The organism is Bacillus sp. N5-665 (assembly GCF_022637375.2).
GTDB lineage: Bacteria > Bacillota > Bacilli > Bacillales > Bacillaceae_G > Bacillus_A > Bacillus_A wiedmannii.
Window position 1 is genome coordinate 2,421,734 of the sequence record NZ_CP093325.1, and the last position, 57,671, is coordinate 2,479,404.

Genomic DNA, 57,671 nt, shown 5'->3' on the forward strand with positions numbered 1-57,671 from the left:
AGTTTGTGTCAAACATTGAAGAATCCTTTTATAGGTGTAAAAATATATATATTTCTCATGTATCTGTCCCTGAAATGAATGGGTATTTCATCTATATTCTAAGTAATATTTTCTGTTAAGTAAAAAAGAACCCTAAGGTTCTTTTTGTTTTTATGTTATTGTTTGTTACTTATAAGTACAATGTAATTTTTTATTTAAAAAGCATTGGTAAAAATCCAATAATGTCGAAAGCAAGGTGGCAAATCCAACTTACCCAAACACTCTTTGAATTTTTCCATATATAATTCAGTAATAACCTAACAGGGACTATAGTTATCAATAATTGCATTGGCACGAAACCATAAGCAGGAATATGCCACAAGGCAAACAGAACGCTACATATTATTGATGCTGTACCAAATTTTAATCCTAATTTTTGTAATGCGATGATTATGTTAGTACATAGCAATTCTTCACCCATTAACATGAATGGTACACGGGTCAAAATCATCGAAACGCTTATTACTTGAGCAACAGAATTTGTAGTTGGAGGTTCAAAAATATAGTTATATAGTGTGCCTGAACCCATGCCCACTATGATTGTTAAAGGTAAACCCCAGAGTAATGTTTTAAATTTAAAATGTTTGAATTGCTCTAAAGATATTTTCCCTAAAAAATAGTATCCTATAATTCCACATAATACAAGATTCCATGAAGCTTCAAGAATCATTTCTAATAATTCAGGTATATTACCTACTATAAGTGCAATACATTGATATACAATTCCTGAAATAATTAATAATCCTAAAGCCAAAAGAGATTTTGAATCAATTTTCTTTTTGGTTTCTATAATCTTTGTTTCCACAACAACCCCTTCTTTCTTATTATTTCATTAATTACAAATATATAATAACATATATTATCCCTAATTAATGGTAATTCAGAAGGGTGCCATAACTTTTGTATAATAGCGTTGTATAAATGCAGTAAAGCGATTTTTTAAACAAACTTAATAGGCTTATTTAGCATGCCTACTTTTTTATCGTTGCTAGTATGCCAGAGCAGTTCGCCTGTATTAAAGAAATGATACATGAGCAAACGAAAGTCCCGCGTCCAATCTTAACGCAAGATGCAAAAGAAATGATTGAAAATAAGCTGTTAATTTTGTATTTAGGTGAGGAGAAGGTTTTACAATACATAGTATAGTGGTGGCTACTTATATAAAAATTACATAACTGTAGTTGATATAAATCCATTAAATGAGTCGATTACTTGTACACGGATGCTTTTCATAATCAAAGAATGTTTAAGTTTTGTGATGTAGTTGAAGTGAATTAGAGGGGGAGGAATATCTCTTCCTAACTTAATTATATCATGTAAATCAAGTTCGAAATAGACTGTTTATTCGTATTGACTCCTGCTACAATCAAGTACACATGCAAAGTAAGGAGAGATGTTACATGAGTTCTTTCGTTCTCGATTTTCAGGAAATAGGAAAAACGCAGCTTTCACTCGTTGGTGGAAAAGGTTTGAATTTAGGGAAGTTATCTAACATTCAAGGGATACAAGTGCCAGAAGGATTTTGTATTACAACGGTAGGGTATGAAAAGGCTATCGAGCAAAATGAAGAGCTTCATACTTTGTTGCAGCAACTAACAAAGTTAAAAATGGAAGAGCGCGCTCAAATTGGTGAAATTAGTAAGAAGATCAGAGAAGTCATTATGGCAGTAGAAATCCCTTCTGATGTAGTGGAAGCGGTAGCTCATTATCTCTCACGTTTTGGAAATGAACATGCGTATGCCGTGCGTTCTAGTGCTACGGCTGAAGATTTACCGTATGCCTCGTTTGCTGGTCAACAAGATACGTATTTAAATATTATTGGAGAAGAAGCGGTTTTGCAGCATGTAAGAAAGTGCTGGGCTTCTTTATTTACAGAGCGAGCAGTTATGTACCGCATGCAAAATGAATTTGAACATAATCAAGTTTCTATATGTGTTGTCGTTCAAAAAATGGTTTTCCCTGAGGCTTCGGGAATTTTATTTACTGCTGATCCGGTTACTTCTAACCGAAAGGTAGTATCAATTGATGCCAGTTTTGGACTTGGTGAGGCATTAGTATCAGGACTGGTTTCTGCTGATAATTATAAAGTAAAAGAAGGCGAAATTACTGAAACGATAATAGCGACTAAAAAAGTAGCTATTTATGCATTAAAAGAGGGCGGAACGGAGACGAAACAGATTGATCCAGCTCAGCAAAAGCTTCAAACTTTGTCTGAACAACAAATTTTACAACTAGCAAGTATCGGAAGACAAATTGAAGCTTATTTTGGTTGTCCGCAAGATACTGAATGGTGTTTAGTAGATGATACATTTTATATTGTCCAAAGTCGCCCAATCACGACTTTATATCCAATACCAGAAGTAAATGATGAGGAAAATCATGTGTATGTATCGGTTGGTCACCAGCAAATGATGACTGATCCTTTGAAGCCATTAGGAATGTCTTTATTCCAGTTAACATCTTTTGGACAGAGGTTTCAAGCTGGAGGAAGGTTGTTTGTTGATGTTGCACAAAGATTGGCTTCGCCTACTAGTAGAGAACTTTTATTAAATATGATAGGGAATTCGGAACCGCTTATTAAAGATGCATTAACGACTGTAGTCGAGCGAGATGATTGTATTACATTGTTACCAGAGGATGAAAAAGAGAAGAGCGTTGGTAAAAGTGGTCCACCTGCAAGTTCGCAGCCACAAATCGAAAACAATCCAGCAATCGTTACGGATTTAATAAAGAAGAATCAATCATCAATCGAAGAGTTAAAACGAAACATGCAAATGAAATCAGGGGTGGATGTACTTGATTTTATTTTGGAAGATATTCAGCAATTAAAGAAAATATTATTTGATCCGCAAAGTATGGCTGTCATTATGGCAGGTATGGATGCTTCAACATGGATCAATGAAAAGATGGAGCAATGGCTAGGCGAAAAGAATGCAGCAGACGCGCTTTCTCAATCGGTACAAAATAATATTACGTCTGAAATGGGGCTAGTATTACTAGACGTTGCAGATGTAATTCGTCCGTACCCAAAAATTATTGCGTATTTACAACATGTAGAAAATGATAACTTTTTAGATGAATTAGTTCAATTTAAAGGCGGAGAAAAAGCTCGAGATGCCATCTCTGCTTTTCTAAATAAATACGGAATGAGATGCAGCGGAGAAATCGACATTACGAAAACGCGCTGGAGTGAAAAGCCAACAACCATTGTCCCAATGATTTTAAATAATATAAGAGACTTTGAAGCTGGCGCTAGTAAACGGAAGTTTGAAGAAGGACTACAGGAAGCTTTGAAAAAAGAAGAGGAGTTAGTAGATCGATTGCAGCATTTGCCGGAAGGTAAACAAAAAGTAGAAGAAACGAAGCGAATGATTCGCAACATCCGTAATTGTATCGGTTATCGTGAATATCCAAAATACGGCATGATTAATCGTTATTTCATATATAAGCAGGCATTATTGAAAGAAGCTGAGCAACTTGTGCAGAGCGGGGTCATTCATGAAGTCGATGATATATACTATCTAACTTTTGAAGAACTTCACGAAGTCGTCCGCACAAATAAACTAGATTACGAGCTTATTCATCAACAAAAAAATGAGTACAAATTATATGAAAAACTAACGCCTCCCCGCGTTATGACGTCTGATGGAGAAATTATTACAGGTAAGTATAAACGAGAAAATCTTCCAGTTGACGCGATTGTAGGTCTGCCTGTTTCTTCAGGAGTTATAGAGGGGAGAGCTCGCGTTATTTTAAACATGGAAGAAGCGAATTTAGAAGAGGGAGATATATTAGTTACTGCTTTTACTGACCCTGGCTGGACACCGTTATTTGTTTCTATAAAAGGGTTAGTTACCGAAGTTGGCGGACTTATGACTCACGGAGCAGTAATTGCACGTGAATATGGATTACCAGCAGTTGTTGGGGTAGAGAATGCTACGAAATTAATAAAAGATGGGCAACGAATTCGGGTACATGGAACAGAAGGGTATATTGAAGTGTTGTAATGAAACAAAAGATCATCCGCTATTATAGTGGATGATCTTTTGTTATATAGCGGACTTATTTCTTCAAGCCAGCCGCATAAAAAGGCCCATGAACGGCGATTGTTGATAAAATGCGAGCAATTTCCTCAGGTGTTTCTTTTTGCCCGTTATTTAACCATTGCTGAATAACACCTATATGAGCAGATGCCATATAAGAAGTTAAGTATTGGCTTGGGACGAGTAAATTCTCCTTATTAATGAGAGCACCATTCGTATCTTCAAATAATGTTTTCCACATAAAGTCTTTCAGTTTTGTTTGGAAAGATAAATCTCCTTTTGGGCTAAGTACAGCTTTCATAAAATCACTATTTTCATTTAGAAATTCAAGAATAGAAGTAATAAGCATAAACGGCATTGTTGGGGAAGGATTTGACCCAAGATCAGCAATAACTTCAGGCAATCTCTGTTTTGCAATGCTAGAAAACTCATACATAATTTCTTCTTGGCATTTCGTCATTAAATCAAATTTATCTTGATAATGCGCATAGAAAGTACCGCGATTCATGTTTGCTTTCGTTGTAATATCTTTCACTGTAATGGCGTCAAAACCTTTTTCTTCAATTAATTCGACCAATGCATTTCGTATCGCAGTTTTCGTACGAATAACGCGTAAATCTAAATTACTATCACGCAAAGTATGTCCCTCCTTCATTTTAGCCAACACATTTCAAGGATGTGTCTTATAACCGACACATTCACGATTTTTGATTATTGTATAAGGTTCAACTCGAACATATAATTCAAATATAAATAAACAACACGTTGTTGGTTATTATAAATCAAATTATAGGAGGAGAAAAGAAAATGTTTAAAAATAAACTTTTATTATTATCACCGGTTATTGCACTACTTGTAGTTTTTATTTTTTCATTAACGTTATTTCCAACCGTTCAACCTCAGCCGAAAAATTTGCCAATCGCAATTGTAAATGAGGATCAAGGAGTAGGAATTCCGAATCAACCGAAGATGAATATGGGGCAAACGATTGTTGATAATATGAAAAAGACATCAAAATCAGAGGAAGAACCTGCGGTGAAGTGGGTAGAAGTGAAAAATAAAGAAGCAGTTCAAAAAGGCTTAAATAATCAAGAGTATTACGCAGCATTAGTTATTCCGAAAGACTTTAGCACAAAACAAGCATCATTACGAACACCACAGCCATCTTCGCCAGAGGTAGAAATATTCATAAATCAAGGAATGAATACAGCGGCTTCAACTATGGCAGGGCAAATATTAAATGGGGTAGTTGATAATATGAACAATACTGTTCGTACACAACTATTAGAAGGATTGAAAGCAAAAGGAACTACGTTAACAGCAGATCAAGTTTCAAATGTAGTCACACCGATTGCAAAGAAAGTGACAAATGTGAATGAAGTCGGCAAAAATAGTGCGAACGGTAACTCGCCAATGTCTTTATTCCAGCCGTTATGGATTGCAAGTTTAGCGAGCTCAGCAATTATCTTTATTGCGATAAGTAAAATGCCAGTAGGTACAAGAAAAGAAAACTTCGTATTAAAACTAAAACAAATAATAACAGGAGCTGTCGCGGCACTTGTAATTGGATTTGGCCTCACATGGATCGCGGATGGTATGGTAGGTTTAAATATTTCGAATTTCACGGATACGGCACTGTTTTTATCTATTACGTCCTTTAGCTTCTTCTTAATGATATCAGCAGTACTTTCACTAGTTGGACTAAAAGGAATCGGTGTATTCGCACTCTTACTTTTCTTTGGGGCACCGTTATTATCGTTAGCACCGGAAATGTTGTCAACATTTTATCAAGACTGGGTGTACGCATGGTTGCCAATGCGATTTATGATTGAAGGACTTAGAGAAATATTCTTCTTTGGAAAAGGGTTAAGCTGGAGTACACCCCTTACTGTGCTCGTTTGGATTGGTGTGGTAAGTATGATGATTATTTTAGCGACTGCTTTCAAACGTAGTGTAGTGAAGGAACATAAAACGGAAGTAAATGCGTAAAATCAAACAACGTTTCACTAGGAGTGAAGCGTTGTTTGATTTTTATAAACTTATAGGGAAATCAAGTAGGACAGGTTTTTCTATATTTTATAGGGAATAGAAGATGCGGTATCATTTTATATACATGCTCCTGCTATTTCAAATTGCATAAAATATTATGCGAAATAATGGAGGGGATACGATGTATAATTCGAATTATTATGATTCGTATAGGCAAAATGATAAGTTGATTCGTGATATTGAGAAAGCAATTAATGGAGAGTTTAGTGCTATAAATTGCTATGCGAAATTAGCGAACATGGCTCCAAATGCGGCGGAACGAAATCAAATTCTTGAAATTCGTAACGATGAAATAAAGCATTTTCATCATTTTGTACAAATCTATACAAATTTAACTGGTCAGCAGCCTAAACCACAAATCATGGAAGAATGCCCGAATACGTACTTACAAGGATTAGAATTCGCTATACAAGATGAACAAAAGACTGTAGATTTTTACTTAGAAATTGCAGATGAAACATCGGATGCACATATGAAAGAGTTGTTACGCAGAATAGCTGCAGATGAACAAAATCATGCGGTGTGGTTTTTATATTATTTTGTGAAGTCGAAGTGAATGCTTAAGGAATTAAAACCGTTTCACTAGTAGTGGGCGGTTTTTTTGATGGAATACAAGTTGTAAAATAGATATCTTTGAAGGTGTAGTGGTTAATCTTGGTATATAATGTATAAAACGAAAATTAATAAAGAGAGAAGTAAGCATATGAAAGGAGAACAGAAATATGGAGAGAAATACAGTTAAAGAATATACAATTCGAATTGCTACTGAAAATGAAAGCGATAGCATCATCACTCTATTAAAAGAAGTAGCACAGTGGTTACAACATAAAGAAGTGGATCAGTGGCAGTATTTGTTAGGCAGAGAAGCTACGGCTGAAATACTAGAAGGTATAAGAGAGCAATATACATATGTGGTTATGAAAGAAGATGAAATAATCGGTACAGTTACAGTATCTCCTAAACAAAGTGAATGGGATGAGCGTATTTTTGGTAAAGAGAAAGTTTTCGATTCTTTATATATTCATAGATTTGCGGTAAAACGGAAGTATAAGGGGAATGGAATCGGAGAAGGGATTTTACAGTGGGTATACGAAAATGTACAACATGATAAAGAGTACTTGAAGCTAGACTGCGTCGGGCATAATCGTACGTTGAATGACTTTTATAAGAAAAATGGTTTTGAATATGTTGGGAGTACAGATGGACTTAGTAAGTTTCAAAAGAGAAGGGGGCAAGTGAATGAATCAAATTCATACTGATTTAGTTAAAAGGTTGATAGGGGAACAGTTTCCTGAATGGGCATATTTAGACGTGAAGCCTGTAAAGTTTAGTGGGCATGATAATAGAACGTTTCACCTAGGGGATGAGATGAGTGTCAGATTACCAAGTGATGCAGCATATGCACCGCAAGTAGAGAAAGAAAATAAGTGGCTACCTATATTAAGTAAGGAGCTTTCTTTACCGATTTCTACACCAGTTGCGAAAGGTAATCCATCTGAATCGTATCCATGTCCATGGTCTGTTAATAAATGGATAGAGGGAGAAACCGTTACGAAACAAAATGTTCGTGATTTAAATGAATTTGCAACGGACTTAGGATCATTTTTAGTAGAATTGCAATCCATTGATGCGAGTAACGGACCGATCGCTGGAGCGCATAATTTTTACCGAGGTGGGCTTATATCTGTATATGACGAAGAGGCGAGAGGTGCTATCGAAAATAATAAGGACGTTTTTGATGAAACAGTATTAAAGCATCTTTGGGATTTAGCACTTAAATCAACGTGGGAGCGCAAGCCAGTTTGGGTTCATGGGGATGTTGCACCAGGAAATTTACTCGTTAAGGACGGAAAGCTTTGCGCCGTAATTGATTTTGGTATTTTAGGAGTAGGAGATCCGGCTTGTGATGCAGCGATGGCATGGACATTTTTTGATAAGAATAGCAGAAACATATTTAAAGACGTATTGCGCATAGATGAAGAAACGTGGAATAGAGCAAGAGGATGGGCACTTTGGAAAGCGTTAATTACATATGATGCAAATAAGACTAGTAATAAAATAGTGGCAGAGGAATCGTATCGTGTTATTCAAGTGATTGTGGATGATTATGAGAGATAGTAGAAAAAGCCTATTTTAAAATAGGCTTTTTCATATGATGAAATATTAGAAATGGAAAGAAGGAATCCAACATAATTATACAGAATATTTAGATAATAGGAGGTGTCGAATTTTGAGTGAAATTGAATTAAAAAGGAATGTAATTAAGACTGGGAGTGAGAAGGGGGGTATTCTCCGGTTTATACTCGCTAGTCTAGTTGGGGTGTTTATGTTTTTCGTACCAGTTACGATAAACGGTGCTTCGTCCATTATGATTGATCATATCGTATCATGGATCAGGACTTCTGTTCCGAGCGTCGTACCTTATTATGCACTACTCGTTATGATAATAGGTGCGATTTATCCGTTTTATACGAAAAAGTGGAATGCATCTATCGTAGACATTTGTTTTTCGATTTTAAAAGTAGTTGGTGTTGTCTTTGGCGTATTGTATTGCTTGAAAGTAGGGCCAGCTTGGTTCTTTGCGCCAGATGTAGGGCCGTTTTTGTATGAAAAACTAGTCATATCGGTAAGTTTACTCGTGCCAATTGGCTCGGCTTTTTTAGCGTTATTAGTCGGGTACGGATTACTTGAATTTATCGGTACGTTTTGCCGTCCCATTATGAGACCGTTATGGAATACACCAGGACGATCAGCAATCGATGCGGTTGCATCCTTTGTAGGGAGTTATTCACTCGCTTTATTAATTACGAATCGCGTGTATAAAGAAGGAAAGTATACGACAAAAGAAGCAGCGATCATCGCTACAGGTTTTTCTACAGTATCCGCAACATTTATGATCATCATCGCAAAAACATTAGACATTATGCATTTATGGAATGTTTATTTTTGGACTACTCTCGTTGTAACATTCATCGTAACTGCTATCACCGTAAGAATCCCGCCTCTTAGTAGAAAACCAGATACATATGTAACGGAAGAAGGGTTTCCAGAACCTGTTTATAAAGAGAAAATGCTAGAACGTGCTTGGGAAGATGCGTTAGAAGTATCAAAGTCTGCACCGAGTATTATGAAAAATATCGCAGTGAATTTAAAAGATGGATTTATTATGACGATGGGAATTTTACCATCCATTATGTCAGTAGGATTAATTGGTATCGTCTTAGCGAAATTCACGCCAATATTTGATTGGATCAGTTATATTTTCTATCCATTTACATGGCTATTACAATTACCAGAAGCAGAACTAGCTGCTAAAGCGGCATCCGTTGGTATTGCAGAAATGTTTTTACCTTCTCTTTTAGTTGTAAGTGCACCACTTGTGACAAAGTTTGTCATTGCAGTTGTTTCGGTATCATCTATATTGTTCTTCTCAGCTTCCATTCCTTGTATTTTATCGACAGACATTCCGTTAAAAGTATCGGAACTTATTATTCTCTATGTACAAAGAACGATATTAACGTTACTGATTATTACGCCGATTGCTTATTTGTTGCTTTAAAGTTTTTAACAGATAAAGCTATAAATAAAGAAGCCTTTTTACAGAAGGCTTCTTTTGTTTAAAAGCGGGCTACTCCCACATTACTATCAAGCTAAGAAAATCAAATATCCCCAGACGTGAAAATATACAACTATCACGTCTGGGGATATTTTTATTTATCTTTCGTATATGACGTAATGCTTCTTAAGAAGATTCCTAGTCCTGCAAAAAAGAAACCTAAGCATAATAAGCTGCCTGGCGTTCCCCAAGTAATTTGATCTAGCATTTTTATCCCCTCCCTTTTATCATCAAATAGAATTTATTGGAAATTATCAAAAATTTCTTTTTTAAAGATTATTGATGATCCTTCCTACCTTATACGAGAAGATTATATTTGAAAAGGAATTCTTTTAAAAATATTCTATTATTCTTATAAAACGTTTTCACTTCATATGATATAGTAACAACAAAGGGGGCTTTCAAATGGAAATAACTCATGAAAGAGCAAAGTTACGGTTAATAGATAGTGATGATGTCGAAACTTTGTTTTCGATTGTAGAAGGAAATCGGGATATTTGGGCGTATTTAATTTCTAAAATGGATAATGTGCAAGATATGCAGCAATACGTTCAAAAAGCGATACAGGGTTATGGAAAGGGTACTCAAATACCTTTCGTTGTAGTGGATCAACAGACGAATACGATTGTAGGAAGTACACGTCTATATAATATTTCAGTAGAAGATAAGACAGTCGAGTTAGGGCAAACTTGGTATCATCCAAGTGTGCAACGTACGAGTATAAATACAGAATGTAAGTACATGCTTCTCCAGTATGCTTTTGAAAAATTACGTATGCTGAGAGTACAAATTAAGACGGATGCAAGAAATGAAAAAGCACAACGAGCAATTGAAAGGCTAGGTGCAGTAAAAGAGGGTGTGCTTAGAAACGAAAGAAAATTGCCAAGTGGTCATGTGAGAGATGCAGTTGTGTATAGTATTATTGCAAGTGAATGGCCAGTTGTGAAAGCACGTTTATTAGAAAATTTAGAGTTGTATAAAGAAAAGTTATAATTCGTGTTTTGAAAGGTATATTGTTCGTGATGTATGAAAAATATACCTTTTTTCTTACAAAATGCTACTTTATTTTAATTCCTTTTGTTTCATCGTTCCCTTCTGAGAAAAAATTCGTTACAATGTAGTTGTATGGTAATAAACTTATGAATTTAAAATATGTAATGAAAACCGCAAATAAAAAATGAATTGATAATCCTCAATTTTAAATGAAAACCCTTTTATACATAAATAACAAGTAAAGTTCCTTCTTTTAAATAAACTCAAACGAAACGATTTGATATAAATGTTTTTTTATAGAAGTATGGATGATGTACGGAGGCAATTACAAATGAAAGAAAATAAGAAGAGTAAGAAAAGACGAATCTTTCAAGTATTTTTACTAATGATTTGTTCTGCTATTTTATATGTAAGTTATGCAGCTTACGATATTTGGAGTTATCGTTTTAAAACAAATGATGGCGTGAAAACGGATGCTGGTATCGTACTAGGAGCAGCTTCTTGGAACGGAAAACCATCTCCTGTATTTAAAGAAAGAATTAATCATGCGATTTCTTTATATAAGAACGGAGACATTAAAAAGATTATTTTTACAGGTGGTACAAAGTTCGAGGCAGAACTTGAGGAAGCGCGTACTGCAAGAGTATATGCAATGAAACAAGGTGTAAAAGAGGAAGATATTTTAATTGAAACAAAATCCCTTTTCACAGAAGAAAACTTAAAGAATGCGAAGGAAGTTGGAATAGAGAACGGAATACGCACATACACGATTGTAAGTGATCCACTTCATATGAAACGCGCAATGAGAATCGCAAAACATATTAATATTGAAGCGTATGCTTCACCCACGCCGACATCAGCATATAAAACGTTAGACACAGAAATTCCATTCTTCTTTAAAGAATTATTCTCGTATATTGGATATGTAACCTCTTTGCCGTTAAAGGCATTGAAGGGAGACTAATATAAGAAAAGAACCTATCTTTAAATAGGAACTTTTCTTATTAATCAAAAACATTGTATTTTTATCGGAATAGTGAAACAATAGAGAGGTAGCTTCATATAATCATAAGGAAAAAGTGAGCGGTTGATGAATCGAGCATAAAGGAGATTATAGTATGGCACTCTCATTTGTTGAAACAGAAGAACAATCTTTCATTATTGCACAAATAAATAAATTGCTTCCAAAGTTCATGGAAAGGGAGCATCAACTAAGTGAATTAGGATCATTTCCGTATGAAAATATAAGTGATTTGAAAGATATCGGATATACGAAATTAACGTTACCGAAGGAATTTGGTGGTAGTGCGATTTCTTTATATGACTTCGTTTTATTTCAAGAGAAAATCGCGGAAGGCTGCGGAGCTACTGCATTATCGATTGGCTGGCATCTTGGCATTGTGAAAGAGCTAGCGGAAAATCACTCTTGGAATGATGAGATGTTCAAATGGTTTTGCGAAGAAGTGCGTAACGGTGCACTCTTTAACCGAGCAGCAACAGAACCAAAAACAGGGAGTCCGACGCGTGGCGGTAAACCAGAAACAATAGCGGTTCAACAAGGCGAGAAGTGGATTATAAATGGAAGAAAAACTTTTACAACGATGGCTCCAATACTTGATTATTTTATTATTTCAGCGAGTATGGAAGGCCGAGAAGAAGTTGGAGAGTTTGTCATTCCGAGAAATACGCTCGGTGTATCCATTGAAGAAACGTGGGATAGCGTTGCTATGCGAGGGACTGCTAGTCACGACCTTGTCTTACAAAATGTAGAGATAGAAAACCGCTTTTTTACAGATGTAAAGGGCGGGAAAGTGAAACAAAAGGGTATTGGCTGGTTGCTACATATACCAGCATGTTATTTAGGAATTGCACAAGCAGCAAGAAATTATGCAGTTCAGTTTGCGGGATCATACAAGCCAAATAGTTTAAATCATTCTATTAGTTTATTGCCGAATGTTAGAAGATTAGTTGGAGAATTAGAACTTGAGCTTATGCAAGCTCGCGTCTTTTTATATCAAATTGCGAAAAAGTACGATGAAGCAGAGGATAAACTATCATTGCAAGCCGAATTAGCAGCAGTGAAATATGCTGTAACAAATGCGGCAATATCTATTGTAGATAAAGCAATGCGCATCGTAGGGGCAAAAAGTTTATCAGAAAAAAATCCGCTTCATCGTTACTATTTAAACGTCAGAGCAGGATTGCACAATCCGCCGATGGATGATGCAACACTATCTATGTTAGCGGATGCGGCGTTTCGGTCGTAGTTTTTTTAACTTACATTTTATTGTTTATGGGCAATGTAGTTGTTTTGAAAGCACGTGTTTGATTAGTAATCGAACACGTGCTTTTTATGTGTACGACGTACCAAATTGAGATGTAGATTTTTAGTATAAATGGTTATCATGATTTTGTAAGTGTTCCTTGATGGAAAAACATTTGCCATTTTCCATCTATCAGTTTCCAAATGGAACTTCGCAAAGTATTCTGCATTCTAGTTTCATCTCTTACAAGATATGTCGCCAACACAGTATCCTTCGATAAAGGGTATATTTCAAAATTAGAAAGAGTCATTTCTCTCACACTAAGTCCGTCTCCACCAACAGAATCCTTCTTATACCAAACGTTTCCCGAACTTCCAAACTCAAAAAAGTCGTCTGCAAGTAATTTGTCCAGTTCTGCTGGATTTGTACGAGTTTTAGGTTCTAATAGTTTTTCCTCCAGTTCACATAAATGCTTTTTTAATTCAGAGTGCTTTTTCACGTGATCATCCCCATATATTAATTATCGTACAACAACTAAATTGCTCTTTTTAACTAACGGAAAGAATTTTGACTAGTTAGATAATTGGTTGCGTATTATTATAATGCCAGTTTGAAAGCTTTGTAAACATTTGTTATATTTAATCCCAAATTAAAGGTCTTTCCAAGTTTATAATTCGTAAATATTGTAAAAATTGACCAGCATGGACCGCATCATGATAGGCAATTCGTAATAGCATGTCGCCTAAATATCTTTGATAGCCAACATCGCTTCGATCAATAAGGGTTGAATCTAGCTCAGCTATGCTTATGGATTGAACATATTCTATAAAGTCATTAAAGTACGATTGTGCCAATTCAATTTCCTTTTTTACACAAGTAATTGGCTCGTCATCATACGGGAAATGTATATCATTTATTGAGCCGTTGTTTTTTAAAATCATATGATAGTAAAAAGTTGAGCTCCATACATGACGAATCATCTCACCAAAGGACATAGCTTCATGATCAGGCTTCCAATTAAGAAAATTATCGGGAAGAGAATTCCATAATTTTTCTGAGCGCCTTCTCGTTTCTTTCAAATTTAATATACTAAGATCAATTGCATTCATAATACATTCTCCTTTACTATTAAACTTAAAATAATTGTATCAGTTTAATAGTTAGGGTATCATCGAAATATGAATGTATATCCGAATATCTCATATATAGCTAAACTAATTGCTGAACCTACAAGAGCAATTATCTTAGATTGTCTAATGAATAATCAGGCACTACCTGCTAGCGAATTGGCTTATAAGGCAAAAGTGTCACATCCAACGATTAGTTCCCATCTTTCTAAATTAGTAGAGGGGAATCTACTTACAGTTGAACAACATGGTAGACATCGTTACTATCGACTTGCTAATCAAGAGGTAGCAGAAGTTCTTGAAAAGTTAGGAACAATCGCACCAACAGTCCAAGTTCGTTCTTTAAAACAATCGGATCAACTAAAACAAGTTCGTTATGCTCGAACTTGCTATGATCATCTTGCAGGCAAACTCGGTGTAGATATAACTGAAAAATTATTAGATAAGGAATTTATAATTTTAGAGAAAGGAGAATACATTGTAACGGAACAAGGTAAGCAGTGGTTTCTGAATTTTGGAATAAATATTGAAACGGCAGAGATAAAAAGGAGAGTATTTGCAAAACCTTGTCTTGATTGGAGTGAACGACGCTACCATATTTCTGGTTGGTTAGGATCTGCAATAGCAAAACTATTTTTTGAACAGGAATTGATTACAAAAACGGATAAGAGTCGGGCTGTCCATCTTACAAAAAAAGGTGTGAAGCTATTGAAAGATCAATTAGACATTGACATGGAAAATAAAAAAGTCAATCAAAATGCAATGCCTCCGGTCAAATAGATAGTATTAAATAACCTGAGTTCTATATTTATATAGACTCAGGTTATTTAATTTCTTTTAAAACCTTTGATGATATTTGCGTACAGCAACTTTAAGCTCATTCACTTTACAGAAAGAGGTTAAATGAAAACATAGTAGTTGAGGCAGTTCTATTAAATTAGTAATCATATTACTTAAAAATTATGCGTAAGAATATAGTAAATGAAGGGAGATATAAAATGAATAAAGTGAAACTGAAAGTATTAAATTTAAGGTATATAGTGATATGTATTTTATTCACTATTATATGTATCCTCACTTCATTCTTCATTTCTAGTAATTCAAGCGTATTTAAATCATTTTATATAAATCAGTTATTAGGAACGAATTCTACTAAAGGACTTATGTATATGATAGGAAGTGAAAATCGTTATTTTGCAGAAGAATTTCATAAAGAAAAAGGACGAGCGTCTTTGGAATCTTTTTTACTGTCACTTTCTACAAATATTAATGTAAATGATCTGCGAAGTTTATTAACTCGAGAACTTCCTAATATGAATCAATTTTATTCGGAAATATTAATTGCTGGGGAAGGAACAGATTATACGAACATTCCCGAAGAATCCAGTATTCCTTTAGATAACATTAAAGATAAAGGTACTGCTATTGAACACCCAAAGAATGAAAAAGAAAACAATTCTACGGGTGAAAATTCAAATACACAAAATAACGGTGAAAATAAAGTTTTTATTTATCATACACATAGTTGGGAAGCGTTTATTCCTCTTATTCCAGGTGCTACGATACCCGATGATGCTTCCAGTACAAATAATGAAGTGAATATTACGTTTGTTGGAAACTATTTAAAACAAAAGTTAGAAGAAAAAGGAATAGGTGTTTCACATGATACGACAAATATGAGGGATTTTCTGCGCAATAAAAATTTAAATTGGGCCCAATCTTACAAAGGATCCCGTCAAATATTACAAGATAAATTAGCACAAGATAAAAATATTATGTTCCCAATGGACCTTCATAGAGATGATGCACGAAAAAATATTACAACAAAAAATATTAACGGAAAGAATTATGCACGGCTCTATTTTATTTTAGGACGAGAAAATCCTAACTATGAAAAAAATAAAAAAATAGTAACGGCAATAAATTCATATTTAGATGAGAAGTATTACGGTTTAAGCCGAGGGATTTTTATTAAAGATCGTAAAAGCGGGAACGGAGTATATAATCAAGACCTTTCTCCAAATGCATTACTTATTGAAATGGGAGGGGTAGATAATACACCAGAAGAATTATACGCTTCCGTTGACGCATTAGTAGAAGCGTTTAGCCACTATTATAATGAGGTAACAAAGAGAAATAACTAAAATAAAAAGGAGTGATACCTAGTCAGAAGTGCTAGGGATTACTCCTTTTTTAGTAGAATATAATATTAACAATGAAGGCAATCAATAAAAAAATCTTTCTTTTCATTCTTCTTTTTACAGTTTTATAGGAGAAAGCTAGGTTTCTTATTTTTACTAATGTTATAATAAGAAAAAAGCACGAAAAGAGGTCATCTCATGCTAGAGGTTATTGCAACATGTTTAGAAGATGTGAAACGAATTGAACGAGCTGGCGGGAAGCGAATTGAATTAATTACATCTTATACAGAAGGCGGTTTAACGCCGAGTTATGCATTTATTAAAAAAGCGGTAGAAGCAGTACATATACCGATTCACGTTATGATTCGTCCGCATGCGAAGTCTTTTACATATACGGAAGAAGAAATTGAAATGATGAAGGAAGATATTGTCATTGCGCAGAAGTTAGGTGCAGCTGGTGTTGTATTAGGCGTATTAAACGAACGAAATGAAGTGGATGAAGAGAAATTAGCGGATTTACTATATGTTGTAGATGGAATAAATGTAACGTACCACCGTGCAATAGATGATATAGAAAATCCAGTAGAAGCGATGGAAACTTTAAAGAAGTTTCATAAAGTGACTCACGTTTTAACTTCAGGTGGACAAGGAAATATAGTAGAGAATATACCGGTGCTTACAGAAATGCAAAAGGTAAGCGATGGTCAAATTCAGCTTGTAGTTGGAGCTGGCGTGACGAAAGAAAATATAAAGCAATTGCTAGATGAAACTGGAATCACGCAAGCTCATGTCGGTACAGCGGTAAGAGAAGGGAAATCATGTTTTTCTGAAATTGATCCTAATTTAGTACAAGAATTAGTTCAAATAATAAAATAAGCACATAAGAAAGAGGAGAAACGATGAAGGAAAATACGAAGAAAGAATTATTCTCATGGGCTAAAACGATAGGATTTACCCTTGTCCTAATTGCTATTATTCGCGGTGTTTTATTTACACCCTCATTAGTACAAGGTGAATCGATGATGCCCACTTTAGAAAATAACGAACGAGTTCTTGTGAATAAGATCGGTTATAGTATAAGTGGATTAGATCGCTTTGATATTATCGTCTTCCACGGTAAAGAAGGGTACGATCTGGTAAAACGAGTAATTGGTTTACCAGGCGATACCGTTGAGTATAAAAACGATGTTTTATATGTAAACGGAAAAGCGATGAAAGAACCATATTTAAAAGAGTTTAAAGAAAAAGCAGCAGGCCGTGTTTTAACTCCAGACTTTACGTTAGAACAAATCACAGGAAAAACGAAAGTGCCAGAAGGCCAAGTGTTTGTTTTAGGAGATAATCGTGAAGTTTCGAAAGACGGTCGTATGTTTGGATTCATTTCAGAAGATGAGATTGTCGGAAAAGGACAAGCTGTTTTCTGGCCGTTGAAACAAGTAAGAGCGTTATAAAACAAAAAGTATGGAAGAAATATTCTTCCATACTTTTTTTGTGCCTTATTTATATGTTTGGTTTTGCTATAACTTGAGCCTTTGAAAGAGAACCGTCATTATTTCTAAATTTTATCTTGTATTCACCTTCAGGAAGCCAATCACTCCAATTTATACTAAATTCACTTATTGCTTGCTCCCCAGGTTTTAAAGTTCAGTCAATCATCCAAGAACCTTTAGCGTTATATAAAGTGTAACTAAAAGGAGAATCACCTATATTTTTTACAAGAACGCTTAAGTCATCCCCGTGAGAATAGTTAAAGCTAGAGATACTTGATCCGAAATAATGAATTTCTTCGTTCGCTATTTTATGATTTTGGGCAACTTTAGCGGTTGAATAAGTATCTTCATTTGTCGCAAAAGTCTCATTATAACCTATACAAAAAGATAACATAATAGCAGGAATTACTAGCAGCTTTTTCAAAAGAAACACTCCTTATATGTTGTTTTACATATATCATAATAATTTAAATATATTGGAAATGTAATGATTTGATGTGGAAATTTACAAATACATTTAATTATTTACGTTTTTTAAACTACTGACAAATATATCGGTTCATGAGATTGAAAAAAATATTGATAGAATTGAAAGAATATTTTATAATTTTAAATTATATGTTTGTTTCGAAAAACGGAATTTAAGTTCCGAAATTCGGAACAAGAGGGAGATAGAATGAGTATAAATAAAACGGCAGTTAAGACAATGGATATTTTAGAGTTGTTTTATGAGCATGAAGAGCTAAGTTTAACAGAGATGGTTCAGCTTACGAGTATGCCGAAAACATCTGTTTATCGTTTAATTGGCTCGTTAGAAGAAATGGAGTTTTTACAAAAAAACGAGAAGGGGAAATATCATCTCGGAGTCGTTTTTTTACGCTTCGGACAACTTGTTTCACAAAGATTATCCGTAAGAAATATTGCGATTCCATATATGAAAGAGCTTAGAGATAGTTTAGGGCAGGCAGTTAATTTAATTATTCAAGATGGTAATGACGCAATTTATGTTGAAAAGATGGAAGGTGCTCAGCCTGTACGCGTGTATACAGCGGTTGGTAGAAGAGCTCCACTTTATGCGGGTGCATGTCCGAGAATTTTACTATCGTATTTCTCTGAGGAAGAGAAGCAGAAATACATAGAGGAAACGGATTTAAAACAGTTTGCGGATGGAACAATTGTGGATAAGGAACAATTGCTAGAAGTGTTACAAATGGCGAAAAAGGAAGGACACACAATTAGCTACTCTGAGTTAGAAAATCATACAGCCGCTATAGCAGCGCCCATTTTTGCAAGTGATGGAACGGTTGTAGCGGGGATTAGTATTTCGGGATTAGCAATTGAGTATAACGAAAGTAACATTGCATATTTTATTGCGAAGGTGAAGGAAACCGCACATCGCATTTCGAAAGAACTCGGCTTTTTGGCATAGAAAGAGGGAGAGGGATGAAATTTTCTGCGTTAGGGGATCAAGCAATTATTGTTACATTTGGTGAAGAAATTGGGATGGATACATACGAAAAAGTGCAACGATTGTTTCAAGCGTTGAGACGGCATCCGTTTACAGGAATGGTTGAGTGTGTGCCATCATTTACTTCATTAGCGGTCTACTACAATGTATACGAAGTATGGAAGCGAAATGGGAGAAGTGAAGGGCCATATCAATACGTTTGCCAATATATAAAAGAGCTGTGTAATTCGTATAAAGAAGAATTGAATCAGGATGTGAAACATATTTCTATACCAGTTTGCTACGGTGGAGAATATGGACCTGATTTAGAAGAAGTCGCGCAGTGTAGAGGATTACGAGCGGAAGATGTCATTCGCATACATAGTGAAACAACATATTTTGTGTATATGTTAGGTTTTACACCAGGATTCCCGTATTTAGGAGGACTATCAAAAGAACTAGAAACACCTAGAAAAGAAACACCACGGTTACAAATACCTGCTGGTTCAGTAGGTATTGGCGGAAATCAAACAGGTATATATCCGCTTGAAACACCAGGAGGATGGAATATTATCGGCCGCACTCCTATTTCATTATTTAATCCAGAAGAAGAAACACCAACCTATATTCAAAGCGGTATGTATTTACGATTTATCCCAATAACAAAAGAAGAGTACGTATCACTTGAGGGGGCTAAAGAATGGATGTAGAAGTTTTGCATGCAGGAATGTTTACAACAGTCCAAGATTTAGGGCGATTTCATTATCAACAGTACGGTGTACCAGTTGGCGGGGCTATGGATCAAAGTGCACTCCGGATGATCAATAGGTTAGTAGGAAATGAAGAGAATGAAGCAGGACTCGAAATGACGATCATGGGGCCTAAATTGTTAATAAAGAAAACGACTTTACTTGCGATTGGCGGAGCGGATATGGAACCGTTATTAAATGGAGAGCGTATTCCATTATGGCGTCCCATTTTAGCAGAAGAAGGTAGCATGCTTTGCTTTGGAAAAGTGAAAAGCGGCTGCAGAGCGTATGTGACTTTTGCTGGTGGTATACATATTGATCGTACGATGGGAAGTAAAAGTACGTACATACGTGCTGCGATTGGTGGTATTGAAGGAAGAATGCTGAAAAAGGGAGATTATTTTCAAATTGGAACGCACACAGAAATGGCCAGTCATTGCATTCAAAACTTACAAAACGATGAGCGAAACAAAACGAAATGGGCAATTAGCAGCAGCGTACTACCAAAGTATAAGAAATATCCTAAGCTTCGTGTCATAACTGATTTTGAATATGATCAATTTACAGAAGAAAGTATACAGGCATTTTTTACGAAAGAGTATAAAGTATCTAATTACGCTGACCGTATGGGCTATAGGGTTGAGGGAGAAGTTTTAAATAGGGTGGAAGAAAAAGAGAATTTATCGAGTCCTGTTACATTCGGGACCATTCAAGTGCCAAATGGTGGACAGCCGATTATATTAATGGCAGATAGGCAAACGACGGGTGGCTATCCGAGAATGGGAAATATTATTTCAGTAGATTTACCTCTTCTTGCCCAGCTAAAACCGGGGGACTATGTTTCATTTGAGAAAACTACGCTTGAAGAAGCGGAACAATTGTACATAGAACAAGAAGTAAATATGAATCTATTAAAGAAATTCATCGCTTTACGAAGTTGAAATTAGGAGGAATACATTGTGACGACAATCGATTTAAACTGTGATTTAGGAGAAAGTTTTGGAGCTTATAAAATGGGGAATGATGATGAAATTCTTCCGTTCGTTTCATCAATAAACGTTGCTTGTGGTTTTCATGCGGGTGATCCGACTGTAATGAGAAAAACGGTCGAGAAAGCACTGCAACATAATGTAGCAATAGGTGCGCATCCTGGTTTTCCGGATTTAATTGGATTTGGAAGAAGAAATATGAATGTGTCAGAGAGTGAAGTATATGATTATGTATTGTATCAAATTGGCGCATTAGACGCATTTGTGAAAGCGGCAGGCGGGAAAATGCAGCATGTAAAGCCGCACGGTGCTCTATATAATATGGCGGCGACTAATTCGGAAATTGCAGATGCAATCGCGAAGGCAATTTATTATATGAATCCCGATCTATTACTTTACGGATTAGCAAATAGCGAGGCGTTTATACAGGCTGCGGAAAAATACAATATAACTCTCGTACAAGAAGCTTTTGCAGATCGTACGTATCAACAAGATGGGACATTAACAAGTCGTACGGAAGAAAATGCACTAATAAAAAAAGAAGACGAAGCGATAAAGCAAGTGCTTCAAATGGTGAAAGAAGGCTACGTAAACGCGGTGAACGGAGAGAACGTAGCAGTTCACGCGAAAACAATTTGTTTACATGGTGATGGAGAGAAAGCAGTGCAATTTGCGAAAAAAATATACAGAACATTCGAACTTAATGGTATTTCTGTTTGTGCACCGAAATAAAAAATAGGGGGAAGTGCTGGGATGATTAAATTAATCGGGATACTACTTGTTGCAGTGGGCTTTTTATTTAGATTAAATACACTTTTAGTAGTTATGGTTGCAGGTATTGTTACTGGTATGGTTTCAGGATTAAGCTTTTATGATGTGATTAGCATGTTCGGTAAATTTTTCATAGAAAATAGATATATGTCTATGCCAATTATATTAACTTTACCGGTAATCGGAATTTTAGAGCGTTACGGTTTAAAAGAAAGAGCAGAAGCACTTATAACGAAATCAAAAGGAGCAACAACTGGAAGAGTGTTAATGTCATATTTTACGATAAGAGAATCATCAGCAGCACTTGGACTGAACATTGGTGGACATGCACAAACAGTAAGACCGCTCGTTGCGCCAATGGCAGAGGGAGCTGCGCAAGGAAGATATGGTAAACTTCCTGAAAAGTTGAGAGAAAAGATTAAAGCAAATGCAGCAGCCGCGGAAAATACAGCTTGGTTTTTCGGAGAGGATATATTTATCGCGACTGGAGCTATTTTATTAATGAAAGGGTTCTTCGATTCAGTAGGTATGCATGTCGGTGTATGGGATATGGCGCTTTGGGGTATTCCAACTGCAATATCAGCACTTATCGTAAGCTGGATCAGATTTAGAAGATTTGATAAATATATAGCGAAAACGATGGAATTAAAAGAAAAAGAAGAGAAGGAGGCAATATAAAATGAACATCATCACAATGGATACAATCTATTACGTATTAGGTATAATCGTTGCCTTTATCGCTGTTCGTATTGCATTTGATCGTGAACATCCAAATCGATGGGGATCTAGCTTGTTTTGGGCGTTATTTGCAGTTACGTTTTTATTCGGAAATATAATCCCTTCGTTTTACGTTGGTTGTATTGTGCTGGCTATGGTCGTGTTAGCTTCACTAAACAAAGTAACAAAATCAGAGGAGAAAGAAGTACCAGTGCAAGAACGTGTGAAACATGCGGAGAAATTAAAAAATAAAGTTTTTATGCCCGCACTATTAATCCCTATTTTTACAATTATCGGTACGTTAACGTTAGGAAAAATCAAATGGGGAAATGTTTCTCTTGTTGATCCAGATAAAGTAACGCTAGTTGCATTAGCGTTAGGTGCATTACTTGCATTCGTTGCGGCGATGCGTATTACAAAATCGAAAATAACAACGCCTGTGCAAGAAGGAAGCAGACTATTACAAGCTGTCGGTTGGGCTGTTATTTTACCACAAATGTTAGCGGCACTTGGCGGTATTTTTGCAAAATCTGGCGTTGGACAAGTCGTTTCTGATTTAGTCGGACAAGTATTACCGACAGAGTATCCGTTCGTTGCTGTTATGGCGTATTGTTTAGGAATGATGCTTTTCACAGTCGTAATGGGAAATGCATTCGCAGCGTTTGCCGTTATTACTGGCGGAATTGGTTTACCTTTAATTGTCCAAATGCACGGCGGGAACCCAGCGATTATGGCAGCGCTCGGCATGTTTGCTGGATATTGCGGAACGTTACTTACTCCAATGGCAGCAAACTTTAATATCGTTCCGGCGATGCTTTTAGAGCTAAAAGATAAAAATGCCGTTATTAAAGCACAAGTACCAATAGCTCTTTCAATCTTTATTATCAATATGTTTATTATGTACGGCCTTGTATATCGTTTCTAATTAGGAGGGAAAACTATGAAAACAGTATTACTAACAGGATTTGATCCGTTCGGCGGAGAAAGCATCAACCCAGCTTGGGAAGTAGCAAAAAGTTTACATGAAAAAACAATTGGAGAGTACAAGATTATTAGCAAACAAGTCCCAACGGTATTTCATAAATCAATAAAAGTATTAAAAGAGTATATAGAAGAACTAAACCCTGAAATGATTATATGTATTGGACAAGCTGGAGGTAGACCAGATATTACGATAGAGCGTGTCGCAATTAACGTTGATGATGCAAGAATTGCTGACAATGAAGGGAATCAGCCGATAGATGTACCGGTTGTGGAAGAAGGCCCGGCTGCATATTGGTCTACGCTTCCGATGAAAGCAATTGTAAAAAAACTACAAGAAGAAGGCATACCAGCTTCCGTTTCACAATCAGCAGGTACATTCGTTTGTAATCATTTATTCTATGGTCTCATGCATGAACTAGAGCAACATGATCAGAAAATAAAAGGCGGATTTATTCATATTCCGTTTTTACCAGAGCAAGCGAGTAACTATCCAGGTCAACCAAGTATGTCACTTTCTACTATTAGTAAGGGGATAGAATTGGCAGTTGAAGTAACGATGACAGTTGAGGTGGATATTGTTGAAATTGGGGGTACGACGCATTAAACAAAACGAATCGTACGACACTTCCTGTAAACAACTGGTATAATAAGTATAGCAATATACATAGAGGTGATTTTTGTGCAACAATTTGAAGAAGTACGTTCAATTTTAGAAAAAGCGAAGAAAATTACAGTGTTAACAGGTGCAGGAGCAAGTACGGAAAGTGGTATCCCAGATTTTCGTTCAGCAAATGGATTGTATGCTGATGCGAATGTGGAGACGTATTTATCAAGGGGATACTATAATAGAAGCCCGAAAGAATTTTGGAAGCATTATAAAGAAATCTTTCAAATTAATACGTTTCATCAATACAAACCAAATCGTGGCCATCGCTTTTTAGCTGAATTAGAAGAACAAGGGAAAGATATTACGATTTTAACGCAAAATATTGACGGCTTACATCAATTAGGTGGTAGTAAACATGTCATTGATTTACATGGAACGCTTCAAACAGCACATTGTCCGAAGTGTAAAGCGGGATATGATTTGCAGTATATGATTGATCATGAAGTGCCTCGTTGCGAGAAGTGTAATTTCATTTTAAATCCAGACGTCGTTTTATACGGAGATACATTACCGCAATATCAAAATGCAATAACACGTTTATATGAAACAGATGTGCTTATCGTTATGGGAACGTCATTAAAAGTACAACCTGTCGCTTCATTCCCGGAAATTGCAAAGAGGGAAGTCGGGGCAACAACAATTTTAGTAAATGAAGAAAGAACAGGACAAGAATATAACTTTGATTTTGTTTTTCAAAATAAGATTGGTGAATTTGTTGAAGGGTTATCTTCGGCTAAATAAGTTATCGGAAAAACTGAGGTATCTACCTCAGTTTTTTATTTGAGTAATTACTGTTTTAAGCCATATGAAAACATTTCGATAATGTAGTAACCACATCTCTATAATTTATAAAAAAGACTTTGGTAGGTAAAATGGCAGAGTAAGAAGTAGTATTACCTTTAACGAATACACAGTCGTCATAAAGTAAGCTAATATGTAGATGTTGTAAAGGCTCTATTTGGTGTTGCTTTACGTATAAAACTAAATCATTATAAAGTTGCTCAGTATACTCACTTACAGAATAGTCTATCGAAAGCTGACCTGCTATGCTAGTCCACCATACTTTAAAACTACATACTAACTCTTTAAAGGATTCTTCATTACATAATTGGGTGTCAAAAAACTTCTCATAAAAGATGTGGTTTTCCTCATAAAAAATGTGGATATCATTTTTGTCGTCATTAATTTGTTTGCGAAGAGTATGCCATAATTCTTTGAAATTCACTTCAAATTCAGTGGAGAAATTTAATTTTCTTGCTATGTAAGGAAACCGCAAATTTTTTTCTCTTTTTGGTTGAGATGAATATTTTGAATATAAATCATAAAGTTTAAACAATATGACGTATTAGTATGTATTGTAAATGAATCTGTCATTTCATTTTCTCCTTAGTAACGTTTTTTATTGTTAGTATACAGAGAAATGTAAATGAATGGTATAAAAAAACAATTGTATACACTTATTCTTTCAGAAGAAAATTCATGTTATGACGTATGAAGGGGAATGGTAATAAATAGGGTATAAAATTAAAATACTGAAAATTAAATCTTTTATTTCTTTAGTAATTAATATAAAATTCTATATATATCATATAAATAAATTTGATACATAATGGTTCTATGTAGAAATGTTAATAGAATGAAGCGAGGGAGCGAAATGAGACAGAAAAAGGAGCAGAAGAAACAATCGAAAAAGAAAAAGACTCATATTCCTTTTCGATTAAATGTACTATTTTTTATCGTCTTTCTTTTATTTTCAGCTATTATAATTCAATTAGGTAAAGTACAAATCATTGATGGAGAAACGTATAGAAATGAAGTGAACAAAAAGGAAGATGTAACGGTAAGCACACCTGTTCCTAGAGGGAAAATGTTTGATCGGGTAGGTCAAGTGATTGTAAATAACAAACCGCTACGAACCGTTACATATACGAAAATGAAAGGAGCAGATTCGAAAGAAGTTTTACAAGTAGCAAGAAACTTAGCCCAGCTAATTGAAATGTCGCCAGAAGATATAAATAAGTTGACAGAAACAGATAAAAAGGATTTTTGGATGCAGTTAAATGAAAAACGAGCAGCAGAAAAAGTGACGAAAGAAGATGAGAGTACATTTAGGAAGCAAGAGATAGAAGGGAAAGAATTAGATAAAAAAGTAGAAGAGTTGCGCCGAGAAAGAATTACGCAAGAAGAATTAAGCGAACTTTCAAAAGAGGACTTAGAAGTACTAGCAATTAAAAGTAGGATGAATGCGGGATATAAAATGACGCCGCAAATTGTTAAAAAAGATGTAAGTCAAAACGAATATGCAATCGTAAGTGAAAGATTGGCAAGTTTGCCAGGAGTGGATACGACAGTGGATTGGGAACGTGAATACCCAAATGATAAAATACTTCGTTCCATACTTGGTAGCGTTTCTACTGAAAATGAGGGTTTGCCAAGAGAACAGTTAGATTATTATTTAGTGCGCGATTATAACCGGAATGATCGCATTGGTAAGAGTTATATCGAGAAACAGTACGAAGATGCATTACATGGAACGAAAGAACAGTCTAAAAATATTACGGATAAAGCGGGAAATATTATTCGGACAGAAAAAGTGACTGAAGGAAAAAGTGGAAATAATTTAATGTTAACAGTAGATATGGAGTTACAGAAAAAAGTAGAGGAAAGTCTTGAAAAGAATTTACGAGCATTTCATTCTGCAGAGCCGATGATGGATCGCGCGTTCGTTGTAATGATGAACCCGAAAAACGGCCAAATTTTATCAATGGCAGGAAAGAAAATTGTAAATAAAGATGGCGGAATGCAAATAGAAGACTTTGCTTTAGGAACGATGACAAGTTCTTATGAATTAGGGTCAACTGTGAAAGGGGCTACGTTATTAGCCGGATATCAAACTGACACAATTAAGCCGTATACACATTTTTTTGATGCACCGATGTATTTTAAAGGCAGTACTAAGCCGAAGAAATCGTGGAAAGACTTTGGTGATATTGATGATTTAAGAGCTTTACAAGTTTCATCAAACGTTTATATGTTTAATACAGCTTTAAAAATGGCAGGTATAAATTATGTACCAAACAATCCGTTAGATATTAAAAAAGAGACATTTAATAAAATGCGCTACTACTTTAGACAGTTTGGCTTAGGTGTACCGACTGGAATTGACTTACCGAATGAATCGATTGGTCAAATGGGTAGAACAGATAACATACCTGGTTTTTTACTTGATTACGCGATTGGACAGTATGATACATATACGCCGCTTCAACTTGCTCAATATATGTCAACAATTGCAAACGGCGGATACCGAATGAAACCACAAATTGTGCAAGAAGTGAGAGAGCAACCACATAGACCAGAGGATGTTGGAAAAGTTGTTCGGTCTATTGAACCAGTTATTTTAAATCGAGTGGATATGGATACTTCATACATTAATCATGTAAAAGAAGGATTTAGAAGAGTTTTTCAAGAAACTGACGGAACAGGTACTGCAACGTTTAAAGGATTACCGTATAAACCAGCTGGAAAAACAGGAACAGCTGAAACCGTATATGGTGGAGAAAGTGATATTGGAAGAGATGAAAACAATAACCGAAAAAAATGTTATAATTTAACTCTTGCCGGTTATGCACCATATGATGCTGATCCGGAAGTAGCTTTTTCAGTTGTTGTACCTTGGGTGAATGATGACAAATCAGGAATTAATTCCGCGATTGGTAAAGAGATTTTGGATGCGTATTTTGAATTGAAAACGAAAAGAGCGGGTGGAAATCCAGTCCCAGTAGAACAGCCGAACAAGGCCCAGTAAAAATAGTATCACTGCATGGAGACATATTGTGCAGTGATATATTTTTTGAGTTAAAAAGCGTTTAAATAAGGTGGGAATGGATATGAAACAGGAGATTAAAAGAGGCTGGGGGAAATACATACTCTTCGTGTTTGTTTTGGTAGTAGCATATCATTCTTTTACTTTATGTAAAGTGGAAGGGAAATCGATGCAACCGACTTTATATGAAGAAGACTACGTATTTGTAAATAAAGCAGCAGTACATTTTTCTAATTTAGAGCACGGAGAAATTGTCATTATAAAGGAAGAGGATGAGTCGAAATATTATGTAAAACGAGTAATAGGACTTCCTGGTGACGTAATTAACATAACGAATGGATCAGTATATGTGAATGATAAAAAGCAAGAAGAACCGTATACAAATAAAGATTTATTCAATAATACGCAAGTGTTTTATAACTTTCAAAAGACAAAAATCCCGCCAAATAAGTTATTTGTAATGGGAGATAATCGTGAACTTAGTAGAGATAGTCGAAACGGCTTAGGATATATTGAAGAAGATAATATAATAGGCAAAGTGGAATTTGTATATTATCCTTTTTCAAAAATGAAGATTATAGAATAAGTGGGGTTATACACAACCCCACTTATTAAAGTTTCACTTTATCTTCTTTAAAAAACCTTTTGGATTAAATGAGATGAAAAACTTATGCTTAGATTCATCGATTATGAAATTGTTATTTTTAGTTAAAAACTCTTCTACAGCTTCCATTGGACCTGCCCCCCAATCGGGCGAAACAGGATTTCCATTAATAGATGTATCCTCTACAATAATATAACTGCCAGTAGTAACGATAGACTTATAAAGTAAAAGTTCTTTTGAGACATGCTCTTTACTATGATCAGAATCTAAAATAACTAAAATTACATCATCAGGTTTGCGCATACTTAAAATGGTTTGGACGGCCTGTACAGAAACAGAAGAAGCTGTTACATACGTAATGCGGTCATGAGATGGACGATTTGGTTGTGGGAATATATCGATAGTAAGAACGTGACCTTTTCCAATTAGATCTAATATAGAAGCTAAATACAACGCACTACCACCATAACAAGTACCACATTCAATAATTAAATCGGGTTTTAATTCGTAAATAATTTCTTGATACAAAAAAAGATCAGTGGGAAGTTTGAGAATGGGGACCCCAAGCCAATGTGTATCATATAACCAGACTCGACTATCGTAATATTGTTTTAAAAATTCGCTACTTATGTTATCGATTTTGAACACTCCTTTCTGAAACGAAAGTTGTACAATATATTATGTGAAATATAATTATAAGGAGAATGTTTTTTAATAAAAATGATTAAAATACCTCATTAAAAACCAATTGTTTGTATAATAAAAAACTTAATTCAGCAAGTTCTAATCAAAATGCAATTTAAATATGTAGATGAGGGGAAAAGGAACGTATGTATAAGTACACAATTTGCTTCATTAGAAAAGGAAATGAAAATGATGTGAAGGAGATAACTTAAATTATGGCATTCAAAAGTGAAGAAGAACTGAATAAAGCTTTCGAGGCAGCTAAAGCGACTCTAGCAATAGAAGGTATGATTATTACAAAAGAAATGGAAAAAGTTATAAAAGAAAAGTTAGCTGGAAAGATAACGTGCAAGCAACTTATTACATTAGCTGATGCGATTGCGAGACGTGAACGTACTTAACAATCTAGAAGCCACCACAAAATTTTTAAAAATAAACGGGAAAAAAGAGATGATAGATCCAACTCTCAGGCTCTAGACAAACTATTTTTTGGAGAGTTCAGATGCTAAAAAATAGTTTGTCTCTTGCTTTATGGTTAATTTATCCAACAATATATATATGTAGTACGTTCTATGCTACAATTTATTATAGGGGAGGAAGGTATCTTATGAAAATATCTGTTTATGTTGCAAGTGCATTTAGCAAGGATCATAAAGGCGGAAATAAAGCAGGAGTGGTATTTATGGAGAATACATTGACCACTACTCAAAAAATGGCAATAGCCAAACAACTGGGCTATGCGGAAACCGCATTTATATCAGAATCTGAAATTGCTGATTATAAAATTGAGTATTTTACACCAAAAGAGGAAGTTGATTTATGTGGTCATGCCACAATTGGCTCTTTCGCGATACTGATGCATGTAAATAAACTTTTCAAGAATCGCTATACGATTGAAACGAACAGCGGTGTTCTTACTATTACCATAAAAGATGACACCATATTCATGGAACAAAACGAACCGATATTCTATGATGTTATATCTCCAAACGAGTTCATCGACTGTTTTGATAGTAAAGCTATAGACAATACATACCCAATTCAAATTGTCTCCACGGGCTTAAAAGATATTTTAATTCCTATAAAAAGCGAAACACAATTACATACACTGCAACCTAATTTTGAAAAAATTAAAGAAATCAGCAAGTATTATAATGTTGTCGGGATGCATCTATATACTTTTAATGACAATCGAATAATATGTAGAAACTTTGCTCCACTATACGACATCAATGAAGAAGCAGCGACTGGAACTTCAAACGGTGCATTAGCTTGCTACCTTTATGAACAGCGCTACTTACAAAAAGAAGTCTATGTATTTGAACAAGGTTATTCTTTACACTCGCCTTCCGAAATATTAGTTAAATTAGCAACCGATAGTGATAATAAAATAGAAAAAGTTTATGTTGGTGGCAAAGGCTATTACTGTGAAACGAAGTGTTTAAATATAGAAAATATTGAGTGAAAATAAAAAAAGAGATGGTAGATCCATCTCTTTTTTATATGCTCCATGATTAACTGCGAATCGCCTTAATCATAAAACGATGTTGCTTTACATCAAAATAACCTTTTTGTAAGATGATTTCATGTATACGATATAATTCCTCATAGTAACCTTCGACAGTAAAATCAGGAATTTGCCACGGAATCGCTTTTAAATAATAGACGATAGCGCCAATGTCGTAAAAGCGTTGAAAAGGGAACTCTTTTTTTTCTTCTAAAATAGTAAATCCATTTTCCTTTAACTCAATGCATGCTGCTTCGAGCGACCAACTTGCAAATTCGCTATTTAGCGGTGCGCTAAACTGTTCATTTAGTTCCGCACAATCGAGACCACCAACTTGTTGTGTAAGGAAAATTCCATTTGGAGAAAGAATTCTGTTTAGCTCAGAGGCAGTATACGATTCATGTTGATTTATGATTAAATCAAACTGACCATCTTGAAATGGTAAAGCAGTATCATCTGTTACCTCTATAACTGTAACCCCTAAAGGTTCTAATTTCTTCCGAGCAATTGGCACGTTTGGAGCATAGCCCTCAGTCGCAAAAATAGTTGATGGGAACGGTTGTAACATAGATAAAAACTCTCCGCCGCCAGTACCCATATCGAGCATTGATTCTGCACGCTGCATAAGTTGAAAAGCAGTGCTGCCGTACGACCACGATAAAGGCTCGCTCTTCATTCGACCAGTTTCTGAAATAAAAGAAAAATCCCAACCGCTAAAATTTGTATTAGCACTTTCTAATAAAGTTAAAAATAATAAATCACGTTTCATAATTATATCCTCCTATTTTGTAAGTAAATGATATGATGAGAAAAGAAAAAAGGAGGACCTCTTATTAAAGTGGAACGGTTTTACGTTTCATGTTCGAATAGATTCATATAAATTCGCTCCTTGTTAGAGTGGTTATTTGTATATTCGGGATAATCGAGTGGAAATCCTTTGAAGTTATAAGGGAAGGTGAGAGTGCAACTAAATTTTGGATGGGGTATATAGTGAAACTGCATTGTGCCAACATATTTTGTGAAATATGATATTTCACATTTCTGTTACATAACAATAAAGTCGTACTGTTTATAAAAAAGTGGAACCGTTCACTCCCTTTAGATTTACTTATCTATGGGGATGTTTTTATTAATATAAGAAATGGATATATATACTGAATATAAAAATTTTATTCTTTGAAAATATTCCATAATTTAGTATTGTTTATATATGGAATATTTAGTTTGTACGAAAGGGGGAATAAGATGTTTTTACAAAAGTATAAGGGTTTGATTCTAGGGATAGTGGGTGCTGTATTAGGAATAATATCCTTTATTTACCTTAAAGATTTGGATTATATATATAAGACGGGCCTTAAGTTATTATCTGTAACATTAATCGTTATAGGATGGGTTATTGCCTGTGATTCGACCCGTTTCTATAAAAAAGAGAATAATAATGTATAGGTGTTATTATTCTCTTTTTTATACAGTCTTTAATTAGCGAACATTTCTTATGCAAGGAAGAGGGCAAGGTGCTATATGAAAAGAATGAAAAATGTAATGTTGCTATTGTTATGTTTCTTATGTTTAAGTGGTTGTAATTATGAAGATGAAGATCAGGTGAAAAAATATGTGAAAAAAAAGCACGGAATGGATGTGATTGTAACAGATTGGGGTGCTATACATGAAGGGAATATGGGACATACATATCATACTGTTCAAGCGAAAAATAACAAAAATATTCAATTTAGAGTAGAAGTAGATGGCATCTTATATTCAAGAATAAAAGGTGATGAATATCAATACGGGAAAAAAACATATGAGGAATATAAGAAATTCAAACCCATGCTAGAAGAAATTAAAAAATTAGGTTACGTGGAACCTGAAAATAAAAATGTTTTTCAATATATAGTGGATGATGATTATATAGAGGAGAAACCAACTGATAAGTTAGTATTAACTTTAAAAACGAGTGACAAGATTGATTACAGTCAATTTGAATCAAAAGAATTAGATCGTTTATATGCTTTATTCCAATTCATTCAGAAGAGTAATAAAAAGATAACAAAACTTGAAATTGAGGATCATAATGGTGAATCTATAGGCTTACCTTTTCATAATGTGCAAAAAGCTATAACGAAAGAAGAACTGCTTTTAACAATGAAAAACACTGTAAGCGGTTATTGGACATATTTGATTCAAACTGAAACAAAAGTAGGCGAAAGGTTAAATGAAATTCAAAATGATCGTTTTGTAATTGAAGATATTACTTGTTCAAACCCGAAAGACGGCAATTGTCTAGAGTATGAATTGACTTTAGTTTTCAATGATAGTGAGATAAAATATAGAAATGATTCCTATGTAATAGAGGATTTGAGAAAGGTAGTCACTATTCTTAAAGAAGAACTATATAATAAGGAATTTAACATATTTTTAAGGAACAAGGATGGAACAAGTTATTCACTCTGGCTATCATCAGAAAAAATCAAGAAAAATGATAACATAGAAGAGCTAGTAAAATAAAGGTATAAAGAAGAATTTTAAAGCACTTTTTACGTTTATTATTGCTTTATTCAAAAGGAAAAAACGCTTATACTTCATTTTTGAAGTATAAGCGTTTTTGTTTAAAATACTTAAAAAGAAAAATCTTTTGGCAATGTCCCACTTTTTATTACCGTTCTTAACCCATGTTTTATAATCCAAGGGTTAACTGGATGCTGTTTATGACGTAAATGTTGTAACCATTGAAAAACGAGTTCTTTATCTTCTTTCGTAATATCGTTAATATGATTGGCTACTGATTTTTGGACATATTTAGAAGGATCATTCATTAATGGCTCAAGAAGCTTTAAATTATTTGTAAAGTCACCTTTCAGAGCTCCCATTTTTTTAGCCCACGGAAGTCTTGGTCTTGTACCTTCGGAAACTAATCTTCTAATGTGGCTGTTTTCGTCATGAATCCACTGTTGTAATATGTGTAGTGTGTCTTCATGGTATGTTTTGAGAAAAGGCCGAATGGCATATTCAGCAGTATTCCTTTTTGTTATTGCATACATGGCGTTACATGAGGTTTCAAAATCGTTAAGCCCATATTTTTCAACGTATTTTGCAATAGGCATGTACATATATCCGTTTGTAAATGTGCCTACTTCTGTTGTGTTTTCTGGCCCCAATGTTTTCAGTAAAATATGTATTGCTGCATTAAAATCTTTTTGTAATGCATCGTGTAATTCATCTGCTATTACTTCTATACGTTGCTTTAACTCTAATTTTTCAACTTTACATGTTACGGAAGATACGAAGTTTCTTTTCGGAAAATTAGGATCGTGTTTACAAATAGAATCAGCCATTATTTCTGCTAATTCTTCATTAAATAAAAATTTTAACGGAACATATTTACCCATTTTTTCACCTCATTTGTCAGCTGAAAACAATTTTTATTTTTTAATCGACAATCCATAAACTAAAGTCTCACTCGGAGTCGTAATACTAAAACCTGTCGTCTTATAATCAAGTTTCACCGTATCACCAGTGTAGTCTTTCGTGAATGAATCCATTTGTACGATAAACTCGGCATCTTTATATACAACATCATCTGCATCATATGTATCCCAAATTAAATCAACATCAACGAAAATACTACAAGAGTTTGTCATTGTTCCTCTAATGCGAATGATCTTTTTATCTTCACGTTCTAATTTATGTATAGCTGCTTTTGCTTCATCAGTAATACGAATGTTCATGGTATCCCAACCTTTATATATATTTCCTTTATTATTGCAAAAACAGGAGAAATAGGGAAGGGAGAAGCATCGGAATAAAAAACGAGCAAACATATTTGTTTGCTCGTTTCACTTTATTTCAATTCACATTTATCGAGCGGAATCACTTTCGTTTTCTTCGTAAATTTATATCCTAACCATAGTACTAAGAAGAGTGGTAAACCGATGTAAGAAACGAGTACACCGTTCCAATCGATTGATTCGCCCATAAATGCGCCGTAGTTTTGACCTAAAATTACGATGACACAAAGTGCAAATGCGAAAATTGGACCGAACGGGAACCATTTTGCTCTATATGGTAAGTCTTTCAAATCTTTTCCTTGTGCGATATATGCTTTACGGAAACGGTAATGACTAATTGCAATTCCGACCCATGCGATAAAGCCAGACATTCCAGATGCGTTTAATAACCAAATGTATACAACACCGTCACCGAATAAAGAGGCAATGAAAGCGATACTACCGACAATTGACGTTACGATTAATGCGTTAACAGGTACACCGCGGCTATCTAATTTACCAAGAAACTTTGGTGCTTTTCCTTGGCGAGCTAAGTCCCAAAGCATACGAGTTGATGCATACATACCAGAGTTACCAGCAGACAATACTGCCGTTAAAATAACAGCGTTCATAACAGAAGCAGCAAAGGCAACGCCCGCTTTTTCAAAAATAAGTGTAAATGGACTTACTGTTACATCGCTTGCAGCAAGGCTTTCAGTCGTATAAGGAATTAATAAACCGATAACGAGAATCGCAAGGATATAGAATAAAAGAATACGCCAAAAGATAGAACGAATTGCTTTTGGAATGTTACGCTCTGGATCAGCAGTTTCACCAGCAGCTACACCTAATAATTCAGTTCCTTGGAATGAGAACCCAGCAGCCATAAATACACCGATAATTGCCATAATGCCGCCATTAAATGGTGCATCTGCAACAGTGAAGTTTTTAAAGCCAACAGATTCGCCGCCCATAATTCCGAAAATCATCATAAAGCCGACAATTAAAAAGATAATAATAGTAACTACTTTAATAAGTGCGAACCAATATTCAGATTCACCAAACCCTTTAACAGATAAATAGTTTAAAAGGAAAATAATAGCTAAACATAATCCACTCCAAATAAGAGAAGGGGTATCTGGGAACCAAAATTTCATAATTAATGTTACAGCCGCGAGTTCAGCAGCAATTGTAATGGCCCAGTTATACCAATAGTTCCATCCAAGTGCAAAGCCAAGGGATGGATCAACAAATTTTGTTGCATACGTGCTAAAAGATCCGGTAACAGGCATGTAAGCCGCGAGTTCAGCTAAGCTTGTCATTAAAAAGTAAACCATAATTCCAATTGCGGCGTATGCGACTAGTGCACCGCCAGGACCAGCTGTATGGATGACACCACCGCTGGCAAGAAATAGTCCGGTACCGATTGTACCACCGAGAGAAATCATCGTAAGGTGACGAGATTTTAATCCGCGTTTTAATTCACCTTGTCCTTGTGTAGTTTGCGTTTTAGAGGTAGATTGATTTGTTGCGCTATTCATGTTCAACACTCCTTTTCTTGTAGGTTAGGAAGGAGCGGGGGAGAAAAATACAAAAAACCGCCAAAGGAATTAGGCGGAACGTTTCACAAATAACCACCCCATCATACCCTTCCGTTAAGATAGCACCCCACGTTTACACGGTAATTTTGTAAACGTGACAGTTCTGTTCCTTTCGGAGACAGCCCCAGCTCATATTTCCAGAGAAGAAATATAAACTTCGGCAACTTTTCCTTTCAAACGGAGTTGGTGACATTCTCTGTGTCTCGTCCGTTTTACTCATAAAAGTCGCAACCTCTACCTCATCGGATTGATGAGGATTTGATATATTGCTAAGATTTTTAATATATGGCAATTGTAATGACTTTCTGAATATATTGCAAGATATTTTGTTAGGAAAAGTCAAAAAATATCGGTTATTGTATAGGAAACGCTTGCAAAACTCCACCCGAACCTACTGTTATGTAACAAAAAACAAATAAAGAAATTGTTATACAAATGTTTCGCAAAAAATATTGAAAAACCCTTTAAAAATAAAAGAAAATTCTGAAAATATAATTCGACATTCATAATAAGGTCATATTTTTTGTTATAATTAAAAAAACGTTTAAGCAAAAAAGGGGAAATTAACATGAAATTAGAAACAGAAAGACTCTATATAGTACCGTGTACAGAAGAGGGTATGCAAGTTGCTAACGAGCAAGGATATAACAGTGGTCCGCATATTGTAGGGCATGTAGAAAATGTAAAACAAAATAAGGTTTTATTACCTTGGGGCGCGTGGTATGTCATTCGCAAAGAAGATGACATCGTTCTAGGTGATATAGGATTTAAAGGGAAACCAAATGAGGAACATACAGTAGAAATTGGTTACGGATTTATTGAGAAATATTGGAATAAAGGGTATGCGACAGAAGCTGTAAGAGAATTAATAAATTGGGCTTTTCAAACAGGAGAAGTAGAAACGATTATTGCGGAGACACTTCTTGAAAATGATAGCTCGATTCGTGTATTAGAGAAATTACATATGAAGAGAATTGACACTACAGAAACGATGATTAATTGGAAAATAGAAAAATAAAAAATACCGCTCGAAGTATATCGGGCGGTATTTTTATCGTTATGGTAGCATTTGTTTTTGATCATTCGGATATCCGGCTGTCGATGCGTTAGAACGCTTGGAATGATTGCGAACAGCAATGAAAATAGAAATAATAACGACAAGACCAACTGCCACGTAAGAAAGTGAAATAATAGTTGGATCAACTTTAAATGTAGTAAGCAATGTACGAATGTTTGTAAAGATAATAAGGCCACCAACTAATACGCCAAGTAAATGAGAAGGAACGATGCGTACTAGCCATGCAGCGATTGGTGCCGCAACGATACCACCGAGCATGAGAGAAAATACCCAAACCCAGCTTACTTGTTCCCATCCAAGTGAAATGAAAAATCCAATTGTTGCAGCGAGTGAAACAGGAAATTCGCTCGTATCTACAGATCCGATAACTTTTCTAGCTTCATTTCCTCTTGCCAAAAGTACAGGTGTCGTAATCGGACCCCAGCCACCACCACCAGTTGAATCAACGAATCCAGCGAATAAGCCAAGCGGAACAAGCTGTTTTGCAGACATACGTTTATTTGAAGTAACAATTTGTTTTTGAATGATGAATCGTAATAAAATATAAACCCCTAAAGTAAATAAAAATACGGAAATGTACGGTTTAATTACATCGCCAGGTAAATTGCTTAAAAAACATGCCCCAATAAATGCGCCAATTGCTCCTGGTAATGTAAGCCTGGAAACGGTATATTTATCAACGTTTCCAAATTTGATGTGAGATGCACCAGAAGCGGCGGTTGTAACGACTTCAGCTAAATGAACAGATGCGGAAGCTACAGCTGGTGCGATACCAAACATTAATAATAGTGAGGTAGATGTTACCCCGTACGCCATTCCAAGTGCCCCATCAATCAATTGAGCGAAAAATCCAATAATAGCAAAGACAATTAATTTCTGCATAAATAATCCCCCTGTAATAATAAATGAAAAAGGCACTTTTCCCGTATGAGAAAAGTGCCTTTGGTTTTTCCAATCAGCAATAATTAAATTTGTTTCATTATAATACATATTAATCGTATAAATCAACTGGGTTTTAAAGTTTTTTGAATTGAATGAAAGAAAAATAAAATATACAATAAAAGGATGGAGAGAAAGGGGAGAAAGACATGTTACGATTTGATCATCTCGTACACGCAGTATATGGTACACCGGAGGAAGCGGCAAAACAAATACAGGAGCGTGGATTTCATACTGCAATAGGCGGAGAGCATATTACTTGGGGTACTTGGAATAGTTTATGTTATTTTGATTTATCCTATATAGAATTTTTAGCAGTTCAGCATGAAGAAAAAGCGAAGAAAGCAGACAATCCATTAGTACAAGAAACAGTAGTAAAATTACAAGACGGAGAAGGAATGCTACAAATCGCAATTCGAACAGATGCCATTGAAGACCTAGCAAATAATTTTAGTAAGCACGGTTTACATACGATAGGACCATTTGAAGGAAAACGTATAAGAAAAGATGGCCGTCTTTTAGAGTGGAAAATGTTATTTGTAAAGCAAGAGGAAAACGGACCGAAATTACCTTTCTTCATACAGTGGAATGAAACGGATGAAGAAAGAAGAAACGATTTACGTAACATAGGAACAATCACTGAACATAAAAATAAAGTACAACAAATTGAAACGATTCATTACGCAGTGAAAAATGTTCGAGAAACAGTACGGAAATGGAAAGAAGTAATGGGGCTAACTGCAAGCTCAATCACAAAGAATGAAGAATGGAATGCGGAGTGTCAAAGCGTATCATTTGGTGATGTTCATGTGCAGTTTTGTGAACCAATAGGAGAAGGGTTAGTACTAGAACGTTTGAAGCATCATGGCGAATATCCATTTGCAGTGGAGTTTAAAGGTGAAAATAAACGAGAGCATGAAGTGTTAGGTAGTTTGTACATATATTGATAGAGGTGAATGTTGTGAAGGAAATGCTTAGAGAGATAGAGAGACAACTAGAATGGCATCGTATTGTAAAGTGTACAGCTATTTCAAAAGGCTTTTCACATGAAGAAAAATATAAAGTTGAATTAAAGAACGAAGAAACTTATTTTGTGAAAGTATGTGATGCTGTTCATTTTGAACGTAAACAAGAAGAATATACGTATATGAAACAATTAGAGTTATTACATATTCCAACGCCCAAGTTAATTCATTTCATAAAACTTGAGGAATTAAATAAATGTGTACAAGTATTTGAATGGGCCCAAGGTGTAAATGGTGAAGAAGGTTTAGGGAAGCTATCGGTGGAAGAACAGTATAATGCAGGAAGAAAAGCAGGGGAAGTATTAAAGAGGATCCACTCAATTGGAAGAGAAAGTGCAAGTAATAAATGGGGAACGGTTCGATGGAATAAATACGAAAGATACGTAGAAGCGTTAGCAAACTATGAAATAGACTTCCTTGATTTGAAGCCAGTATTAAGTTTTGTAGGGGAGCATAAACAATTATTGAAAAATCGCCCTATTACCTTTTTACACGATGACTTCCATCCAGCAAATAGTATGATTCATAATAAGGAATTTATCGTTATCGATTTTGGAGGATATGATTTTGGCGACCCAATACACGATTTTTATAACGTAGCGATTTTTACTACAAGAATAAGTAAACCATTTGCGGTTGGACAAGTTCACGGTTATTGCGTGGGAGAACCGTCACTTCATTTTTGGCAACTGTATTCATTATATGCAGCAATGACATTCCCAGCTGATATCGTATGGACAAACCGAAGCACGCCACATTTAGTAGATGATATGAAGGAAAGGTTGAACGTAATTTTAGAAGATCATAACAATTTTTCATCCTATATTCCAAAATGGTATCAATCACAACATGAGGATAGAATAAACAATAAGTAATGGAGGGATTCATATGGATAAAATTGCGGTAATTTCAGATATTCACGGTAATATTCCAGCTCTAGAATCTGTGCTGCAAGATATTAAATTAAGAGGAATCGAGCGCATCATTTGTCTTGGAGATTTAGTCGGGAAAGGTCCTCATTCTAGCGAAGTGATTGAAATCATTCGTAAAGAATGTGATGGAGTTGTAATGGGGAACTGGGATGATTTCATTACAAAACCGACTGAATTTGAAGCGTTAAAATGGCATCAAAAACAATTATCGGAAGAACAAAATGACTATTTAAGAAGTTTACCATTTTCAATCGAATTTTTTATGAGTGGCAAATTGATTCGTATGTTCCACGCATCGCCGAGAAGTTTATATGAAAGAATTCAGCCACATGCCTCAAGAGAAGAGCGTATTAGTATGTTCGAAAACAGTGAGTTCACAGAGAATATAGAAGGGGAAAAAAAACCAGATGTCGTTTGCTACGGTGACGTTCACCAAGCATTCGTTCAAAATTTCAGAGGGAAAACGTTATGCAATGCAGGTAGTGTAGGCAATCCACTTGAAATTACACAAGCTTCCTATTTAATATTTGAAGGAACTTACAATGAACAAGAAGCCGCAAGCTTTTCCATTCAACTCGTACGTGTACCATATGATATTGAACTAGCCATCAGACTAGCAGAAGAACTCGATATGCCAGAAATTGAAGAATACAAACAAGAATTACGGACTGCTTTATATCGAGGGTTTAAGGGAAAGTAAGCCAATTATAATATATCTATCGTAACTTCAAATATATTAACGATTCGAAATAGGATATCGCCTTACCGACAAATAATGACATGAATTGTTACCTGTAATTATGTTATGTAAACTAATTGTAGGAGGAAATATCATGAACCGAATACAACGCATGAAAGAAATTGTAGATCATATTTTAAAATTAAACTTAACCCATCCAACAAGAGTTGGAGTAAGTGGTATTACAGCTTCAGGAAAAACAACATTTGCAAACGAAATAGCTGAAGAAATAAAAAAACGAGGTTTACCAGTAACACGCGCCAGCATTGATGATTTTCATAATCCGAGAGCGGTTCGCTATGCAAAAGGAAAAGAATCTGCAAGAGGGTATTACGAAGATGCACACGATTATACAGCTTTTAAAGAAAGATTATTAAAGCCTTTAGAGCTTAACGGGAATTTACAGTATGAAACGATTTCTCATAACTTAATAACGGATATGCCTGTACATAATAAGCCACAAGTGGCCAAGCAAAATATGATATTAATAGTAGATGGAACGTTTCTATTGAAAAAAGATGTTGAGCATTTATTTGATTACAAAATCTTTGTAGATACAGATTTTGAGATGGCGAGAAAACGTGGTGCAAAGCGAGAGACTGAGACTTTTGGAAGTTATGAAGAAGCAGAGAAAATGTTTTTAAACAGATATCATGCTGCCTGTAAGATGTATATAGATGAGCATAATCCGAAAAGTTGTGCGGATGTTATATTTCGGAATAATAACTTTGATGATCCAGTAGTTGTATTTAAAGAAATTTAATATTGTTTATACAGCAAACAATTCGTGAAAGGAGATGTTTTGGATGGATAAAAAAGAGAATCCGAACGATTGGCCTGTATGGGCGAATGAGTCAGTAGAGATAGTGAATGCAAATCCTGATTGGCAAGATAAAGGCAGATGTGAAGAGCAGCAACTATATGAACTGCTTGCTCCTCTCGGTATAAGCAAAGTAATACATATAGGAAGTACATCCATACCTGGTTTACCTGCAAAACCTATCATTGATCTAATGGCTGAAATAGACTCATTTGATAGAGTACTAGATATTTTAGCGGAATTGGACTTATATAATTGGCATTATGTAAGCCCAGAATTGGATGAAAGACCTTGGAGAAGGTTCTTTGTGAAAGTTAAGAATAATAGGCGTGTAGCTCACCTTCATTTAATGGTTAAAGGAACTGAGCAATGGGAGCATCAACTTTTATTTCGTAATCGCTTACGAGAAAATCCACAATTAGTTTATGAGTATTCAAATCTTAAACAAGATTTAGCTAAAAGATTTAACCAAGATAGAGAAGCCTACACAAAAGCTAAAACAGAATTTATTAAGCAAGTTCTAAAATGATGCAACCTTTGATTGTAACTACGTTTGAATACAAAAGAAAAAACATCCTTTATTTTATAAATTAAACTTACATGAAATGCATGTAAATAAGGTGAGAGACTGCGATGTTCTAAAGTATTTCCTTTTATTTATTAGGATAAATTATATATAATTGAATCAAGTTCATATAAGGATAGGCAATTACAGGGGATAAGGCGAAAATATGTTAATAAAGTAAAAAGGGGACAGAAAATATAATGGATGAAGTACTAGAATTAAAAGAAGAACTACTACAAATTAAAAATAATAATTATGCTGTACCAGAAGACGTAGATGCATATCCATATGCGCAGTGGATGTTAGATTATATCGGTTCACCTGATGCTGAATTACGTGATGATTTAATTTATAGTACGCTTCACACATGGATTACAAATGATGTGTTTAGACAAAAAGAGTTGCGAGGATTAATGTTACAAGCAATTAGTCCTGATTATTTATTTTATAAAATTGGTGAAAAGGGCACAGACTCTGTATTTAAACGTGCATTCTCCGTATTAATTCCGCCACTTATTTTATCTGTTCATGAAAGAGAACCACTGTTATCTGAAGAACAACTATACAGTGTGGCAGAACAAGTACTAGAATATGTATATTTAGAAGAAGATGTAAGAGGATACGTAGAAGGAAAAGGCTGGGCACACTCTACGGCGCATGCGGCTGATGCACTAGATGCGTTAGCACGTACTATACAAAATCGTGAGTTTTCATATGCAATACTAGCTGCTGTTCGCCAGAAGGTTCGATTAAGTGATTACGTATATGTGCACTTTGAAGATGAGAGATTAGTAGCGCCAATTATGTCGTTACGTAACCAAAATATTTTAACTGGAGAAGAGTGGAGCAATTGGCTACATAGTATAGCAACTGTTGAAGATATCCGACATCCGCAGCATGCTATTTTAGTACAAAATATTAGAACTTTCTTAAGAAGTTTTTATTTTAGAGTTTTAGAGGCAGAAGGTAGTACAGCCTTTACAGATGATATATTGGAGACTTTGAAGGGTTTGCGTAGGTATTAAAAGTGATCCATCCTTAGAAACAATGAATAGATATTAAATTTGAAAATTTATTAGAAATTTATTTTTATATTGTACCCTTTCAATATAGGTTGAAAGGGGTGTCAAATGAAAAAATTATTAAAGTCAGTGAAAATAATATTTTTAATGTGTATTAGTATGATTTTCTTTGGAACAGGCGCTATATTTATATATCATAACTATCAATTAAAAATGGAATCGAAATTAATGAACAATGAAGGCGAACTTGTTAATTTCGATAATAAAAAAGTGAATGTTTATAATGAGGGGAGCGGGGAGGATACGTTTGTATTTATGGCCGGATCTGGAATTGCCGCTCCTGTTTATGAATTGAAAGGCTTATATAGTAAATTTTCGAAGGAAAACAAGATTGCTGTAATTGAGAGAGCGGGTTATGGATACAGTGATGTTTTTCGAGATGATAGAGATATTGATACGATATTAGAACAAACGAGAGAAGCGCTTATTCGAAGTGGAAATAAACCACCTTACATTTTAGTACCACACTCTCTATCGGGTATAGAGGCTATTTATTGGGCACAAAAATATCCAAGTGAAGTAAAAGGGATTATTGCGTTAGATATTGGTTTACCTAAACAGTATGTGACTAATAAAATAGGTATGGTTGATTCATTAAAAATAAAAGGGATGAATATTTTAACGAAAATTGGTTTTCAGAGATTAGCTCCCTCTATTACTTATAATCCCGAAGTCATTCGTCAATCCTTTTTAAACGAACAGGAAAAAGATATTTATAAAGCGCTTACGTATAAGAGGGCTTTTAATGATGATATGAAGCAAGAACTTTTACAAAGCTACAATAACGGTAAAAAATCAAATTCTTTATCGATCCCAAAAGAAACACCTATGTTATTTATAGATGCGATTGCTAGGCAATATAAAGATTCGAAGTATACAAAGCAAAAAAACGAAGACTATAAGGAGTTTGCTAGCAAGTTATTAATAGCTGATGTAAAAATAATTGAAGGTACACATAGTATTTATTTATATGCTCCTGATGAAATATACAAAATTGCTATGGATTTTATTAAGAATAAAGTAGTGAAGAACTAAGCAATTGTTATTTTAGCGATGAAAGGTCTACATAATGAAAGTATATAACATATTAATTGTTGAAGACGATTTGATTATAGGAGATTTATTACAAAAAATTTTACAGCGTGAGAAGTATAATGTGTGTTGGGAGAAAGAGGGAAGGAAAGTTTTTGATGTAATTTATGAAATAGATTTAGTCGTAATGGATGTTATGTTACCAGGTGAAGATGGTTATCAAATTACAAAGAAAATAAAAAATTTAGGATTAAATATTCCAATTATATTTCTATCAGCAAGGAATGATATGGATAGTAAACTAAAAGGTTTGACTATTGGAGAAGAATACATGATAAAACCTTTTGACCCTAGAGAGTTATTGTTAAGGATTCAGAAAATGTTAGATAATCAATATGGTACGTTCACGCAAATTAACCATTTATTTATAGATGCAGAATATAAAAGAGTTTTTATTAATGATTTGCGTAATGAAGTTGCTTTTACAGCAATTGAACGTAAAATATTTTTCTATTTATATGAAAATAGAGATAGAATTTTATCTAAAGAACACTTCTATGATTACCTATGGCAACTCGAAGATAGAAATCAAAATATCATGAACGTACATATAAAGAAAATCAGAACCAAAATTGATGATAAAACAGGTGATATTATTCAGAACATATATGGAGAAGGGTATAGATTAAATACCTATATGAAGAAATGAACTTAAAGAAAAAATATCAGTTACTATTATTCTCCGCTATTATTAGCGTACCACTGTTATTGTTGTCAATTAGTATCTTTGTATCCGTTATTTATAATGTTGTCTTTAAAACTAAAAATCAGAACATTCCTTTTCACGAATCCTATGCATATCCTACGATGTTAATCATATTTTTATTATCACTATTAATATTAGCTTTTGTATTTTCAAAATCGATTAATACAGTATTAAATAAAATTAATGTATTAAATCAAACGATTCGAGATTTAGCTAGTGATAAAAAAATCCCTAATATAATAAATGTTAAAAGCGATGATGAAATGGGAGAGCTGATTAAATCAGTGAACTTGCTTATAGAAAGAACAACTTATCGAGAATTAGAACTACAACAACAGGAACAAATAAAAAAGGAACTATTAAATAAATTACGGCATGATATTAATACACCCTTAACAGCGGTCAGATTACAATTATATTATTTAGAAGGTGAGTACAAGGAACAAGCACCAGTACTTGAATCAATGTATGAGCAGATACAATATATAAGTGATTTAACTAACGAATTTAATATTCAATCTACAGAGACCTTAGAGAATACTTATATTGTGAATGATGAAGTGAATATACATAATTTAATAGAAAATATGATTAAGAAATGGAGCTATTTGTATAGCATTCATAAAATTGAATTAGTATTTAATCCACAAGATAAAGAGTTGATATGGAATAGTAATGAGTTATGGATTCAAAGGTTATTTGATAATATTTTTCAAAATGTCCTTAAACATTCAAAAGCAAAAAAATTCAAAATTATTATACATGAAGATATTGTTTCCTTTAGAGATAATGGGATTGGGTTTGATATAAATAGTAAAGGTACGGGACTTGGTTTGAAAAATATTGAAGATATATCAAAGATGTTCGAAATAAAATACACTTTACAATCAAATAGTAAGGGTACTATGTTTTCATTTGAAAATACAAAAGTTTAGAGCAAATTACATAAAACCAACACCTCCCAACCATACTAAAAAATGTGTTGGAGGTGAATGTTATGAATAAAAAAGACTTTGAAAAAGTTTATAATGATTATTTACATCAAGGAGAAGAGCAAGCTCAATTTGAAGTAGACGATGAAGTCAATTCAGGAGCAGAACAAATTGTTGCCGTTCGTAAAAATGATGATGGTGATTTAATAGCGTTTAAAACAAGTAGCGGGAGAGAGTTAGATTATATGACTGCTCTTAGTGAAGCAAAATCAGGGAAGTTAGCTCATGTAGACGTATTTCATAAGTATGGTAGAGATATTATACGTAGTGAACCTGATGGGATAAAGGAAAATAACTTAGATAATTTACCTTCATTTTAAAAGGGTAAACCTCAAGAAGAGAATGTTTATTTTGATATTCTCTTCTTTTTTTAATAAAGCTTTCCCTACAAATAGAAGGTTCATTTTTAAAGAGCGATCATACTTTTAAAGAGTGCTCGAAATTTCTCTTTATCTTCTGCTGTAAATGGTTTCGGTCCCTTTGTACGTTTACCGCTCTTTCGAACCATTGCACTTAAATACCGTGTTTGTAACAATTGTTCAATGTTGTCATTCGTATACTTATAGCCTTTATGATGTAGTACGATACAGCCTTTTGCTAAAGCGAGTGAAGCAAGACCGTAATCTTGGGTTACGATTAAATCTTCTTTTTTTGCTAACTGCATAATTCGGTAATCCGCAGCATCTGCTCCAGAATCAACATAAATTGTTTCCACACCTTTTGGCTGCTGAGCATTAGAATAATGAGAAAAACTAGTAACGAGGGTAACAGGGATTTCTACATTCGTAGCTTCGGAAATAATCACATCTTTTACAGGACAAGCATCTGCATCAACGTAAATTTTCATTGGTATCACTCCTATAAATAGATTCGAGTTGATGATAATGGTAGAATTTTCTTTTGTCAAACGAGAAAGCTTTATTTAAAGTTATTTTTCACATACCAAAATAGCCTCACGTAAACGAGAAATACCTTCCTCAATTTGATCAATATCCACTTTTCCATAAGATAAACGAATATAACCATCTTTCGCGCCGAAAATACTACCTGGCATAAAAGCAATTTCTTGTTTTAAACTTTGCATAATAAGTTGTTTTTCGTTTATCGGTTCTTTTAATTTTCCCCATATGTATATACCACCGGTCGGGTTTGAAAAAGAGATTTTATCGTGAAGTTGCTCGTTTAGGGCGCGAACGATAATGTCTCTTTTTTCTGCTAATTGTTTTCGTAACGGTACGATATGAGACTGAAATGGTACAGTTTCGAAAAATTGCTGCATAAGCCACTGCGGGAATATACTCATTCCTAATTCCATTTGGTGCCTTGCGTCAGATAACCTTTCTACTACCGATTGCGGGGCGACAAGCCAGCCAACTCGTAAGCCTGGCGCAACCATTTTTGATAAAGAATGTACATAAATGACTGTTCCATTTTCATCAATCGATTTCAAAGTAGGGCAAGGTTGTTTCTTTTCTAGCGTAAGTAAGCTGGACGGATCATCTTCCACAATCGCAATTCGTAAGTCTGCGCAAAGTGATAACAGTTTTTTTCTACGGTTTGGATGAAGCATTGTGCCCGTAGGATTTTGGAAGTTTGGATTTAAAAATATCATTTTAATACGGTGCTTTCTATATAACTCTTGCACATCGTCTGGGTTAATACCGTGTTCATTGACAGGTAATGGGAAAATACGAATACCTGCTGATTGGAATAACGGTAAGGAATAACAGTGTGAAGGACTTTCGAAAGCAACTGCATCACCTGGATTTAATAAACATTGAACGATAAGGTGAAGTGCTTGCTGTGCGCCAGATGTAATCATTATGGATTGTTCAGTCGCTTCAACTTTTAAATATTCTTTCATATATTTTACGACCGCTTGTCTTAGCGGGAGATAGCCTTGCGGATGATCATAACTTAATGAATGCGTTAACGGTTGTTCTCGTAAAATTGTCTGTAGTTGATCGTGAGGATAAAGGTTACAACCGAGCTCACCGTTTGCGAAATCAATGATATTTTCATTTTGTTGTACTTCTGCCCGAATATGGCGAAGTAACGGTAAGTTTGGTAAAAAAGTACCACCTTCTACGAAATTTCTCCAATTCGGAGTTAATGTTGGAGAAACGCCCCACATATGTGTACTTACACGTGTCCCTTTACCAGTCGTACTTTCCACAATCCCCATAGCACGTAGTTCATTATAAGCAGTCGTTACCGTACTTCGGTTTACATTTAACTGCGTAGCTAATTTCCGTTCGGAAGGGAGGAAGCTTCCAGGAGGAAGTTCTCCGTATGTAATACGTTTCTCAATAAAGTCAACTACTTGCTGATAAATTGGGATTTTACTGTCGTTATCTAGCTTCCATTCCATACAAACGCCTCCGCATCTCTTATATACATTAAGTATAACAAATTGGCTGGGGAAAAAAACAGCCAATTGGACGGTGCTATATCCAGCCAATTTTACTATGCTAAATATGGAAGGGGAGATTCGGATGAAACGATGGCAAATGGAGTGGCTCCTAGTATCAGTAGCATTAGTATGGGGAGCGAATTATACAATTGGAAAGTATGGCGTGGCATATATGTCATCCATTCAATTTAATAGTTTACGATTTTTAGTAGCATCTCCGGTATTATTACTTATTACATTTTTAATGGAACGCTCATTACGTATTGAAAGAAAAGATTGGTTACGACTAGTAGCAGTCGGTATCGTTGGTACGGCAATGTATCAAACGATGTTTATGCTATCTGTGAAATATACTTCAGCAACGAACGCCTCATTATTAATTGCGATGTCACCTATTTTTACAGGGATATTAGCAGTATTGCACAAACAAGAACGTTTTTCGATGAAAGTACAAATAGGTTCAATAATAGCGTTTATTGGTGCAGCATTCGTTTTATTAACAGGACATACAGGAGGAGCTACTTACGAATATGCGTGGCTCGGAAATGTAATTGGATTAGTCGCAGCAATTGCGTGGGGATGGTATCCAATATTAGCGCAACCTCTTATTACAAAATACTCCGCAATGAGAGTTACATCATGGTCTACTTTAATTGGAATTGTACCACTTGTTATATACTGTTTATTCAACGTAAACTCTTTAACATGGCCAGTAGATACGCCAAGCTGGGGTTCACTAGCATATTCAATCATCTTTGCGACCATCTTCGGACTAGCAATGTGGTATGTCGGTATTAGTCAAATAGGCTCAACGAAAGTAATGGTTTATATGTATCTCGTACCATTGTTCGCAGTTATCTTTGCGGCAGTAACAATTGGAGAGCAAATTAATATGATGCAACTCGTTGGCGGTCTTATAATCTTCATCGGCTTATATGTTGTAAAAAAAGGCGGAATCAAAAAGCCTGCACTCAATTTGAAAAAAGTAAGTTAGTAGTAAAAAGGATCTCTTTCATATAGAAGGAGATCCCTTTTGTTTTCGTAATAAAAGAGCTTGTTCAACGGCCCATTTTTGATGATCATGAATGAGAAGCTCTACAGCAAGTAAAGGAGACATCCACCTTAGAACATGATCATCCTCACAGTTTTCAGTTTGTTTCTGCACCATGTTCGCAATATAAAAGAACCCGTCATTTAAATAATATATATCTTCCTTTTCTGCATAAAAATATCGAGCCGCATTACCGATATATTGATCAATTTCAATTGCCAATCCTAATTCCTCTAGTAGTTCACGGTGCAAACACTCTTCTTTTGTTTCATTACCTTCCATACCACCACCAGGTAAAAAGTAACGGTCTCCTTTTTGGATAACAGCAATCATTGAAGAAGATGAATGGAAAATAATCGCATAACAACTAGGTCTTAATACATAATGAGCGGTAGATTTTTTCAAGCCAAACGTAAGTTTTGAAATCATAAAACACGACCTTTCTCTATAAAATACATAAAAGGAATATTAAGGTAAATGCAGAATGGTATAAGTATAATCTTAATAGATTGGAGTGGTAACAACATGATAAATCGAAAATGTTCAAGATGTAAAGAAATAACAGGTACATTGCATGGTGGTAAAAAAATTAAGGAAGAATTTCTATGTGAGGACTGTTTGCAAAAAGGAATTGCGAGCGGGGAAATCGAATTATCACAAGTGGAGAAAGAACAAACTTCGTATCTTTCTATAAAAATATTAAAAATAATGAGTGTGATTTATTTAATAGTATCAATTATAACCGCTTTTTCTGCTGGAGCATTTATACAGGATCCAGGGCTTGGTGGAATATCTTTTTCAATAACAGGTGCAGTTAGTGTTATGATAATTGGATCGATATTCCAGTCTGTTCTTGTATTTTGCGGGATTTGGGTATTCATCCTTTTAGTAGAAACCGTAATTAAAATATATGAAAAAATGAAGTGAGTGAGAGGGAGAAATATATGCAAGTAAGAAACATCCAAGGGGAAGATTATGTAAAGATTCATTCTGTTTTAAATGATTGGTGGGGCGGGAGAGATATGGCTGCTATGTTGCCAAAACTGTTCTTCGTTCATTTTCAAGAAACGAGTTTTATTATTGAAGAAGAGGGCGAAACGTTAGGTTTCTTATGTGGATTTTTTTCACAAACATATAAAGATGAAGCATACGTTCATTTTATCGGTGTAAATCCGAAGTATAGAAGAAGAGGAATCGCATCGACATTGTATTCTTATTTCTTTGATATTGCTCGTGCAAATAACCGTAAAGTTGTAAAAGCAATTACGTCACCAACTAATAAAAAGTCGATACAGTTTCATCAAGAAATCGGTTTTCGAATTGAGGCTGGGGATGATGAGGTAGAGGGTGTATCGGTACATAAAAATTATGATAGGAACGGTGGTAGTAGAGTTTTGTTTTTGAAAAATGTGTAAAAGTAGGCTAGCTTAACGTTAGCCTTTTTGTTGTGAGGAGATAAAAGTATGGAGAGTAAACAATGTAGAAATGAGTACTTAAGACGCATTTATAAAGTGCAAGATTATATAGAATCACACATAAATGATTCACTTTCAATTGAAGAGTTAGCAGATGTAGCAGGATTTTCAAAGTTTCATTTTCATCGGATTTTCAAGGGGATAGTAGACGAGCCATTATCACGGTATGTAAACCGATTGAAGTTAGAAAGGGCAACAAATCTACTTACATATCGCACAGATATGACGATTACGGATATCGCTTACCATTTTGGCTTTACAGATTCAGCAGTTTTCTCTCGAACATTTAAAAGTCATTACGGAATAAGTCCATCTCATTATCGAAACGACAATAGCAAGAATTGCAAAGACGTAAGCGGAACTTCTCAATACAATGAGTGTAAGAAGGTTCGAGGAAATGTTGAAATTGTAACAGCGGACGATATAAACGTCGCATACATAAGGCATATCGGTACATATGAAGAGTTAACGCTAGTTTTTCCAAAAATGATAGAGAAATTATTTCATTACGCAGCGGAGGAAAACTATCATGTATTTGAGGATACGAAAGTATTAACCATTTACCACGATCATCATGAATTTACGGAGGACAATCATTTAAGAACTAGTTTATGTATAACAATTCCGGATGGGTCCGCAGTAGAAACGAACGACATTGGAATAATGGTAGTACCTTCTGGAGAGTATGCGGTAGGTCATTTTGAAATATTCCAAGATGAATATAAAGGAGCATGGGATTTCTTATACGGTGAATGGCTTCCAAATAGCGGAAATAAACCGAGAGATTTGTATCCTTTTGAAATGTATAAAAATGACCCAAGGCAGCACGCGGAAAATAAACATATAGTTGATATATATGTACCTATCGAACCTTTTTAATCATAGGTTAAAGGGGAATGAATAATGAAAACTGCTGAAAAGTTAGATCTGATTATAAAAGAAGAATACAAAAATATTAATGGTATGTTAGTAGTGCAGAGAGGTAATGTTGTTTTTGAAAATTATTATAATGATCACGGTCCAGATGATGCATTTCATATAGCGTCAGTCACAAAAACGATAATTTCTGCGTTGATTGGACTATGTGTAGATAAAGGGTATATACAAAGTGTTGATCAAAAAGTAATAGAATTTTTCCCGGAATATAACGTTAATTCATCTGAAATAACGGTACGACATCTGTTGACAATGACAGCTCCACATCCTTTCGTAGACTGGCAGGAACCGTTAGAAGAGCTATGTACGCAACAAGATTGGGTACAGTATACGTTAAATAGGATAGGAGCAGGCGGAGAAGTTGGGATTTTTAAATATTCATCTGCAGGAGCTCATTTATTATCAGCAATCATAACGAGCGCAACAGGAAAAAGTGCCCGTGACTTTGCAAATGAGTACTTATTTCAACCGCTCGGTATGAGAGAAATTCCAAACTATAATATAAAAGCATTTGGATTCGATGACTTATTCGGAAAAGATGTAAAAGGATGGGTTCACGATCCAAACGATATTTCGACGGGCGGATGGGGACTAACGTTAACGATTAGGGATATGGCTAAGTTTGGACAGATGTATTTGAATGAAGGTATTCATAATGGAAAACAAATACTATCAAAATCATGGATAAAAGAATCAACAGAAATGAACCAAAATCAATATGGTTATTTATGGTGGTTACGAGAAGAAGATGGAATCTTTTCATACTGTGCTATGGGTGATGGTGGGAATATGATTTGTTGTGTACCGGAGAAGGATTTGGTTGTAGTAATTGCTTCTGAAGTTATGCCGAATGCACGGGATAGATGGGAATTAATTAAAGGGTGCATACTTCCTTATTTAAAAGATTAAAATGGTTATTTTTATAAAAATAAGAATGAAAGGTTTAGTTAAACTTGCTTTGTTCTTCATGATAGAAAAAAGTGTTGTATTAACCAAGTTGAGTAACTAAAATTATAACACTTCAACACCTATACGATTATTGAATAATTGCAAGGTGTTGAAGTACTTTATAATTTGTTTAGGTACTTTTAACTATTTTTTAACTTTTCGATGTATTAGATACATCATGCCAAACACGATTGCCAGCAAGATAAATTTAATTAATTCCATTAGGCTAATATCCCATTTTGTTTCTACTCCATCTGTTAAATAAAATACATTGAACATGCCATGTAAAATTGCAGGTGTTATCACAGAATGGCTATACTCTCTCGTATACGTCAAAATTATAGATAATATAAATAATAACGAGAGATAGCTTAATATTCCTACAAACCATAATTCATAGTTTTTATAAAAGATTGATACTGGTAAATGCCATAAAGACCAAAGCGATGCAGTAATGATTGCTGTTTGTTTTAATGAATATTTTTTTCGTAAATGGTAATGAAAATTTCCACGCCATATGATTTCTTCTAAAAATGCAGACAAAGCAGCAATTGTAAGACCAATGAGTAGGAGAAATCCCAATTCATTACAATGATTAAATAAGAATTTTATATTATAAATATAAAAATAGAAATGCAGACATAGACCTAGAAGTAGTGGAAATAATATGGAGAAAATTAGTGCTTTTATTTTTGGACGTGAAATTCCAAATGTATGAACTATTTTTTGTTTCTTATATAATTTCTGATATAAAATAGCAGCTAAAAGCGGAATAACCATCGTAAACCCTAAATAATTACGACCATTTTCTATGTTCAGTAAGATGATATATACAAGCGATGTAAGGCAATACATACATAGTGTTGAATGATAAACTATGTTTCTATTAATATTGTTCACCTACTTACATGTATAAGTGATTAATCAAATATCCGATATTTTAATTATATATGAAATGGAAATTACATATGTTGAACTTGTAGAAAAAGTTAGACTAACCCCGTAACTTTTCACAACAAAAAATCGTTTAACAAAAGAAAGGATTTTCAATCACGAATGGGGGAGAACTATGAAGATTTTAATTCTAGGTGGTACACGGTTTTTAGGAAGAGCTTTTGTAGAAGAGGCTGTAAAAAGAGGGCATGAAGTTACATTATTTAATCGCGGAACGAATAAAGAAATTTTTCCTGAAGTAGAGCAGTTAATCGGTGACAGAAATGATGATGTTTCAAGTTTAGTAAATCGAAAATGGGACGCGGTAGTCGATACGTGTGGATTTTCTCCGCATCACATTAGAAATGTTGGAGAAGTCTTACGGGATAATATAAAGCATTATATATTCATCTCAAGTCTTTCCGTATATAAAGATTGGATTCCGCATCATATAAAAGAAGATTATATATTACAACCCGAACCAACGGGGAATCAAATAAAGGCTGTTGAGAATGGTGAAGTTTCTTCTTATGAGTATTATGGTGCGCTGAAAGTATTATGTGAAAAAGAAGCAGAGAAGTATTGGCCGGGGCGTGTTTTACACGTAAGAGCAGGGCTTCTTTCAGGGATGTTTGATTATACAGATCGGCTTCCATACTGGATTGGGCGTGTAGCAAAGGGAGGAGAAGTGTTAGTTCCAGGAAGAAAGGACCGTCCAGTGCAGATAGTTGATATAAAAGACGTCGCAAACTGGGGACTAAACATGGCAGAAAATAATAATGCAGGTACATTCAATGTTACAGGTCCAAATTATGAATTGACGATGGAAGAGCTATTAAATACGTGCAAAAAGGTTACGAATAGTGATGCCGCATTCGTTTGGGTTGATGAATCGTTTATGAATGAACATAAAGTGCAGCCTTGGACAGAGATACCTTTATGGCTTCCAGAAACTTTTTCATTGGAAGGTGAGACAAAGCCGTGGAAAGGTGGGTCTTCTATTAGTATTGAGAGTGCTGTTAAAGAAGGACTTAATTTTAGGAAATTAGAACATACAGTTACAGATGTATATGAGTGGATGAAGAGTGTGGACGAATGGGAATTAAAAGCAGGTATTTCAGGCCAGAGGGAGAAAGATTTGATAGAAAAGTGGTATCAATCAATTTAGGGAATCCTCTTTGTCTATACTTGATTGAACATAAGCGATGGAAGGATAAAAAGCTATGTGGAAAATTACCATTCGTAGTATTTCACAAAACTTAAGTTTCAAAAATCCAGCTACAAAGAATGAACTCGCTGAAGTTCACAAAAATTTGCAGGTGGAATTACCGAATGATTTATATCAATTATTACAGGAAACAAACGGTGTACAAGGTGAGTATGGGGACTTTATATGGTCTGCTTCAAAAATTAAAACTGAAAATATGAATATGAGAAGTATAGTTGATTTCAAGGATTTATATATGCCTTTTGACTGTTTATTATTTTTTGCTGATGGCGGAAATGGTGATTTGTTTGGTTATTCCATTTTGAACGGAATCGTGCAAAGAGATGATATATATGTATGGAATCATGAAAATAATTGTAGAACTTGGGTTGCTCCTTCGTTAGAAACTTTCATGAAGTGGTGGGAAAGTGGGAAGATAACAATTTAAACATAGTATCATGAAAAACGCCTTGTTACGAAAGAAACAAGGCGTTTTTGGCAATTAACAAATCTACCACTCTATCGATTCTTCCCCATACATGTCCCATAACTTAGGAAACATCTTTTTTAATCCTTCTTCGTCATCCTCATCCTAGTCTAACTTGATATCAACTTCCTCAAATTTTTCTTCTATTTCAAACTCTTTCTCTTTCACACTATCAGTTGTGCCAATTTTTCTGTAAAACACAACGAAGTCTTTATCGTGTATTAGCTAGTAGCAAGACCTCCACCTCAAAATCCGGCTAATACAAGGAAGGCTCGTATAAATAAGTTGTATTAATTACATTATTAGATTGTGTTTGTAACTATATTTTGGAAATTTTCTGTTAATTTGAAATGTGCGATAGTATATATTGTATATAAAGTATATATACAATATTTTTCAAAAGAGGTATTTGCATGCAAATCGTTATTACGAACACTTCAAAGGAACCTATTTATGAACAAATTGGTGTCCAAATAAAAAAACTTATTTTACTAGGTGATTTAAAGCAAGGAGATGCTCTTCCTTCAATGCGTCAGTTAGCAAAAGATTTAAGAGTAAGCATTATTACAACGAAAAGAGCATATGAAGAACTGGAAAAAGACGGTTTTATTTATTCAATTGTCGGAAGGGGGTCCTTTGTAGCAGAACAAAACATTGAAACTATGAAAGAAAAAAAATTAAAGACAGTTGAAGAAAAGTTGTGTGAAGCGATTCAAAATGCTAAACAAATGGATGTTTCTTTAAATGAGCTAAAAGAAATGCTTACAATTTTATACGAGGAGGAAAACTCTTGGAAAACGTAATAGAACTTCAAAATGTCAGTAAATCTTTTAAAGGGTTTCAAATAAACAATTTTTCGATGGAAGTAAAAAAAGGATTTGTTACGGGTTTTATTGGAGGAAATGGATCAGGTAAATCTACAACGATTAAAATGATTATGAATCTAATAAACCCGGATAGTGGAAACGTCTCCTTATTTGGCATGAACTATTCGACTGATGCGAAACGAATTAAAGAAAGAATTGGCTTCGTTTATGACGATAATGTGTTTTATGATGAACTCACATTAAAGGAAATTACTAAAATTATTGCGCCTGCTTATAAAAAATGGGATTTTAACCAATTTACATATTATAAAGATCTGTTCGAATTACCATTAAATAAAAAAATGAAAACATTCTCCAAAGGAATGAAAATGAAAGCCTCTCTCGCAATTGCCCTTTCACATCATGCTGAACTAATTATTATGGATGAACCTACATCTGGACTTGATCCTGTATTCAGAAGAGAATTATTGGATGTTCTACAAAATATTATGCAGGATGGAGAGAAAACTATCTTTTTCTCATCACATATTACAACGGATTTAGACCGCATTGCCGATTATATTACATTTATTCAAAATGGGAAGCATATTTTTACAAAAGATATTTATGCCATTGCAGAAGATTATATTTTGGTCAAAGGACCATTAGATATGTTAGATTTTGATACTGAGCGTGAATTTATATCTGTATGTAAGGCAAATACAGGTTTCGAGGGATTGATTGAAAATGTAAATTCTATCGAAACTTTATTTAATAAAGAAGTGGTGATTGAAAAACCAAGTTTAGAGGATATTATGTATTTCATGAAAAAGGGGGAGTCAAGATGCTTAATTTAATTAAAAAGGATTTGATTTTACAAAAAACTTTTTTACCTGCTTATCTCTTATTTCTAGTTACCTATTTGTGGGCCGGCATGGATGTAGCATATGTCATAATCATTTGTAGTGCCGTTTTTGTAATTAACACATATCAATCTGATGATAAAGATAATGCTAATATTTTAGTAAACTCATTACCGTATACTAGGAAGGAAATTATAAGTTCAAAATACGTTGGAACCTTATTTTTTACAATAGTAATCATCCCATTTTGTTTAGTTGGAAAATATTTCATTTTAGACAGCATGGAATTTCAACTTTCCTTAGAAAGTTACATCCTAGGCTTCTTGGCAGTCATGCTGATTACTGCATTTTACATCCCATTTTTTGTTGCATTTAAAGTGAAAAAACTTGTACCAGTTTTTATATTTTTATCTATTGGAGTTATATATTTAATGCGAAATACTCCATATTTATTAAATAAATATGCTAATGGCGTACTGACCTTTTTAAAAGAGATTTCAGATTTGAAAT

At 34.6% G+C, this 57,671-nt stretch carries 62 protein-coding genes, 4 pseudogenes and 1 riboswitch (1 of these 67 cut by a window edge); of the genes and pseudogenes, 49 read left to right on the forward strand and 17 right to left on the reverse strand.

What is annotated here, in order from left to right; translation table 11 throughout:
- Positions 1-190: 190 nt before the first annotated feature.
- Positions 191-844: a CPBP family intramembrane glutamic endopeptidase gene (locus tag MNO09_RS14975; protein WP_000448284.1), complete on the reverse strand. Its 654-nt coding sequence runs from the start codon at positions 842-844 to the stop codon at positions 191-193.
- A 188-nt stretch (positions 845-1,032) separates the two neighbouring features.
- On the opposite strand from MNO09_RS14975, the pseudogene MNO09_RS14980 reads away from it, so the two are divergent.
- A pseudogene (locus MNO09_RS14980) lies at positions 1,033-1,317 on the forward strand (YolD-like family protein).
- A 122-nt stretch (positions 1,318-1,439) separates the two neighbouring features.
- On the forward strand, positions 1,440-4,046 hold the full coding sequence (gene ppsA, locus MNO09_RS14985; RefSeq protein WP_088107317.1) for a phosphoenolpyruvate synthase: 2,607 nt from the start codon (positions 1,440-1,442) through the stop codon (positions 4,044-4,046).
- A gap of 55 nt (positions 4,047-4,101) precedes the next feature.
- On the opposite strand, the gene MNO09_RS14990 is transcribed toward ppsA, so the two are convergent.
- Positions 4,102-4,719, reverse strand: a complete 618-nt coding sequence (locus MNO09_RS14990) for a TetR/AcrR family transcriptional regulator (RefSeq protein ID WP_001205679.1) — start codon at positions 4,717-4,719, stop codon at positions 4,102-4,104.
- Between the two features lie 170 nt (positions 4,720-4,889).
- Between MNO09_RS14990 and MNO09_RS14995 the strand changes: the two genes are divergently transcribed.
- The 8 genes from MNO09_RS14995 to MNO09_RS15030 all read left to right on the forward strand — a co-directional run bounded on the left by MNO09_RS14995 (position 4,890) and on the right by MNO09_RS15030 (position 13,007).
- Positions 4,890-6,071, forward strand: a complete 1,182-nt coding sequence (locus MNO09_RS14995) for a YhgE/Pip domain-containing protein (RefSeq protein WP_088107316.1) — start codon at positions 4,890-4,892, stop codon at positions 6,069-6,071.
- A 181-nt stretch (positions 6,072-6,252) separates the two neighbouring features.
- Positions 6,253-6,687, forward strand: a complete 435-nt coding sequence (locus tag MNO09_RS15000; RefSeq protein ID WP_000282819.1) for a ferritin-like domain-containing protein — start codon at positions 6,253-6,255, stop codon at positions 6,685-6,687.
- Between the two features lie 166 nt (positions 6,688-6,853).
- On the forward strand, positions 6,854-7,390 hold the full coding sequence (locus MNO09_RS15005) for a GNAT family N-acetyltransferase (RefSeq protein ID WP_000440848.1): 537 nt from the start codon (positions 6,854-6,856) through the stop codon (positions 7,388-7,390).
- The gene (locus tag MNO09_RS15010) at positions 7,371-8,249 is read left to right on the forward strand and encodes an aminoglycoside phosphotransferase family protein (protein ID WP_088107315.1); all 879 of its coding nucleotides are present in this window, start codon (positions 7,371-7,373) and stop codon (positions 8,247-8,249) included. Before MNO09_RS15005 ends, MNO09_RS15010 begins: the two co-directional genes overlap by 20 nt.
- 112 nt (positions 8,250-8,361) lie before the next feature.
- Positions 8,362-9,690: a YjiH family protein gene (locus MNO09_RS15015; protein ID WP_001289383.1), complete on the forward strand. Its 1,329-nt coding sequence runs from the start codon at positions 8,362-8,364 to the stop codon at positions 9,688-9,690.
- 462 nt (positions 9,691-10,152) lie between these two features.
- The gene (locus MNO09_RS15020) at positions 10,153-10,740 is read left to right on the forward strand and encodes a GNAT family N-acetyltransferase (RefSeq protein ID WP_000406558.1); all 588 of its coding nucleotides are present in this window, start codon (positions 10,153-10,155) and stop codon (positions 10,738-10,740) included.
- A gap of 331 nt (positions 10,741-11,071) precedes the next feature.
- Entirely contained in the window at positions 11,072-11,704 is a 633-nt protein-coding gene (locus MNO09_RS15025) for a YdcF family protein (protein WP_000662228.1), read from the forward strand.
- A 154-nt stretch (positions 11,705-11,858) separates the two neighbouring features.
- Entirely contained in the window at positions 11,859-13,007 is a 1,149-nt protein-coding gene (locus MNO09_RS15030) for an acyl-CoA dehydrogenase family protein (protein WP_001218346.1), read from the forward strand.
- Between the two features lie 136 nt (positions 13,008-13,143).
- Here MNO09_RS15030 and MNO09_RS15035 read toward each other — a convergent pair whose 3' ends face one another.
- Together MNO09_RS15035 and MNO09_RS15040 are read right to left on the reverse strand one after the other, a co-directional pair.
- Positions 13,144-13,503, reverse strand: a complete 360-nt coding sequence (locus MNO09_RS15035) for a nuclear transport factor 2 family protein (RefSeq protein WP_000716630.1) — start codon at positions 13,501-13,503, stop codon at positions 13,144-13,146.
- Between the two features lie 139 nt (positions 13,504-13,642).
- A complete protein-coding gene (locus tag MNO09_RS15040) occupies positions 13,643-14,113 on the reverse strand; it encodes a DinB family protein (RefSeq protein ID WP_000991266.1) in 471 nt (156 codons plus the stop codon).
- Positions 14,114-14,182: 69 nt separating this feature from the next.
- Here MNO09_RS15040 and MNO09_RS15045 point away from each other — a divergent pair, with 69 nt between their 5' ends.
- The 4 genes from MNO09_RS15045 (at position 14,183) to lepB (MNO09_RS15060) (ending at position 17,723) form a co-directional block, all read left to right on the forward strand.
- Positions 14,183-14,911 carry an ArsR/SmtB family transcription factor gene (locus tag MNO09_RS15045; protein ID WP_001103793.1) on the forward strand — a complete coding sequence of 243 codons (729 nt, stop codon included), beginning with the start codon at positions 14,183-14,185 and terminating at the stop codon, positions 14,909-14,911.
- Between the two features lie 218 nt (positions 14,912-15,129).
- Positions 15,130-16,275 (forward strand): stage II sporulation protein P, encoded by a 1,146-nt coding sequence (locus tag MNO09_RS15050; protein ID WP_088107314.1) that lies wholly within the window; start codon positions 15,130-15,132, stop codon positions 16,273-16,275.
- A gap of 195 nt (positions 16,276-16,470) precedes the next feature.
- Positions 16,471-17,148: a copper homeostasis protein CutC gene (locus MNO09_RS15055; protein ID WP_070168929.1), complete on the forward strand. Its 678-nt coding sequence runs from the start codon at positions 16,471-16,473 to the stop codon at positions 17,146-17,148.
- 23 nt (positions 17,149-17,171) lie between these two features.
- Complete coding sequence (gene lepB / locus MNO09_RS15060; RefSeq protein ID WP_000662491.1) at positions 17,172-17,723, forward strand: signal peptidase I; 552 nt, start codon at positions 17,172-17,174, stop codon at positions 17,721-17,723.
- A gap of 49 nt (positions 17,724-17,772) precedes the next feature.
- Here lepB (MNO09_RS15060) and MNO09_RS15065 read toward each other — a convergent pair.
- Positions 17,773-18,186 (reverse strand): annotated as a pseudogene (locus MNO09_RS15065) (hypothetical protein).
- A gap of 252 nt (positions 18,187-18,438) precedes the next feature.
- On the opposite strand from MNO09_RS15065, the gene MNO09_RS15070 reads away from it, so the two are divergent.
- The 8 genes from MNO09_RS15070 (at position 18,439) to MNO09_RS15105 (ending at position 24,827) form a co-directional block, all read left to right on the forward strand.
- Positions 18,439-19,191: an IclR family transcriptional regulator gene (locus MNO09_RS15070; protein WP_000026378.1), complete on the forward strand. Its 753-nt coding sequence runs from the start codon at positions 18,439-18,441 to the stop codon at positions 19,189-19,191.
- Positions 19,192-19,205: 14 nt separating this feature from the next.
- Positions 19,206-19,919: a 5-oxoprolinase subunit PxpB gene (gene pxpB, locus MNO09_RS15075; protein WP_000672246.1), complete on the forward strand. Its 714-nt coding sequence runs from the start codon at positions 19,206-19,208 to the stop codon at positions 19,917-19,919.
- Entirely contained in the window at positions 19,910-20,899 is a 990-nt protein-coding gene (locus MNO09_RS15080) for a 5-oxoprolinase subunit C family protein (protein ID WP_000382206.1), read from the forward strand. The genes pxpB and MNO09_RS15080 overlap by 10 nt, the downstream gene beginning before the upstream one ends.
- An 18-nt stretch (positions 20,900-20,917) precedes the next feature.
- Complete coding sequence (pxpA, locus tag MNO09_RS15085; RefSeq protein ID WP_000207347.1) at positions 20,918-21,679, forward strand: 5-oxoprolinase subunit PxpA; 762 nt, start codon at positions 20,918-20,920, stop codon at positions 21,677-21,679.
- A 21-nt stretch (positions 21,680-21,700) separates the two neighbouring features.
- The gene (locus tag MNO09_RS15090) at positions 21,701-22,396 is read left to right on the forward strand and encodes a DUF969 domain-containing protein (RefSeq protein WP_000593397.1); all 696 of its coding nucleotides are present in this window, start codon (positions 21,701-21,703) and stop codon (positions 22,394-22,396) included.
- Between the two features lies 1 nt (position 22,397).
- The gene (locus MNO09_RS15095) at positions 22,398-23,360 is read left to right on the forward strand and encodes a DUF979 domain-containing protein (protein ID WP_001021676.1); all 963 of its coding nucleotides are present in this window, start codon (positions 22,398-22,400) and stop codon (positions 23,358-23,360) included.
- Between the two features lie 15 nt (positions 23,361-23,375).
- Positions 23,376-24,023, forward strand: a complete 648-nt coding sequence (pcp, locus tag MNO09_RS15100; RefSeq protein ID WP_000859718.1) for a pyroglutamyl-peptidase I — start codon at positions 23,376-23,378, stop codon at positions 24,021-24,023.
- A 75-nt stretch (positions 24,024-24,098) separates the two neighbouring features.
- Complete coding sequence (locus MNO09_RS15105) at positions 24,099-24,827, forward strand: NAD-dependent protein deacylase (RefSeq protein WP_140399246.1); 729 nt, start codon at positions 24,099-24,101, stop codon at positions 24,825-24,827.
- A 55-nt stretch (positions 24,828-24,882) separates the two neighbouring features.
- Here MNO09_RS15105 and MNO09_RS15110 read toward each other — a convergent pair.
- Positions 24,883-25,460, reverse strand: a pseudogene (locus tag MNO09_RS15110) (hypothetical protein).
- Between the two features lie 280 nt (positions 25,461-25,740).
- Between MNO09_RS15110 and MNO09_RS15115 the strand changes: the two are divergent.
- Positions 25,741-27,894: a peptidoglycan D,D-transpeptidase FtsI family protein gene (locus tag MNO09_RS15115; protein ID WP_001249218.1), complete on the forward strand. Its 2,154-nt coding sequence runs from the start codon at positions 25,741-25,743 to the stop codon at positions 27,892-27,894.
- 82 nt (positions 27,895-27,976) lie between these two features.
- On the forward strand, positions 27,977-28,498 hold the full coding sequence (gene lepB / locus MNO09_RS15120) for a signal peptidase I (protein ID WP_000806886.1): 522 nt from the start codon (positions 27,977-27,979) through the stop codon (positions 28,496-28,498).
- A 33-nt stretch (positions 28,499-28,531) separates the two neighbouring features.
- Here lepB (MNO09_RS15120) and MNO09_RS15125 read toward each other — a convergent pair whose 3' ends face one another.
- Positions 28,532-29,164 carry a cephalosporin hydroxylase family protein gene (locus tag MNO09_RS15125; protein WP_002096491.1) on the reverse strand — a complete coding sequence of 211 codons (633 nt, stop codon included), beginning with the start codon at positions 29,162-29,164 and terminating at the stop codon, positions 28,532-28,534.
- A 251-nt stretch (positions 29,165-29,415) separates the two neighbouring features.
- Here MNO09_RS15125 and MNO09_RS15130 point away from each other — a divergent pair, with 251 nt between their 5' ends.
- Both MNO09_RS15130 and MNO09_RS15135 read left to right on the forward strand, forming a co-directional pair.
- Positions 29,416-29,601 (forward strand): hypothetical protein, encoded by a 186-nt coding sequence (locus MNO09_RS15130; RefSeq protein WP_000874724.1) that lies wholly within the window; start codon positions 29,416-29,418, stop codon positions 29,599-29,601.
- 206 nt (positions 29,602-29,807) lie between these two features.
- Positions 29,808-30,665, forward strand: a complete 858-nt coding sequence (locus tag MNO09_RS15135) for a PhzF family phenazine biosynthesis protein (protein ID WP_000704335.1) — start codon at positions 29,808-29,810, stop codon at positions 30,663-30,665.
- Between the two features lie 49 nt (positions 30,666-30,714).
- Here the strand turns inward: MNO09_RS15135 and MNO09_RS15140 are convergent, their stop codons facing one another.
- Entirely contained in the window at positions 30,715-31,476 is a 762-nt protein-coding gene (locus tag MNO09_RS15140) for a class I SAM-dependent methyltransferase (RefSeq protein WP_000817543.1), read from the reverse strand.
- A 476-nt stretch (positions 31,477-31,952) separates the two neighbouring features.
- On the opposite strand from MNO09_RS15140, the gene MNO09_RS15145 reads away from it, so the two are divergent.
- Positions 31,953-32,153, forward strand: a complete 201-nt coding sequence (locus tag MNO09_RS15145; protein WP_000479692.1) for a hypothetical protein — start codon at positions 31,953-31,955, stop codon at positions 32,151-32,153.
- A gap of 75 nt (positions 32,154-32,228) precedes the next feature.
- Complete coding sequence (locus tag MNO09_RS15150; protein ID WP_070168928.1) at positions 32,229-33,212, forward strand: hypothetical protein; 984 nt, start codon at positions 32,229-32,231, stop codon at positions 33,210-33,212.
- A 110-nt stretch (positions 33,213-33,322) separates the two neighbouring features.
- Here MNO09_RS15150 and MNO09_RS15155 read toward each other — a convergent pair whose 3' ends face one another.
- The 3 genes from MNO09_RS15155 to MNO09_RS15165 all read right to left on the reverse strand — a co-directional run bounded on the left by MNO09_RS15155 (position 33,323) and on the right by MNO09_RS15165 (position 36,012).
- Positions 33,323-34,093 carry a DNA alkylation repair protein gene (locus MNO09_RS15155; RefSeq protein ID WP_000521688.1) on the reverse strand — a complete coding sequence of 257 codons (771 nt, stop codon included), beginning with the start codon at positions 34,091-34,093 and terminating at the stop codon, positions 33,323-33,325.
- A 33-nt stretch (positions 34,094-34,126) separates the two neighbouring features.
- The gene (locus MNO09_RS15160) at positions 34,127-34,432 is read right to left on the reverse strand and encodes an iron-sulfur cluster biosynthesis family protein (protein ID WP_001026165.1); all 306 of its coding nucleotides are present in this window, start codon (positions 34,430-34,432) and stop codon (positions 34,127-34,129) included.
- Positions 34,433-34,545: 113 nt separating this feature from the next.
- Complete coding sequence (locus MNO09_RS15165) at positions 34,546-36,012, reverse strand: amino acid permease (protein WP_001083398.1); 1,467 nt, start codon at positions 36,010-36,012, stop codon at positions 34,546-34,548.
- 112 nt (positions 36,013-36,124) lie between these two features.
- Positions 36,125-36,317, reverse strand: a riboswitch (Lysine riboswitch).
- Between the two features lie 323 nt (positions 36,318-36,640).
- Here MNO09_RS15165 and MNO09_RS15170 point away from each other — a divergent pair.
- Positions 36,641-37,090, forward strand: coding sequence for a GNAT family N-acetyltransferase (locus MNO09_RS15170; RefSeq protein ID WP_088107311.1), 450 nt, complete (start codon positions 36,641-36,643; stop codon positions 37,088-37,090).
- 39 nt (positions 37,091-37,129) lie between these two features.
- Here the strand turns inward: MNO09_RS15170 and MNO09_RS15175 are convergent, their stop codons facing one another.
- Positions 37,130-38,140 carry a sulfite exporter TauE/SafE family protein gene (locus MNO09_RS15175; protein WP_002096492.1) on the reverse strand — a complete coding sequence of 337 codons (1,011 nt, stop codon included), beginning with the start codon at positions 38,138-38,140 and terminating at the stop codon, positions 37,130-37,132.
- Between the two features lie 98 nt (positions 38,141-38,238).
- On the opposite strand from MNO09_RS15175, the gene MNO09_RS15180 reads away from it, so the two are divergent.
- The 10 genes from MNO09_RS15180 to MNO09_RS15225 all read left to right on the forward strand — a co-directional run bounded on the left by MNO09_RS15180 (position 38,239) and on the right by MNO09_RS15225 (position 46,362).
- Positions 38,239-39,036, forward strand: coding sequence for a VOC family protein (locus MNO09_RS15180; protein WP_000943368.1), 798 nt, complete (start codon positions 38,239-38,241; stop codon positions 39,034-39,036).
- Positions 39,037-39,050: 14 nt separating this feature from the next.
- Complete coding sequence (locus MNO09_RS15185; RefSeq protein WP_000661759.1) at positions 39,051-39,989, forward strand: aminoglycoside phosphotransferase family protein; 939 nt, start codon at positions 39,051-39,053, stop codon at positions 39,987-39,989.
- Between the two features lie 13 nt (positions 39,990-40,002).
- A complete protein-coding gene (locus MNO09_RS15190) occupies positions 40,003-40,746 on the forward strand; it encodes a metallophosphoesterase family protein (protein WP_000357638.1) in 744 nt (247 codons plus the stop codon).
- A 133-nt stretch (positions 40,747-40,879) separates the two neighbouring features.
- On the forward strand, positions 40,880-41,548 hold the full coding sequence (locus MNO09_RS15195) for a nucleoside/nucleotide kinase family protein (RefSeq protein WP_001079966.1): 669 nt from the start codon (positions 40,880-40,882) through the stop codon (positions 41,546-41,548).
- Positions 41,549-41,591: 43 nt separating this feature from the next.
- Positions 41,592-42,134, forward strand: coding sequence for a GrpB family protein (locus MNO09_RS15200; RefSeq protein ID WP_000358236.1), 543 nt, complete (start codon positions 41,592-41,594; stop codon positions 42,132-42,134).
- A 236-nt stretch (positions 42,135-42,370) separates the two neighbouring features.
- Entirely contained in the window at positions 42,371-43,195 is an 825-nt protein-coding gene (locus MNO09_RS15205; protein ID WP_000344673.1) for a DUF2785 domain-containing protein, read from the forward strand.
- 105 nt (positions 43,196-43,300) lie between these two features.
- Positions 43,301-44,287, forward strand: a complete 987-nt coding sequence (locus MNO09_RS15210; protein WP_000734907.1) for an alpha/beta fold hydrolase — start codon at positions 43,301-43,303, stop codon at positions 44,285-44,287.
- Between the two features lie 34 nt (positions 44,288-44,321).
- Entirely contained in the window at positions 44,322-44,993 is a 672-nt protein-coding gene (locus MNO09_RS15215; protein WP_088107310.1) for a response regulator transcription factor, read from the forward strand.
- Entirely contained in the window at positions 44,990-45,985 is a 996-nt protein-coding gene (locus tag MNO09_RS15220; RefSeq protein ID WP_001049591.1) for a sensor histidine kinase, read from the forward strand. Before MNO09_RS15215 ends, MNO09_RS15220 begins: the two co-directional genes overlap by 4 nt.
- Positions 45,986-46,047: 62 nt before the next feature.
- The gene (locus tag MNO09_RS15225) at positions 46,048-46,362 is read left to right on the forward strand and encodes a DUF3892 domain-containing protein (RefSeq protein ID WP_001034296.1); all 315 of its coding nucleotides are present in this window, start codon (positions 46,048-46,050) and stop codon (positions 46,360-46,362) included.
- Positions 46,363-46,448: 86 nt separating this feature from the next.
- On the opposite strand, the gene MNO09_RS15230 is transcribed toward MNO09_RS15225, so the two are convergent.
- Positions 46,449-46,889: a YaiI/YqxD family protein gene (locus MNO09_RS15230; protein ID WP_000708784.1), complete on the reverse strand. Its 441-nt coding sequence runs from the start codon at positions 46,887-46,889 to the stop codon at positions 46,449-46,451.
- Positions 46,890-46,970: 81 nt separating this feature from the next.
- Positions 46,971-48,413 (reverse strand): MocR-like pyridoxine biosynthesis transcription factor PdxR, encoded by a 1,443-nt coding sequence (pdxR, locus tag MNO09_RS15235; RefSeq protein ID WP_000454901.1) that lies wholly within the window; start codon positions 48,411-48,413, stop codon positions 46,971-46,973.
- A 124-nt stretch (positions 48,414-48,537) separates the two neighbouring features.
- On the opposite strand from pdxR, the gene MNO09_RS15240 reads away from it, so the two are divergent.
- Positions 48,538-49,449 carry a DMT family transporter gene (locus tag MNO09_RS15240; RefSeq protein ID WP_000832964.1) on the forward strand — a complete coding sequence of 304 codons (912 nt, stop codon included), beginning with the start codon at positions 48,538-48,540 and terminating at the stop codon, positions 49,447-49,449.
- Positions 49,450-49,467: 18 nt separating this feature from the next.
- Here MNO09_RS15240 and MNO09_RS15245 read toward each other — a convergent pair whose 3' ends face one another.
- Positions 49,468-49,935: an NUDIX hydrolase gene (locus tag MNO09_RS15245; protein ID WP_000623997.1), complete on the reverse strand. Its 468-nt coding sequence runs from the start codon at positions 49,933-49,935 to the stop codon at positions 49,468-49,470.
- Positions 49,936-50,031: 96 nt separating this feature from the next.
- On the opposite strand from MNO09_RS15245, the gene MNO09_RS15250 reads away from it, so the two are divergent.
- The 4 genes from MNO09_RS15250 to MNO09_RS15265 are packed head-to-tail and all read left to right on the forward strand — an operon-like array spanning position 50,032 to position 52,826.
- Entirely contained in the window at positions 50,032-50,433 is a 402-nt protein-coding gene (locus MNO09_RS15250) for a DUF3980 domain-containing protein (protein ID WP_002096493.1), read from the forward strand.
- 17 nt (positions 50,434-50,450) lie between these two features.
- Positions 50,451-50,921: a GNAT family N-acetyltransferase gene (locus MNO09_RS15255; RefSeq protein ID WP_001198089.1), complete on the forward strand. Its 471-nt coding sequence runs from the start codon at positions 50,451-50,453 to the stop codon at positions 50,919-50,921.
- A gap of 48 nt (positions 50,922-50,969) precedes the next feature.
- Positions 50,970-51,860, forward strand: a complete 891-nt coding sequence (locus MNO09_RS15260; RefSeq protein ID WP_070168926.1) for an AraC family transcriptional regulator — start codon at positions 50,970-50,972, stop codon at positions 51,858-51,860.
- A gap of 24 nt (positions 51,861-51,884) precedes the next feature.
- Positions 51,885-52,826: a serine hydrolase domain-containing protein gene (locus MNO09_RS15265; RefSeq protein ID WP_000844645.1), complete on the forward strand. Its 942-nt coding sequence runs from the start codon at positions 51,885-51,887 to the stop codon at positions 52,824-52,826.
- A 183-nt stretch (positions 52,827-53,009) separates the two neighbouring features.
- Here MNO09_RS15265 and MNO09_RS15270 read toward each other — a convergent pair whose 3' ends face one another.
- Complete coding sequence (locus tag MNO09_RS15270) at positions 53,010-53,765, reverse strand: CPBP family intramembrane glutamic endopeptidase (protein WP_033657654.1); 756 nt, start codon at positions 53,763-53,765, stop codon at positions 53,010-53,012.
- A gap of 169 nt (positions 53,766-53,934) precedes the next feature.
- On the opposite strand from MNO09_RS15270, the gene MNO09_RS15275 reads away from it, so the two are divergent.
- Together MNO09_RS15275 and MNO09_RS15280 are read left to right on the forward strand one after the other, a co-directional pair.
- Positions 53,935-54,966, forward strand: coding sequence for an SDR family oxidoreductase (locus MNO09_RS15275; RefSeq protein WP_000697742.1), 1,032 nt, complete (start codon positions 53,935-53,937; stop codon positions 54,964-54,966).
- A gap of 55 nt (positions 54,967-55,021) precedes the next feature.
- Entirely contained in the window at positions 55,022-55,453 is a 432-nt protein-coding gene (locus tag MNO09_RS15280) for an SMI1/KNR4 family protein (protein WP_000265501.1), read from the forward strand.
- Positions 55,454-55,516: 63 nt separating this feature from the next.
- Here MNO09_RS15280 and MNO09_RS31040 read toward each other — a convergent pair.
- Positions 55,517-55,603, reverse strand: a pseudogene (locus MNO09_RS31040) (DUF4240 domain-containing protein); the annotation flags it as partial.
- Positions 55,604-55,905: 302 nt separating this feature from the next.
- Here MNO09_RS31040 and MNO09_RS15285 point away from each other — a divergent pair.
- The 3 genes in view from MNO09_RS15285 to MNO09_RS15295 are tightly spaced (each overlapping or abutting the next) and all read left to right on the forward strand, a layout consistent with a single transcriptional unit that may run on beyond the window.
- Positions 55,906-56,295: a GntR family transcriptional regulator gene (locus tag MNO09_RS15285; protein ID WP_001167594.1), complete on the forward strand. Its 390-nt coding sequence runs from the start codon at positions 55,906-55,908 to the stop codon at positions 56,293-56,295.
- Positions 56,283-57,155 (forward strand): ABC transporter ATP-binding protein, encoded by an 873-nt coding sequence (locus MNO09_RS15290; RefSeq protein WP_000432456.1) that lies wholly within the window; start codon positions 56,283-56,285, stop codon positions 57,153-57,155. The genes MNO09_RS15285 and MNO09_RS15290 overlap by 13 nt, the downstream gene beginning before the upstream one ends.
- Positions 57,143-57,671 carry the 5' portion of an ABC-2 transporter permease gene (locus MNO09_RS15295; RefSeq protein WP_000933341.1) on the forward strand. Its footprint extends 89 nt past the window's final position, so only the first 529 of its 618 coding nucleotides appear in the window; the start codon lies at positions 57,143-57,145; the stop codon falls past the right edge of the window. The genes MNO09_RS15290 and MNO09_RS15295 overlap by 13 nt, the downstream gene beginning before the upstream one ends.

Bases quoted from the DNA above. Each gene is read 5' to 3' on its own strand.
- ppsA (WP_088107317.1), top strand. From the start codon at position 1,440: ATGAGTTCTTTCGTTCTCGATTTTCAGGAAATAGGAAAAACGCAGCTT.
- MNO09_RS14995 (WP_088107316.1), top strand. From the start codon at position 4,890: ATGTTTAAAAATAAACTTTTATTATTATCACCGGTTATTGCACTACTT.
- MNO09_RS15000 (WP_000282819.1), top strand. From the start codon at position 6,253: ATGTATAATTCGAATTATTATGATTCGTATAGGCAAAATGATAAGTTG.
- MNO09_RS15005 (WP_000440848.1), top strand. From the start codon at position 6,854: ATGGAGAGAAATACAGTTAAAGAATATACAATTCGAATTGCTACTGAA.
- MNO09_RS15010 (WP_088107315.1), top strand. From the start codon at position 7,371: ATGAATCAAATTCATACTGATTTAGTTAAAAGGTTGATAGGGGAACAG.
- MNO09_RS15020 (WP_000406558.1), top strand. From the start codon at position 10,153: ATGGAAATAACTCATGAAAGAGCAAAGTTACGGTTAATAGATAGTGAT.
- MNO09_RS15025 (WP_000662228.1), top strand. From the start codon at position 11,072: ATGAAAGAAAATAAGAAGAGTAAGAAAAGACGAATCTTTCAAGTATTT.
- MNO09_RS15030 (WP_001218346.1), top strand. From the start codon at position 11,859: ATGGCACTCTCATTTGTTGAAACAGAAGAACAATCTTTCATTATTGCA.
- MNO09_RS15040 (WP_000991266.1), bottom strand. From the start codon at position 14,113: ATGAATGCAATTGATCTTAGTATATTAAATTTGAAAGAAACGAGAAGG.
- MNO09_RS15045 (WP_001103793.1), top strand. From the start codon at position 14,183: ATGAATGTATATCCGAATATCTCATATATAGCTAAACTAATTGCTGAA.
- MNO09_RS15050 (WP_088107314.1), top strand. From the start codon at position 15,130: ATGAATAAAGTGAAACTGAAAGTATTAAATTTAAGGTATATAGTGATA.
- MNO09_RS15055 (WP_070168929.1), top strand. From the start codon at position 16,471: ATGCTAGAGGTTATTGCAACATGTTTAGAAGATGTGAAACGAATTGAA.
- lepB (WP_000662491.1), top strand. From the start codon at position 17,172: ATGAAGGAAAATACGAAGAAAGAATTATTCTCATGGGCTAAAACGATA.
- MNO09_RS15070 (WP_000026378.1), top strand. From the start codon at position 18,439: ATGAGTATAAATAAAACGGCAGTTAAGACAATGGATATTTTAGAGTTG.
- pxpB (WP_000672246.1), top strand. From the start codon at position 19,206: ATGAAATTTTCTGCGTTAGGGGATCAAGCAATTATTGTTACATTTGGT.
- MNO09_RS15080 (WP_000382206.1), top strand. From the start codon at position 19,910: ATGGATGTAGAAGTTTTGCATGCAGGAATGTTTACAACAGTCCAAGAT.
- MNO09_RS15090 (WP_000593397.1), top strand. From the start codon at position 21,701: ATGATTAAATTAATCGGGATACTACTTGTTGCAGTGGGCTTTTTATTT.
- MNO09_RS15095 (WP_001021676.1), top strand. From the start codon at position 22,398: ATGAACATCATCACAATGGATACAATCTATTACGTATTAGGTATAATC.
- pcp (WP_000859718.1), top strand. From the start codon at position 23,376: ATGAAAACAGTATTACTAACAGGATTTGATCCGTTCGGCGGAGAAAGC.
- MNO09_RS15115 (WP_001249218.1), top strand. From the start codon at position 25,741: ATGAGACAGAAAAAGGAGCAGAAGAAACAATCGAAAAAGAAAAAGACT.
- lepB (WP_000806886.1), top strand. From the start codon at position 27,977: ATGAAACAGGAGATTAAAAGAGGCTGGGGGAAATACATACTCTTCGTG.
- MNO09_RS15130 (WP_000874724.1), top strand. From the start codon at position 29,416: ATGGCATTCAAAAGTGAAGAAGAACTGAATAAAGCTTTCGAGGCAGCT.
- MNO09_RS15135 (WP_000704335.1), top strand. From the start codon at position 29,808: ATGAAAATATCTGTTTATGTTGCAAGTGCATTTAGCAAGGATCATAAA.
- MNO09_RS15140 (WP_000817543.1), bottom strand. From the start codon at position 31,476: ATGAAACGTGATTTATTATTTTTAACTTTATTAGAAAGTGCTAATACA.
- MNO09_RS15145 (WP_000479692.1), top strand. From the start codon at position 31,953: ATGTTTTTACAAAAGTATAAGGGTTTGATTCTAGGGATAGTGGGTGCT.
- MNO09_RS15150 (WP_070168928.1), top strand. From the start codon at position 32,229: ATGAAAAGAATGAAAAATGTAATGTTGCTATTGTTATGTTTCTTATGT.
- MNO09_RS15155 (WP_000521688.1), bottom strand. From the start codon at position 34,093: ATGGGTAAATATGTTCCGTTAAAATTTTTATTTAATGAAGAATTAGCA.
- MNO09_RS15160 (WP_001026165.1), bottom strand. From the start codon at position 34,432: ATGAACATTCGTATTACTGATGAAGCAAAAGCAGCTATACATAAATTA.
- MNO09_RS15165 (WP_001083398.1), bottom strand. From the start codon at position 36,012: ATGAATAGCGCAACAAATCAATCTACCTCTAAAACGCAAACTACACAA.
- MNO09_RS15170 (WP_088107311.1), top strand. From the start codon at position 36,641: ATGAAATTAGAAACAGAAAGACTCTATATAGTACCGTGTACAGAAGAG.
- MNO09_RS15175 (WP_002096492.1), bottom strand. From the start codon at position 38,140: ATGTATTATAATGAAACAAATTTAATTATTGCTGATTGGAAAAACCAA.
- MNO09_RS15180 (WP_000943368.1), top strand. From the start codon at position 38,239: ATGTTACGATTTGATCATCTCGTACACGCAGTATATGGTACACCGGAG.
- MNO09_RS15190 (WP_000357638.1), top strand. From the start codon at position 40,003: ATGGATAAAATTGCGGTAATTTCAGATATTCACGGTAATATTCCAGCT.
- MNO09_RS15195 (WP_001079966.1), top strand. From the start codon at position 40,880: ATGAACCGAATACAACGCATGAAAGAAATTGTAGATCATATTTTAAAA.
- MNO09_RS15200 (WP_000358236.1), top strand. From the start codon at position 41,592: ATGGATAAAAAAGAGAATCCGAACGATTGGCCTGTATGGGCGAATGAG.
- MNO09_RS15205 (WP_000344673.1), top strand. From the start codon at position 42,371: ATGGATGAAGTACTAGAATTAAAAGAAGAACTACTACAAATTAAAAAT.
- MNO09_RS15210 (WP_000734907.1), top strand. From the start codon at position 43,301: ATGAAAAAATTATTAAAGTCAGTGAAAATAATATTTTTAATGTGTATT.
- MNO09_RS15215 (WP_088107310.1), top strand. From the start codon at position 44,322: ATGAAAGTATATAACATATTAATTGTTGAAGACGATTTGATTATAGGA.
- MNO09_RS15220 (WP_001049591.1), top strand. From the start codon at position 44,990: ATGAACTTAAAGAAAAAATATCAGTTACTATTATTCTCCGCTATTATT.
- MNO09_RS15225 (WP_001034296.1), top strand. From the start codon at position 46,048: ATGAATAAAAAAGACTTTGAAAAAGTTTATAATGATTATTTACATCAA.
- MNO09_RS15230 (WP_000708784.1), bottom strand. From the start codon at position 46,889: ATGAAAATTTACGTTGATGCAGATGCTTGTCCTGTAAAAGATGTGATT.
- pdxR (WP_000454901.1), bottom strand. From the start codon at position 48,413: ATGGAATGGAAGCTAGATAACGACAGTAAAATCCCAATTTATCAGCAA.
- MNO09_RS15240 (WP_000832964.1), top strand. From the start codon at position 48,538: ATGAAACGATGGCAAATGGAGTGGCTCCTAGTATCAGTAGCATTAGTA.
- MNO09_RS15245 (WP_000623997.1), bottom strand. From the start codon at position 49,935: ATGATTTCAAAACTTACGTTTGGCTTGAAAAAATCTACCGCTCATTAT.
- MNO09_RS15250 (WP_002096493.1), top strand. From the start codon at position 50,032: ATGATAAATCGAAAATGTTCAAGATGTAAAGAAATAACAGGTACATTG.
- MNO09_RS15255 (WP_001198089.1), top strand. From the start codon at position 50,451: ATGCAAGTAAGAAACATCCAAGGGGAAGATTATGTAAAGATTCATTCT.
- MNO09_RS15260 (WP_070168926.1), top strand. From the start codon at position 50,970: ATGGAGAGTAAACAATGTAGAAATGAGTACTTAAGACGCATTTATAAA.
- MNO09_RS15265 (WP_000844645.1), top strand. From the start codon at position 51,885: ATGAAAACTGCTGAAAAGTTAGATCTGATTATAAAAGAAGAATACAAA.
- MNO09_RS15275 (WP_000697742.1), top strand. From the start codon at position 53,935: ATGAAGATTTTAATTCTAGGTGGTACACGGTTTTTAGGAAGAGCTTTT.
- MNO09_RS15280 (WP_000265501.1), top strand. From the start codon at position 55,022: ATGTGGAAAATTACCATTCGTAGTATTTCACAAAACTTAAGTTTCAAA.
- MNO09_RS15285 (WP_001167594.1), top strand. From the start codon at position 55,906: ATGCAAATCGTTATTACGAACACTTCAAAGGAACCTATTTATGAACAA.